The 57,671-nt window shown below is 37.3% G+C and carries 54 protein-coding genes, 4 tRNA genes and 1 riboswitch (1 of these 59 running past the window's edge); of the genes, 31 read left to right on the forward strand and 27 right to left on the reverse strand.

Translation table 11 applies throughout. The annotated features are described in order from the left end of the window. Nucleotides 1–65: 65 nt before the first annotated feature. The 12 genes from HMPREF3002_RS01400 to ychF all read right to left on the reverse strand — a co-directional run bounded on the left by HMPREF3002_RS01400 (nt 66) and on the right by ychF (nt 12,006). On the reverse strand, nt 66–545 hold the full coding sequence (locus tag HMPREF3002_RS01400; protein ID WP_070587616.1) for a sigma-70 RNA polymerase sigma factor region 4 domain-containing protein: 480 nt from the start codon (nt 543–545) through the stop codon (nt 66–68). Nucleotides 546–699: 154 nt separating this feature from the next. Further along, nucleotides 700–771, reverse strand: a tRNA-Glu gene (locus HMPREF3002_RS01405). A gap of 91 nt (nt 772–862) precedes the next feature. Beyond that, the gene (gene ftsH / locus HMPREF3002_RS01410; protein WP_070664919.1) at nt 863–2,836 is read right to left on the reverse strand and encodes an ATP-dependent zinc metalloprotease FtsH; all 1,974 of its coding nucleotides are present in this window, start codon (nt 2,834–2,836) and stop codon (nt 863–865) included. Nucleotides 2,837–2,846: 10 nt separating this feature from the next. After that, nucleotides 2,847–3,389 carry a hypoxanthine phosphoribosyltransferase gene (gene hpt, locus HMPREF3002_RS01415; RefSeq protein WP_003018402.1) on the reverse strand — a complete coding sequence of 181 codons (543 nt, stop codon included), beginning with the start codon at nt 3,387–3,389 and terminating at the stop codon, nt 2,847–2,849. 4 nt (nt 3,390–3,393) lie between these two features. Next, nucleotides 3,394–4,668, reverse strand: coding sequence for a tRNA lysidine(34) synthetase TilS (tilS, locus tag HMPREF3002_RS01420; RefSeq protein WP_070664921.1), 1,275 nt, complete (start codon nt 4,666–4,668; stop codon nt 3,394–3,396). Further along, nucleotides 4,668–5,933 carry a serine hydrolase gene (locus HMPREF3002_RS01425; RefSeq protein ID WP_371106567.1) on the reverse strand — a complete coding sequence of 422 codons (1,266 nt, stop codon included), beginning with the start codon at nt 5,931–5,933 and terminating at the stop codon, nt 4,668–4,670. The genes tilS and HMPREF3002_RS01425 overlap by 1 nt, the downstream gene beginning before the upstream one ends. Continuing rightward, nucleotides 5,926–6,054, reverse strand: a complete 129-nt coding sequence (locus HMPREF3002_RS11260; RefSeq protein WP_256263403.1) for an SP_0009 family protein — start codon at nt 6,052–6,054, stop codon at nt 5,926–5,928. The genes HMPREF3002_RS01425 and HMPREF3002_RS11260 overlap by 8 nt, the downstream gene beginning before the upstream one ends. A 3-nt stretch (nt 6,055–6,057) precedes the next feature. Next, nucleotides 6,058–6,426: an FtsB family cell division protein gene (locus HMPREF3002_RS01430; RefSeq protein ID WP_003009251.1), complete on the reverse strand. Its 369-nt coding sequence runs from the start codon at nt 6,424–6,426 to the stop codon at nt 6,058–6,060. Further along, nucleotides 6,419–6,685 (reverse strand): RNA-binding S4 domain-containing protein, encoded by a 267-nt coding sequence (locus HMPREF3002_RS01435; RefSeq protein WP_003002258.1) that lies wholly within the window; start codon nt 6,683–6,685, stop codon nt 6,419–6,421. Before HMPREF3002_RS01435 ends, HMPREF3002_RS01430 begins: the two co-directional genes overlap by 8 nt. Before the next feature lie 68 nt (nt 6,686–6,753). Beyond that, nucleotides 6,754–10,248: a transcription-repair coupling factor gene (mfd, locus tag HMPREF3002_RS01440; protein WP_070664925.1), complete on the reverse strand. Its 3,495-nt coding sequence runs from the start codon at nt 10,246–10,248 to the stop codon at nt 6,754–6,756. A gap of 4 nt (nt 10,249–10,252) precedes the next feature. After that, nucleotides 10,253–10,822: an aminoacyl-tRNA hydrolase gene (gene pth / locus HMPREF3002_RS01445; RefSeq protein ID WP_003009246.1), complete on the reverse strand. Its 570-nt coding sequence runs from the start codon at nt 10,820–10,822 to the stop codon at nt 10,253–10,255. 68 nt (nt 10,823–10,890) lie between these two features. Next, nucleotides 10,891–12,006: a redox-regulated ATPase YchF gene (gene ychF, locus HMPREF3002_RS01450; RefSeq protein WP_049475054.1), complete on the reverse strand. Its 1,116-nt coding sequence runs from the start codon at nt 12,004–12,006 to the stop codon at nt 10,891–10,893. A gap of 177 nt (nt 12,007–12,183) precedes the next feature. On the opposite strand from ychF, the gene HMPREF3002_RS01455 reads away from it, so the two are divergent. Then, the gene (locus HMPREF3002_RS01455; protein WP_031574824.1) at nt 12,184–12,681 is read left to right on the forward strand and encodes a DUF1307 domain-containing protein; all 498 of its coding nucleotides are present in this window, start codon (nt 12,184–12,186) and stop codon (nt 12,679–12,681) included. A gap of 35 nt (nt 12,682–12,716) precedes the next feature. Here HMPREF3002_RS01455 and HMPREF3002_RS01460 read toward each other — a convergent pair whose 3' ends face one another. The 5 genes from HMPREF3002_RS01460 to HMPREF3002_RS01480 form a co-directional block, all read right to left on the reverse strand. Next, on the reverse strand, nt 12,717–12,908 hold the full coding sequence (locus HMPREF3002_RS01460) for a DUF951 domain-containing protein (RefSeq protein ID WP_003002008.1): 192 nt from the start codon (nt 12,906–12,908) through the stop codon (nt 12,717–12,719). Between the two features lie 12 nt (nt 12,909–12,920). After that, nucleotides 12,921–14,057: a DNA polymerase III subunit beta gene (dnaN, locus tag HMPREF3002_RS01465; protein WP_021154169.1), complete on the reverse strand. Its 1,137-nt coding sequence runs from the start codon at nt 14,055–14,057 to the stop codon at nt 12,921–12,923. A gap of 159 nt (nt 14,058–14,216) precedes the next feature. Continuing rightward, nucleotides 14,217–15,575, reverse strand: coding sequence for a chromosomal replication initiator protein DnaA (gene dnaA, locus HMPREF3002_RS01470; protein ID WP_070664927.1), 1,359 nt, complete (start codon nt 15,573–15,575; stop codon nt 14,217–14,219). Between the two features lie 268 nt (nt 15,576–15,843). Beyond that, on the reverse strand, nt 15,844–16,605 hold the full coding sequence (locus HMPREF3002_RS01475; protein WP_070664929.1) for a ParB/RepB/Spo0J family partition protein: 762 nt from the start codon (nt 16,603–16,605) through the stop codon (nt 15,844–15,846). A gap of 71 nt (nt 16,606–16,676) precedes the next feature. After that, nucleotides 16,677–17,858: a serine protease HtrA gene (locus HMPREF3002_RS01480; RefSeq protein ID WP_045760067.1), complete on the reverse strand. Its 1,182-nt coding sequence runs from the start codon at nt 17,856–17,858 to the stop codon at nt 16,677–16,679. Nucleotides 17,859–18,062: 204 nt separating this feature from the next. On the opposite strand from HMPREF3002_RS01480, the gene rlmH reads away from it, so the two are divergent. The 6 genes from rlmH to HMPREF3002_RS01510 all read left to right on the forward strand — a co-directional run bounded on the left by rlmH (nt 18,063) and on the right by HMPREF3002_RS01510 (nt 21,307). Beyond that, nucleotides 18,063–18,542, forward strand: a complete 480-nt coding sequence (gene rlmH / locus HMPREF3002_RS01485; RefSeq protein WP_045760066.1) for a 23S rRNA (pseudouridine(1915)-N(3))-methyltransferase RlmH — start codon at nt 18,063–18,065, stop codon at nt 18,540–18,542. A 42-nt stretch (nt 18,543–18,584) separates the two neighbouring features. Next, nucleotides 18,585–18,658, forward strand: a tRNA-Arg gene (locus HMPREF3002_RS01490). Nucleotides 18,659–19,007: 349 nt separating this feature from the next. Beyond that, on the forward strand, nt 19,008–20,348 hold the full coding sequence (locus tag HMPREF3002_RS01495) for a sensor histidine kinase (protein WP_070664931.1): 1,341 nt from the start codon (nt 19,008–19,010) through the stop codon (nt 20,346–20,348). Continuing rightward, nucleotides 20,345–21,103 carry a response regulator transcription factor gene (locus tag HMPREF3002_RS01500; protein ID WP_003009229.1) on the forward strand — a complete coding sequence of 253 codons (759 nt, stop codon included), beginning with the start codon at nt 20,345–20,347 and terminating at the stop codon, nt 21,101–21,103. Before HMPREF3002_RS01495 ends, HMPREF3002_RS01500 begins: the two co-directional genes overlap by 4 nt. 50 nt (nt 21,104–21,153) lie before the next feature. Next, nucleotides 21,154–21,225, forward strand: a tRNA-Glu gene (locus tag HMPREF3002_RS01505). A gap of 8 nt (nt 21,226–21,233) precedes the next feature. After that, nucleotides 21,234–21,307 (forward strand) — tRNA-Asn (locus HMPREF3002_RS01510). A 90-nt stretch (nt 21,308–21,397) separates the two neighbouring features. On the opposite strand, the gene HMPREF3002_RS01515 is transcribed toward HMPREF3002_RS01510, so the two are convergent. Together HMPREF3002_RS01515 and HMPREF3002_RS01520 are read right to left on the reverse strand one after the other, a co-directional pair. Then, nucleotides 21,398–23,974: a YfhO family protein gene (locus HMPREF3002_RS01515; RefSeq protein ID WP_070664934.1), complete on the reverse strand. Its 2,577-nt coding sequence runs from the start codon at nt 23,972–23,974 to the stop codon at nt 21,398–21,400. 49 nt (nt 23,975–24,023) lie between these two features. Further along, nucleotides 24,024–25,649 (reverse strand): ATP-binding cassette domain-containing protein, encoded by a 1,626-nt coding sequence (locus HMPREF3002_RS01520; protein WP_049486042.1) that lies wholly within the window; start codon nt 25,647–25,649, stop codon nt 24,024–24,026. A 205-nt stretch (nt 25,650–25,854) separates the two neighbouring features. Between HMPREF3002_RS01520 and trpS the strand changes: the two genes are divergently transcribed. Continuing rightward, a complete protein-coding gene (trpS, locus tag HMPREF3002_RS01525) occupies nt 25,855–26,883 on the forward strand; it encodes a tryptophan--tRNA ligase (RefSeq protein WP_003002236.1) in 1,029 nt (342 codons plus the stop codon). A gap of 142 nt (nt 26,884–27,025) precedes the next feature. Continuing rightward, nucleotides 27,026–28,507: an IMP dehydrogenase gene (gene guaB / locus HMPREF3002_RS01530; protein ID WP_003009220.1), complete on the forward strand. Its 1,482-nt coding sequence runs from the start codon at nt 27,026–27,028 to the stop codon at nt 28,505–28,507. A gap of 45 nt (nt 28,508–28,552) precedes the next feature. On the opposite strand, the gene recF is transcribed toward guaB, so the two are convergent. Together recF and yaaA are read right to left on the reverse strand one after the other, a co-directional pair. After that, the gene (gene recF, locus HMPREF3002_RS01535) at nt 28,553–29,647 is read right to left on the reverse strand and encodes a DNA replication/repair protein RecF (protein WP_070664936.1); all 1,095 of its coding nucleotides are present in this window, start codon (nt 29,645–29,647) and stop codon (nt 28,553–28,555) included. After that, nucleotides 29,647–30,009 (reverse strand): S4 domain-containing protein YaaA, encoded by a 363-nt coding sequence (gene yaaA / locus HMPREF3002_RS01540; RefSeq protein WP_070664938.1) that lies wholly within the window; start codon nt 30,007–30,009, stop codon nt 29,647–29,649. The genes recF and yaaA overlap by 1 nt, the downstream gene beginning before the upstream one ends. A gap of 155 nt (nt 30,010–30,164) precedes the next feature. Here yaaA and yfmF point away from each other — a divergent pair, with 155 nt between their 5' ends. The 8 genes from yfmF (at nt 30,165) to HMPREF3002_RS01580 (ending at nt 36,950) form a co-directional block, all read left to right on the forward strand. After that, nucleotides 30,165–31,412 carry an EF-P 5-aminopentanol modification-associated protein YfmF gene (yfmF, locus tag HMPREF3002_RS01545; protein WP_049471798.1) on the forward strand — a complete coding sequence of 416 codons (1,248 nt, stop codon included), beginning with the start codon at nt 30,165–30,167 and terminating at the stop codon, nt 31,410–31,412. Between the two features lie 8 nt (nt 31,413–31,420). Then, nucleotides 31,421–32,695, forward strand: a complete 1,275-nt coding sequence (gene yfmH, locus HMPREF3002_RS01550; RefSeq protein ID WP_045760060.1) for an EF-P 5-aminopentanol modification-associated protein YfmH — start codon at nt 31,421–31,423, stop codon at nt 32,693–32,695. Between the two features lie 26 nt (nt 32,696–32,721). Continuing rightward, a complete protein-coding gene (locus HMPREF3002_RS01555) occupies nt 32,722–33,129 on the forward strand; it encodes a helix-turn-helix domain-containing protein (protein ID WP_070664940.1) in 408 nt (135 codons plus the stop codon). A 31-nt stretch (nt 33,130–33,160) separates the two neighbouring features. Continuing rightward, complete coding sequence (gene pgsA / locus HMPREF3002_RS01560) at nt 33,161–33,700, forward strand: CDP-diacylglycerol--glycerol-3-phosphate 3-phosphatidyltransferase (RefSeq protein ID WP_003009208.1); 540 nt, start codon at nt 33,161–33,163, stop codon at nt 33,698–33,700. Further along, nucleotides 33,701–34,525 (forward strand): energy-coupling factor ABC transporter ATP-binding protein, encoded by an 825-nt coding sequence (locus tag HMPREF3002_RS01565; protein ID WP_003010767.1) that lies wholly within the window; start codon nt 33,701–33,703, stop codon nt 34,523–34,525. Continuing rightward, nucleotides 34,510–35,352 carry an energy-coupling factor transporter ATPase gene (locus HMPREF3002_RS01570; RefSeq protein ID WP_021154152.1) on the forward strand — a complete coding sequence of 281 codons (843 nt, stop codon included), beginning with the start codon at nt 34,510–34,512 and terminating at the stop codon, nt 35,350–35,352. The genes HMPREF3002_RS01565 and HMPREF3002_RS01570 overlap by 16 nt, the downstream gene beginning before the upstream one ends. Next, the gene (locus HMPREF3002_RS01575) at nt 35,345–36,142 is read left to right on the forward strand and encodes an energy-coupling factor transporter transmembrane component T family protein (RefSeq protein ID WP_045760058.1); all 798 of its coding nucleotides are present in this window, start codon (nt 35,345–35,347) and stop codon (nt 36,140–36,142) included. The genes HMPREF3002_RS01570 and HMPREF3002_RS01575 overlap by 8 nt, the downstream gene beginning before the upstream one ends. Nucleotides 36,143–36,299: 157 nt before the next feature. After that, the gene (locus tag HMPREF3002_RS01580) at nt 36,300–36,950 is read left to right on the forward strand and encodes a LysM peptidoglycan-binding domain-containing protein (RefSeq protein WP_003002250.1); all 651 of its coding nucleotides are present in this window, start codon (nt 36,300–36,302) and stop codon (nt 36,948–36,950) included. A gap of 24 nt (nt 36,951–36,974) precedes the next feature. On the opposite strand, the gene HMPREF3002_RS01585 is transcribed toward HMPREF3002_RS01580, so the two are convergent. From HMPREF3002_RS01585 to sdaAB, 3 genes are read right to left on the reverse strand one after another with little or no spacing between them, the layout of a single operon-like run. Beyond that, nucleotides 36,975–37,604 (reverse strand): HAD hydrolase-like protein, encoded by a 630-nt coding sequence (locus HMPREF3002_RS01585; protein ID WP_070664942.1) that lies wholly within the window; start codon nt 37,602–37,604, stop codon nt 36,975–36,977. Nucleotide 37,605: 1 nt separating this feature from the next. After that, the gene (sdaAA, locus tag HMPREF3002_RS01590; RefSeq protein ID WP_045760056.1) at nt 37,606–38,478 is read right to left on the reverse strand and encodes an L-serine ammonia-lyase, iron-sulfur-dependent, subunit alpha; all 873 of its coding nucleotides are present in this window, start codon (nt 38,476–38,478) and stop codon (nt 37,606–37,608) included. A 9-nt stretch (nt 38,479–38,487) separates the two neighbouring features. After that, nucleotides 38,488–39,159 (reverse strand): L-serine ammonia-lyase, iron-sulfur-dependent subunit beta, encoded by a 672-nt coding sequence (gene sdaAB / locus HMPREF3002_RS01595; RefSeq protein ID WP_003002135.1) that lies wholly within the window; start codon nt 39,157–39,159, stop codon nt 38,488–38,490. Between the two features lie 228 nt (nt 39,160–39,387). On the opposite strand from sdaAB, the gene HMPREF3002_RS01600 reads away from it, so the two are divergent. The 13 genes from HMPREF3002_RS01600 (at nt 39,388) to rpsD (ending at nt 52,063) form a co-directional block, all read left to right on the forward strand. Continuing rightward, entirely contained in the window at nt 39,388–39,930 is a 543-nt protein-coding gene (locus HMPREF3002_RS01600) for an aggregation-promoting factor (RefSeq protein ID WP_070664944.1), read from the forward strand. 204 nt (nt 39,931–40,134) lie between these two features. Continuing rightward, nucleotides 40,135–41,256 (forward strand): tRNA 2-thiouridine(34) synthase MnmA, encoded by a 1,122-nt coding sequence (gene mnmA / locus HMPREF3002_RS01605; protein ID WP_023919979.1) that lies wholly within the window; start codon nt 40,135–40,137, stop codon nt 41,254–41,256. 20 nt (nt 41,257–41,276) lie between these two features. Continuing rightward, the gene (locus HMPREF3002_RS01610; RefSeq protein WP_049471774.1) at nt 41,277–41,699 is read left to right on the forward strand and encodes an SseB family protein; all 423 of its coding nucleotides are present in this window, start codon (nt 41,277–41,279) and stop codon (nt 41,697–41,699) included. A 146-nt stretch (nt 41,700–41,845) separates the two neighbouring features. Next, nucleotides 41,846–42,301, forward strand: a complete 456-nt coding sequence (locus HMPREF3002_RS01615; RefSeq protein WP_070449615.1) for an NUDIX hydrolase — start codon at nt 41,846–41,848, stop codon at nt 42,299–42,301. Nucleotides 42,302–42,309: 8 nt separating this feature from the next. Then, nucleotides 42,310–44,220 (forward strand): tRNA uridine-5-carboxymethylaminomethyl(34) synthesis enzyme MnmG, encoded by a 1,911-nt coding sequence (gene mnmG / locus HMPREF3002_RS01620; RefSeq protein ID WP_070664946.1) that lies wholly within the window; start codon nt 42,310–42,312, stop codon nt 44,218–44,220. A 194-nt stretch (nt 44,221–44,414) separates the two neighbouring features. Then, nucleotides 44,415–46,394 (forward strand): DHH family phosphoesterase, encoded by a 1,980-nt coding sequence (locus HMPREF3002_RS01625; protein ID WP_083312638.1) that lies wholly within the window; start codon nt 44,415–44,417, stop codon nt 46,392–46,394. After that, nucleotides 46,391–46,843 carry a 50S ribosomal protein L9 gene (gene rplI / locus HMPREF3002_RS01630; RefSeq protein ID WP_003002156.1) on the forward strand — a complete coding sequence of 151 codons (453 nt, stop codon included), beginning with the start codon at nt 46,391–46,393 and terminating at the stop codon, nt 46,841–46,843. Before HMPREF3002_RS01625 ends, rplI begins: the two co-directional genes overlap by 4 nt. A 24-nt stretch (nt 46,844–46,867) precedes the next feature. After that, on the forward strand, nt 46,868–48,226 hold the full coding sequence (dnaB, locus tag HMPREF3002_RS01635) for a replicative DNA helicase (RefSeq protein ID WP_014714093.1): 1,359 nt from the start codon (nt 46,868–46,870) through the stop codon (nt 48,224–48,226). A gap of 1 nt (nt 48,227) precedes the next feature. Then, nucleotides 48,228–48,500, forward strand: a complete 273-nt coding sequence (locus HMPREF3002_RS01640) for a Veg family protein (protein WP_003009183.1) — start codon at nt 48,228–48,230, stop codon at nt 48,498–48,500. Between the two features lie 34 nt (nt 48,501–48,534). Beyond that, nucleotides 48,535–48,636: riboswitch (TPP riboswitch) on the forward strand. Between the two features lie 74 nt (nt 48,637–48,710). Beyond that, nucleotides 48,711–49,469 carry an ABC transporter permease gene (locus tag HMPREF3002_RS01645; RefSeq protein WP_031574751.1) on the forward strand — a complete coding sequence of 253 codons (759 nt, stop codon included), beginning with the start codon at nt 48,711–48,713 and terminating at the stop codon, nt 49,467–49,469. 57 nt (nt 49,470–49,526) lie between these two features. Next, nucleotides 49,527–50,522: an ABC transporter substrate-binding protein gene (locus HMPREF3002_RS01650; protein WP_070664950.1), complete on the forward strand. Its 996-nt coding sequence runs from the start codon at nt 49,527–49,529 to the stop codon at nt 50,520–50,522. After that, on the forward strand, nt 50,515–51,246 hold the full coding sequence (locus tag HMPREF3002_RS01655; protein ID WP_003009177.1) for an ABC transporter ATP-binding protein: 732 nt from the start codon (nt 50,515–50,517) through the stop codon (nt 51,244–51,246). Before HMPREF3002_RS01650 ends, HMPREF3002_RS01655 begins: the two co-directional genes overlap by 8 nt. Nucleotides 51,247–51,451: 205 nt before the next feature. Continuing rightward, nucleotides 51,452–52,063 (forward strand): 30S ribosomal protein S4, encoded by a 612-nt coding sequence (rpsD, locus tag HMPREF3002_RS01660; RefSeq protein ID WP_003002210.1) that lies wholly within the window; start codon nt 51,452–51,454, stop codon nt 52,061–52,063. Nucleotides 52,064–52,252: 189 nt separating this feature from the next. Here the strand turns inward: rpsD and HMPREF3002_RS01665 are convergent, their stop codons facing one another. Beyond that, complete coding sequence (locus tag HMPREF3002_RS01665; protein ID WP_003001962.1) at nt 52,253–52,786, reverse strand: TetR/AcrR family transcriptional regulator; 534 nt, start codon at nt 52,784–52,786, stop codon at nt 52,253–52,255. 134 nt (nt 52,787–52,920) lie between these two features. Here HMPREF3002_RS01665 and HMPREF3002_RS01670 point away from each other — a divergent pair, with 134 nt between their 5' ends. After that, nucleotides 52,921–55,716 (forward strand): YhgE/Pip domain-containing protein, encoded by a 2,796-nt coding sequence (locus HMPREF3002_RS01670; protein ID WP_070664952.1) that lies wholly within the window; start codon nt 52,921–52,923, stop codon nt 55,714–55,716. A gap of 86 nt (nt 55,717–55,802) precedes the next feature. On the opposite strand, the gene HMPREF3002_RS01675 is transcribed toward HMPREF3002_RS01670, so the two are convergent. Next, the gene (locus HMPREF3002_RS01675; protein WP_070664954.1) at nt 55,803–56,486 is read right to left on the reverse strand and encodes a DUF4947 domain-containing protein; all 684 of its coding nucleotides are present in this window, start codon (nt 56,484–56,486) and stop codon (nt 55,803–55,805) included. 92 nt (nt 56,487–56,578) lie between these two features. Then, nucleotides 56,579–57,671 carry the 3' portion of a carbohydrate-binding domain-containing protein gene (locus HMPREF3002_RS01680; protein WP_070664956.1) on the reverse strand. The gene runs 140 nt beyond the window's last position, so the window shows 1,093 of its 1,233 coding nt (coding positions 141–1,233); its start codon lies off the right edge, out of view — the gene reads right to left on this strand; its stop codon occupies nt 56,579–56,581.

The raw sequence follows: 57,671 nt of genomic DNA on the forward strand, positions 1-57,671 counted from the left end.
AACACTTTTTTAAAAAATTTTTTATTTTTTTGAAAGTTCATTTATTCACTGGCAACTTTCAGTTTTTAAATTGAATTTTTAAAATCCTTTAGATAGTTCTCTAATTTCTTTTTCATTTTTGTTTTTCCTAGACATCTTCTGTTTACTAGTAATGCTTCATATTGTTCTTTTTCTTTTACGGTTAATTTTTCTTTAAAACGTTTTAATGCATCTCTCAGAACAACCAGCTCATCCAAATATATTTTTCTTGATGAAATTCTGTGACTAATTTCTCCAATTTCAATATATGGAAGTCTATTAATTTTTCTCTTATCACTTTCCTGTTGTCTTATTTTATCTTTAATATGATTTCTAAATTTTGTTTTGAAATATGTATAAAGTAATTCTTCATTTGTTTCAATTTCAGGATTTTTTTGATAAAGTTCAAACAGAGTTAGCTGACCTTCTTGTTCCCAATCATCCTTTTCCCATAATTGAATATAATATTCTTTTTCACATTTTCTTACGATATATTTTACTTTTTGATACATTTTATTAAATTCCATAAGCTCTCCTTTACTTTTATCTGTATTTTATAAAAATAAAGAAGCCCATTGGACTTTTTTTCTATTCTGCACGTTTTTTTAACTATTTGGTTATTATTTTTGATTATTTTGTCCAAATACACAAAAAAACTGCCACTTGGTGACAGTTTATCGATAGTCCGTACGGGATTCGAACCCGTGTTACCGCCGTGAAAAGGCGGTGTCTTAACCCCTTGACCAACGGACCATTTTTGCAACATATTCTATTATACAGAATATTTTTACTCTGTCAACACTTTTTTAATAAAAAAAGAAGGAAATATTTTCCTTCTTTTGAATTAGTTGTTTTCTTCTAATTTTGACTTAATCTCATCATATGATAGAGGTTTTGCTTCTTCTTCTAATTCATGCTCTGAATTTTCAGGCATTTTTCCTGTTTCGTACAATGATTTAATTTGAACACTATCCAAGGTTTCATATTTTAATAGAGCTTCCGCAATTAGTTTATGCGTTTCTCTATTTCCTTGAATAATTTCTGCCGCTTTATTACGGGCTTCATTCAACAAACCACGAACTTCTTCATCAATTTCGTAAGCTGTTTGTTCTGAAATCATTTTTTGTGGGCTTTGAGCACCAAACATTGCATGATTTCCTTCATATTGGACCGGTCCAAGTTTTTCACTCATACCATATTCTGTCACCATTGCACGCGCCATTTGGGTAGCTTGTTCAAAGTCATTTGAAGCACCCGTTGTTTGCGAATTGAAAATAATTTCTTCAGCAACACGTCCTCCCATGAGCCCAGCTAATTGTTCTTTCATATCTTCTTTAGAAAGTAACATTTGATCTTCTTTAGGAAGGGCAATCATGTAACCGCCTGCACGACCACGTGGAACAATAGTAACTTTATGAACTACACGAGCATTTGATAAGACCAGACCAACGATTGTATGACCAGCTTCGTGATAAGCAACCATTTCACGTTCTTTTTGTGAAATCGTCCGATCTTTCTTAGATGGACCTGCAATAACACGATCTTCTGCTTCATCGATATCAGCAGCATCAATTACTTTTTTATTTCGACGAGCTGCAACCAAGGCTGCTTCGTTCAAAACATTTTCGAGATCAGCACCGACAAATCCTGGTGTTTGTTGAGCAACCAATTTCAAGTCCACATCTTGAGCAAGTGGCTTATTCTTAGCATGAACACGAAGAATTGCCTCACGACCTTTCACATCTGGACGTCCAACTAATACTTTACGGTCAAAACGGCCAGGACGAAGAAGGGCAGGGTCAAGGACATCAGAACGGTTAGTTGCTGCGATAACAATGATTCCTTCGTTGCCTTCAAAACCATCCATCTCAATCAAGAGCTGGTTAAGGGTTTGTTCACGTTCATCATTTCCGCCACCAAGACCTACACCACGTTGGCGCCCAACAGCATCAATTTCATCGATAAAGATAATGGCTGGTGCTGCTTTTTTAGCATCTTCAAAAAGTGAACGAACCCGGCTAGCACCGACTCCGACAAACATTTCGACGAAGTCAGAACCAGAGATACTAAAGAATGGTACTCCAGCTTCACCAGCTACTGCTTTTGCTAAAAGGGTTTTACCAGTTCCGGGAGGGCCTTCAAGAAGCACACCTGCTGGGATTCTTGCACCCAATTTAGTAAAGCGTTTTGGATCTTTTAAAAATTCAACAACTTCAACAAGTTCTTGTTTTTCTTCTTCAGCTCCTGCTACATCTGAAAAACGAACTTTAATATCTTCTTTATTAGCAGCGCGGGCTTTATTACGACCAAAGTTCATTGCACCTCTGGCACCTCCGCCACCGCCTTGGTTCATCATTGAGAAGAAGAAGAACATGACGATAACAAATGGAACAATTGAAGTCAGAATGGTTATCCACATGCCACTTGAGCTCTCACGCTTAATGGTGATTTCTGCTTTGTGGTCAGTTGCTAATTTTTGTAATTCATTGACGGTGATATCTGATGGAAGGATAACACTAGTAAAGCGAGATACTTTTTGAACACTTGGGGTAAAAAATTGAATTCCAGTATCATCTTTTGATTCTTTAGCTTTATTATAGGTCCCTGCAATTTCAATCACACTACCATTTGGTTGGTAACTGATCGTTTTTACATTGTCATTTTTAATTTCTTTGACCAATTCTGTGTAGTTGATTTGCTGACTTTGACCAACTCCATTACCCGCAAAAAAGTACTGGAATCCTGTCACAGCCGCTACAATAATCAACAAATACAGAAATGGATTTCGAACAAAACCGTTATTTTTTCTGTTATTCATCTAGTCTCCTCTATTTTGAGTACACTTCCTCTTTTAATACACCAACATAGGGTAGGTTACGATAATTTTCATCATAGTCTAAACCATATCCGACAACAAACTCATTTGGAATCGTAAAGCAGGTGTAATCTGCTTCGATCTCAACCAAACGTCCTTCAGGTTTATCCAGTAAGGTAGCAATCTTTACAGATGCTGCATTTCGTTCTTCAAAGAGTTCTTTTAGACTCTTGAGAGTTTTACCTGTATCGATAATATCTTCTACAAATAAAATATCTCTACCAGTAATATCTTGGTCGATATCCTTGATAATATTAATAATACCTGAGCTTGCCGTACCACCATGATAACTTGAAACCAGCATAAAATCCAATTCAATATGTGTATCCACGTGGTTGATCAACTCTGCCATAAATGGAACAGAGCCTTTCAAAATTCCAACAAAAATTGGATTTTTTCCTTGGTACTCTTTTGTTAGGGTTTCACCCAATTTCTTTGCTGCTTCTACAATTTCATCATGTGAAACCAATACTTTTTTTATATCTTTTTCTAACATGTTTTTACCTATCTATTTTTTGAATATAAAGACTACCTTTCATTATACCACTTTTTGAGGGCTTACTCAAATCACTCGTTACCAATCCCACTACAGAAAGAATATTATGATTCTGTTCTATAATGAGAGCTTTTTGCCGAAGCGAAATTGGAATTTTATGGTTGATAAACCACCGTCTTAATTTTTGATGATGGCCATTAACAAGCAGGTGATCTCCTTCCTTTCTCCCTCTAATTAAGATGGGAGTTTCGCGTGAAACAGAAAGAATTTCTACATTTTCCCCTACTAATGGTTGTCCAAAAGATAGTTTATAATTTGCAATTTCAAAGATATTCCCAAATTCTAACAAAAATGGAAGGGGTTGGTCATCCGACTTTTGACTGATTTTTTGTATTTTAAAGAAATCATATTCTTGATGTAGTTCATAATTCGACTTTAAATAATGAACGCAATTTCTTTTTTTTCGCAGTAAATCTAATAATTCTTGAAACTGGGCCCTACCAAGTTGCAAATCTGGAAATTGTGCCAGATACTCTTCTAATAAGAATGATTGTACAGAATGAGAATACGTTCTAAAAGAAGCTAAATCTTGAATGCTTAACTTGCTAGTCAATTCTTTTAGTGCTTGGTGCCAATGATTCACTTCCTCTGCTAAATAGCGAAGACTTGCTTGCATTTGGGGATTTTCTTTTTCAAATTCTGGAAGGTATTGATGGCGTACACGATTTCGAAAATAGTCCTGTGAGTCATTGCTACTGTCTTCAAAGTGAGGGATTTTCATCAACTCATCTTTGGTAAAAGTTAACAAAGGACGAATTAACTCACCCTTGCCAAATGGTTGGCGTACAGGAATGCCACTTAAATGGCGTAATTTTGTTCCTCGTACCAAGCGCATGAAAGTTGTTTCAGCCTGATCGTTTGCATGATGACCTGTTACTAAAGCGGTGCAATCCTCTTTTTCCATAATCTGTTTAAAAAAATCATAACGAAAGGTACGAGCTTTTGCTTCTGTAAAATCACCCAAATAGTGAGCCACATGAATACGTGTCTCTCGCCTATCAGCTAGTGTTCGAAGTTCACTTTCTTCCAAATCTGATTCTGGTCTTTGTCCATGATTGACATGAGCGAGTACCAGATGGATTTTCAATCGTTCTTTATTCTTATATAAAAGTTCATACAGATTCATTGAATCCAATCCACCAGATAAGGCAACTAAAACACGGCAATGGGGAGTAAATAGATCTTGTTTTTCACAAAACTCTAAAAATCGCTTTTCCATTATTTCAATACCTCATAGATATCTTTTGAAATGTTGGAAATCGTATCATAATTCGAATGATCTGTAAAAATGGCTATTACATAGGGTGAATTTGTGTATACAATCGCAACATCATGTCTAAAATCATAGGCATCTCCGATTTTATGAGCAACTTTTACTGGAAGGTCACGCGCAATCCGTTGATCATCATATTTTGTAGAGGAGAGCGCATCAATAATAGGGCCATTTTGTTGATAGACAGCCTCCATGACATTGCCAGCCATTTCAGCGGATGCTTCTCTTTTTTCAACATCCCAATGTTTCTTTGCAATCTTATCCAACGTTTTTTGGAAGTCTTGATCTGATTGATGAGTGACATAATAATTCAAGATATTATGTCCAACATTATCTGATTCTTTTGCAATTTTATCTACCAACTCTTGAACACTATATTCTTTTCCATCTGGTGTTTTTGAAAGGCTACCACTTCCTTCTGGTTCATAGCCACCTTTGAAATCATTGACTTCTGGAATATATTTGTAGGTTGTAGTTGGGGAAATGGCTTTTTTATTAAGCTGTTCTTGGACGTAGTACAAGTATGGTAATTTCGTTACACTGGCAGAATACATTTCTTTTTGCGGATTGATTCCAGCAGTATTTCCAGTCTCTAATTGTTTTACATAGATTCCATACGAAGGAGAATTGTATTTACTATTTAACAAGTCCTGGACTTTTTCCATTCGATTATCTTTTTCAGTAACGAATGCTTTGTTCACCCAGCCCTGACCTTCAATCTCCACAAACTCATCTCGTAAAGTCTTAGCTGTACGTAAGACTGTCACTTTTGTATAAGGAGAAAGAGGTGTATTTTTTTCTTTTGCACCATTTATTAATGGTCGATCATACACTTTAAAACCAGGTTTTAGCCACATGTCTTGTTTTTTTTCTTGTGTTTCTTGTACAACATCAGAAAAAATGACAGAAGAATCTGCTAATACATATCCTTTATCTGCTATTTTAAATACAGCTTTCCCTTCATCATTTACAAAGAGTTGTTCGATTGTAAACGGTGTGTTGGGAAGAATTTCTCCTTTTGCTTTTTTCAACTGAGGATCAGAAAAAACAGAAATTTTGCGATAGACATTAGGGTTCGCTGGAATTGAAGAAAAATAAAGTTCTGATGGATGAGCCATTGTCTGAGAAGACTCAGACTGCTCGATACTCGCTGCTTGAGACCCAATAAATAAAATTGGAACTAACAATAGGAGCAGAAATCGTTTAGACACCTGTATTCCTTTCCTTTTCATCCTTTTGAAGTTTGATCATTTGGTTTTTCTTTTTTAATTCCTCTAATTTTTCATCCGAAAATTCAAGAAATTGTTTAACTATTTGTAAGATATTTTCCATCGGTTATTGCGGGAGTAAATCTGGGATGGTATAAACATATTCACCATCTTTTGAAAAAGAATACTTAGCGCGTGCATATTTTGTTGCATAATCATCGTCTTTTAATTTTTTAGCGATGTCTTGTTGGTATTCTTTTTGTTCACTTGTTTCTTTATACTCTTTTTCCAACTGTTTGTATTGTTCTTTTTTATCTTGTAGCGATTGATAGCTCTGGGCTAAATTATAAGTTGGAAGAATAAATAGTAACATGACCAATATCAAGACGAGTCCCAGAAAACGATTGCGTTTTTTTCTTTCTTCTTCTAAAAAACGTTTTCGCTGACTTTCGTCTTTGATATATTTATTGTTCATTTGAACGATATTTTTAGGCATCTTCTTCTATCCTTGTTTCACTAATTATTTCATACATTTTGGATGCATCTTCTTTTTTTGTACTATCCAACATTTCCAAGACTTTAACCGTCAATACTTTATTTCCAAAACGAACTTCAATTTGATCATTCACTTTCAAATCCGTTGAACTTTTGGCTAATACTCCATTGACTTTGATTCGTCCTTTATCTGCAACTTCCTTTGCAACAGGACGACGCTTAATAATGCGAGAAACTTTTAAATATTTATCTAATCTCATACTGTCACCTCTAACATAGTATTGTATCATTTTTTATACATAAAATGCGAAAAATGAGCTAAGAACTGCTAGTCCTTTTCTTTTTCCTGTTTAATTTCCAATAAGGTTTGACCAAATTGCTTCAGAGCTTCCAAAATTTCAAAATCTTTCTTATTTCGAATATCGAAGATCACTTCAATCAATCCCTTTTCTTCTGCAATCTGTGCCTTTAACTGTGTCATTGACAGAGCTTTGAAATAATCCTGTGTTAAAAACAGTTGTTTGGCAATAGGTTCAAATTTCACTGTCACTTTTTGTTGTTTTCTTTCAACAAGACGGACAAAGACTTGATCCAAGTAAGCTTTCACTAAACCAATTTCAAGTAGGTAGGCGACAACATCTGGGTATTCTCCAAAACGATCGATCAATTCATCTTGCAAGTATTCATAGTCCGTTGCAGAATTCATTTCACGAATTTGTTTGTAAATTTCAATTTTTTGACGTTGATCTGAAATATATTCATTAGGTAAATACGCATCTATTTGAAGGTTCAACTCTGCATTGCTCTTTTGCCTGCGATGCTCTTGGCCTTGTTTCTTAGCAATAGCTTCTTCTAACAATTGAGAATACATTTCAAAACCAACTGAATCGATGAAACCAGATTGAGAAGCTCCAAGGATATTCCCTGCTCCACGGATTGATAAATCTCGCATAGCAATTTTAAATCCAGAACCCAACTCAGTAAAACCTTTAATAGCTTCTAAACGTTTTTCAGACACTTCTGTAAGAGATTTGTCTGGACGATACATCAAATAAGCATAAGCAATTCGATTGCTTCGTCCCACACGACCTCTTAGTTGATAAAGCGTTGAAAGCCCCATATGATCCGCATTTTCAATAAAGAGTGTATTGGCATTTGGAATATCCACACCTGTCTCAATAATGGTTGTCGTCACTAAGACATCGTATTCGCCATTAATGAAATCCAACAGGGTATTTTCCAGGCGAACTTCACTCATCTGGCCATGAACAAAGCCAATCGAAGCCTCTGGAATCAACTCTTTTAATTCAGACACCTTTTGTTCAATTGTATCTACCTTATTGTAAAGATAATAGGCCTGTCCTCCACGATCCATCTCCCGCAACACAGCGTCTCGAATAATGGTTGGATTGGTCTCTAATACAAAAGTTTGCACAGGATACCGATTGGTCGGAGGTGTTTCGATGACAGACAAATCTCGAATTCCTAGCATAGACATATGAAGAGTTCGAGGGATAGGGGTAGCTGTCAAGGTAAGCACATCTACCTTTTTTTTCAATTCTTTCAAGGTTTCTTTGTGCTTCACTCCAAAACGTTGTTCTTCATCAATCACGATTAAGCCTAAGTCTGAAAAAACAACATCTTTGGACAAGAGTCGGTGAGTTCCAATAATAATATCCACTCGTCCTTTTTTCAACTTTTCAAGCGTTTCTTTCTGCTCTGCCTTACTCTGGAAACGACTTAAAACAGCAACTTCTACTGCAAAAGATTCAAAACGCTCCTTAAAATTGGCATAATGTTGTTGGGCAAGAACAGTGGTAGGAACCAGCACTGCTACTTGTTTATGATCATTTACTGCCTTAAAGGCTGCTCGCATAGCGACCTCTGTTTTCCCAAAACCGACGTCTCCAACCAGCAATCGGTCCATCGGACGATTCGATTCCATATCTTTTTTAATTTCTTCAATGGAACGTAATTGGTCATCTGTTTCAATATATGGAAAATCTTGTTCAAAAGCCTCTTGGTTTTCATCATCTTGGGAATAGGCAAAGCCTTCTAATTGACTACGCTCCGCATAAAGTTTTATCAAATCATCCGCAATGTCCTCCACCTGGGTCTGAACCTTTTGCTTCGTTCTTTGGAAACGCCCATCATTTAACTTGTTAATTTTTGGCGTTTTTCCATCACTTGCAACGTATTTGGACAACATCTGAATCTGATCGACAGGAATCGAGATGCGATCTCCATTTTGATATTGAATTGAAACATAATCACGATGGACACCCGAAATTTCAATCGTTTCAATTCCCAAATATTGACCAATACCATGAACTTGGTGAACAACATAGTCCCCTTTTTCCAGTTCATTATAATTTTTTAGGCGTTCTGCATTGGAAATATTTTGCCTGCGAATCTTTCGTTTGATCTTTTTCTGATAAATCTCTGATTCTGTAATGTAGACAATTTTTTCATCAACAAATTGAAAACCGTGAGCTAGTCCTCCAACAACTAATTGACTAGCTTGAGGAATGATCGTATCCCCATTAATATAATCTAATCGAATCCCATACTCTTCTAAATTTTTATGGAGCTGTTGAAGATTGTGATGAGAAGTTGCTTGGATAATAACTGTATAGTTTGATTTTCGATACCGTTCAATTTCCTCTTTTAGTAAATCAAATTGTCCAAAAAACTCCTGCATGGGATATTGATTGAATTGATACAAATGATCAAACTTCAGATTTCCTAATCCTTTTTGAAAGTTTGAAAAATAAGTTGCAGGCGTATATTTTCGTAATGTTGTACTGGTGTCTGCAAAATACACTTGGCGAGAAGAAGCTCTATTTTTATGTAAATCTTCCGTCAAGAGATTAGCTGTATCTAGTTCAAATCTCGCTATTTGATCTGCTATTTTTTGATAATCATCCAGAAAAACAGGAGTGTGTTTAGGGAGATAATCGAATAGGGTATATTGCTTCTCGTAAAAGAAACTAATAAATTTTCTAAGATCCGGATGAAGTTTCCTTTGAGAAATATCTCCTAAAATTTCTGCTAGATAAGATTTAAATTCTTCATTCGCGCTCTGTTCTTGCAATTGTTCGATTTGCTGCTGACCACGTATAAAATCTTCCTCTTGCAACAATAGATCACTCACTGCCTTCAGTTGAACTTCTTCAACATTTTCAACAGAACGCTGACTTTCTGGGTCAAAGATTCGGATTCCATCAATCTCATCTCCGAAAAATTCAATCCGATAGGGTTGGAGTTGGTCGATCTCAAAGATATCTAAAATATCTCCTCGTAGACTAAACTCTCCCTGTTGCAAAACTTGGCTCACCTTTTGGTAGCCAATCTTCTGTAATGTTTCACTCAGAGTAGTTAAGTCTATTTCTTGACCAACCTTCAATTGAAAAATGCTAGATGCAAAAACTTTAGGAGAAGGTAATAGTAGTTTTATACCACTCACATTGGTCACAAGGATACCTTGACGATCCTCTTGACATAAAAAGTGCAAAGCCTCTAATCGTGAAAATTGCCTTTCTTGTGAAGCAAAAACAAATTCTGCTAAAGGGTTATCATCTCCCAAAAATGTATGGACTTTCTCTTCTCCAAGTAAAGCAATAAAATCACTGGCCAATCGTTCTGCTTCGTTATAACTGGAAGTAATGAGGACTGCTTTTTCAATAGAATCAAAGGCTGAAGCCATTACAATAGCCTTTGTGGTCGCAGACAATCCTAAGATCAATTCCCTATTATTTTTTTGCAAACCTTGTTGCCAGGATAGAAGGTTGGAGTTTTGACTCACTAAATCAATTACATTCATCTACTTACCCGTTGTATTTCTGCATGCTTCTTTCAAAATTTTCTTCTACCAAGTAATCGTTAACCGCTTCTTCTACTCGATCGATTGTTTGTAGAATAGTGATGTAATCGTCTTTATCAAATTTTCCTAATACATGATGAACAACTGACATGCCCTGCTTAGGTCTTCCAATTCCAATCTTAATTCGATAAAAAGTCTGAGTTCCAATATGATTGATAATCGATTTGATTCCGTTATGACCTCCAGCTGATCCTTTCGCTCGAAGACGAATCTTGCCAACTTCCATATCTAAATCATCGTAAATAACCAAAAGATCTTCAATATCCAGACCATAATAAGTCAGAAGGGCATGGACTGCTTTTCCACTCTCATTCATGAAAGTGGTCGGCTTTACAAAATAGACCTTTTCTCCATTCAAAAATGTTGAGGCGATATCAGCTTGAAAAATCTTATCATGGGAGAAAGTAAGATTTAAAGACTTTGCCATTTGATCAACTAACATAAAGCCTACATTGTGTTTGGTTTCAAAATACTTATCACCTGGATTTCCCAATCCAACAATTAATTTCGTCATCTCTTTCCTTTCAAAACACTAAAAGGGTTGGAAATATTTTTTCCAACCTTTACATCTTTTTAACTCTCTTATACATTAAAACGGAATTCCATGATGTCCCCATCTTGGACAACATATTCTTTTCCTTCTTCGCGCAAGCGTCCTGCTTCTTTTACAGCCTTTTCAGAACCGTATTTGACCAAATCATCATAGGACATAGTCACGGCACGAATAAATCCTTTTTCAAAATCGGAGTGGATGATTCCAGCTGCTTGAGGAGCTTTCATGCCACGTTTGAAGGTCCAAGCACGCACTTCTTTTTCACCAGCTGTGAAATAAGTGCCAAGTCCCAACAAGTGATAAGCTGCACGCGTAAGTTTATCAACTCCAGACTCTGCTAGGCCAATCGCCTCTAAAAATTCTTGTTTATCTGCATCATCTAGCTCAGAAATTTCTTCCTCAGCACGCGCAGAAATCACCACGACTTCCGCATTCTCTGTTGCCGCAAAGTCACGAATTTGCTTCACATACTCGATAGAATCTGGATCTGCAACAACATCTTCATCCACATTGGCTACATAAAGAACTGGTTTGGTAGTCAAAAGGAAAAGTCCTTTCACCACTTTTTGTTCTTCCTCAGTGAATTCAATGGTCCGAGCTGATTTACCATCTTCAAGAACTGGTTTGATTTTTTGTAGAACATTAAATTCCGCAACAGAATCCTTATCTTTTTGTGTACGAGCGATTTTTTCTACACGCGCATAGCGTTTATTGACAGACTCTAAGTCAGCTAAAATTAATTCTAAATTGATGGTATCAATATCTGCTAGCGGATCAACAAAGGCATCTTCACGACCTTGCTCCCGCATGACATTTTCATCATCAAAAGCACGCACTACATGGACAATGGCATCTACTTCACGGATGTTAGCCAAGAATTTATTACCAAGTCCTTCCCCTTTAGAAGCTCCTTTCACAATCCCAGCAATATCTGTAAATTCAAAAGTAGTCGGAACTGTCTTCTTAGGAGTAATCATTTCCGTCAATTTTTGGAGGCGTTCATCTGGAACTTCTACCATCCCAACGTTTGGATCAATGGTCGCAAAGGGATAGTTTGCGGCCTCTGCTCCTGCTTTTGTAATTGCGTTAAATAGGGTTGATTTACCAACGTTTGGTAAGCCAACGATACCTGCTGTTAATGCCATTTTTCTTTTTCTCCGTTCAAATTTCAATCTCTTTTATTATAACATAATTCAAAAGACAAGTGATGAAAAATGAAATATTTCATCACCTTTGAAACTAGATTTTTTCATCAAACTGTAACGTTCTAAAAAGATAAAAATGGTATACTATATTTAACAATGAACAAAGGAGTTTTTCAGATGAAAAAACAAACATGGAAATCTATTTTTCTTTCTTTAATCGCTATCTTTACTCTCTTTCTTCTTGGAGCTTGTGGACAACAATCTGTTCAAAAATCCTATCTTCAGGCAATCAACCAAGAAAAGAAAACAGATGTTCGTATTACACTAGAACATAAAGGTGATAAAGCGATCAGTAACCAAACCACCACTACTATTTATTACAAAGAGGCGGGAGTTACGAAAGATCAATTAAAGGAAATGATCGATAAATATGATGAAGAATACAAAGATGTCAAAGGATTTACACATTCTGCTGAATATAAAGATGATTATATGGTTGAAAAAACAACACTAAATTATGAAAAGGCAGACTTAGATCAGCTAATTGAAAAGAAATTAGTAACGACACAAAAAGATAAAAAAGTCGACTATATCAGCTTCAAATCAACTTTTGATATGATGAAACAGGGTGGTTTCAAAGAAGTTAAAAATGGAAAATTTGAAGAATTAAAATAATCGAAAAGGTTCGGTCACATAAGTGACTGAACCTTTTATAGTACTTTCTTCATTTTCTGTTCAAAATCATGGCGACTCATCATGACCACATGATCACAATTGCTACACTTGATTTTTATGTCTGCACCAAGTCGCGTAATTTCCCAACGATTTGCCTTTTTGCCTGTTTCTTTAATCACACAAGCGTGAGGCTTTTTCATTTCTACAAAATCACCTAACGTATACATGATTCACCTTTGTTAATTTGTGCGAACTGGCGTAATCAATTGAATGAACCCTTGTTCATTTCCTTCTGGAACCAATGTAAACGGTCTAACAGAAGAAATAAAACGAATAACAACTTGTTCACTGTCAATAGCTTTGAGCGCTTCAATCAAATAAGTTGGATTAAAGCTAATAGACAAATCCTCTCCTGAAACGGCGCTCGTATCGATCTCTTCATTTACTCGCCCAACTTCTGGTGAATGAACGTGAGAAGAAACCACTCCATTTTTGAACTCTAATTTAACCGTTCCGTTTTGAGTCGCATTTGAAAGAAGACGAGCACGCTCCATTGCAAATCGAAGGTTGGCCACATTGAAGGTTGCCTCTGTATTGAATTCTGTTGGAATGAGACGGTCTGTATCAGGATAATTTCCTTCTAGCAAACGGGTATAGAAACTAATGTGTTCACTTCTAAATAGGATTTGATTGTTAGCAAAGAAAACCTCAACTGTTTCAATATCATCAGAAAAAACAGAGGTGAATTCACGAAGAGAGCGACTTGGGATGACAACATCAAAGTTGTCTCCATTTTTCTCCAGTGTAATCACTTTTTGACTCATACGGTGAGAGTCTGTTGCTACTGTTTTTAGCTCTTTATTATCCGATAGAACAAAGTGAACACCTGTCAAAATTGGCCGACTTTCTTGTACACTTGCTGCAAATGCTGTTTCATTAATTAATTGTTTTAATAATTTTGTTTCCAAAACTAATGGATTACTTGCAGCAATTTCTTGAATCCGTGGATATTGATCTGCATCTTTTCCTTTAAGTGTAATTTCTGATTTTCCACTTGTTAAAAGAACCTGTTTTTGTTCAATCTCTTTAAAATCTAAAGTAACATCTGGTAAACTTGAAACCACATTAATAAAGAAAGTTGCTTCTAATAAAATAGAACCTGGAGAGGTCACCAATAAACCAGCATTTTCATCTTTAATAGAAATAAAGTTTTCAATTGAAATTTGGCCATTTGATCCAGATAAGGCAACTCCTTCTGGAGTGACATCAATTTTTATCGTGGAAAGGATTGGGATAGCATTTTTTGAACTGATCGCTCTTTTGGTAGTATTTAGTGCTTGTAAAAATAAAGTTTTGTTAATAGAGAAATTTATCATGGTCATTCCTTTTATTTATTTTATGATTAGTAAGTTAATAGTAATAGTAGGTTGTGTGGAAGTTGTGGAAAACTCTCAGAATCCTGTCTATGACTTGAAAAGTTACTTGTTTAAAAATTGTGTATAACCCCTAGAAGTTAAGAGGAAGTTATCCACAGATTAATTTAACTTTTTCTTGATACTTTGAATTTCGAGTCTTAGATTATCATCTGTGTCGACCATACTTTTAATTTTTTCATAGGCATGAATGACAGTCGTGTGGTCTTTCCCACCGAATTCTTTTCCGATTCGAGGAAGTGAGTTGTCCGTCATCTCTCTTGAAAGATACATAGCTACTTGTCGTGCTAGGACAATATTTTGAACCCTTCGCGAACCTTTGATTTCTTTTACACTGACTCCATAAAAGGCTCCAACTGCTTCCTGAATTTTTTCAATGGGGATGACAAGCGTCTTGCTATTATCGTTTTTACGAGCTCGAATAGCTTCAGCAGCAACATCGATCGTAATTTCTTTTAGTTTTTTCACCTTCGCCATTAAAGAAATATCATTTAAGGCACCTTCTAAGTCTCGGACATTTGAATCAAACTGACCTGCTAGATATTCCAGTGTGTCATTAGGAAAAATATAGTCTAGATCTTCAATTTTATTCCGTAAGATGGCAATCCGAGTTTCAAAATCAGGTGGTGTTATATTTTGCGTTAGTCCCCATTTGAAACGAGTAACCAGCCGCTCTTCAAGACTATCTAAATGATCCGGACTTCGATCGCTTGTTAGAACAATCTGTTTGTTGTCGCTATGGAGGGCATTAAAGGTATTAAAGAATTCCTCTTGAGTCGTGACTTTTTTCCCGCCAAGTGACTGGATATCATCGATTAGTAAAAGATCAAGACTTCGATAGGTATTCTTGAACGTCTTCATTTCTCCTAATCGAAGGTGTTCTAAAAATTCATTAATAAAGGTTTCTGCTGGGACATACTTAACCCGTGCATTTGGAATATTTTCTAGGATTTGATTTCCAATTGCGTTCAATAGGTGAGTCTTTCCAAGCCCTGGTCCACCATAGATAAAGAGAGGGTTGTATGTTGTTGCAAGATTTTCAGAAACTGCAAGCGCTGCTGCTTTCGCCCAAATATTTCCATCCCCTTGCACAAAATTATCAAAGGTGTACTTTGATTTCAGACCTGTATCAATTTTAGGCAACGGTTCGGTTGTTAAGCTACCTGAAGATAATCTCCTATTCTCACTGATATGACTACTAGGAATTTCTTCGGTATCTTCAAAAACGAAATGGAACTTCAAATCTGTATTGTAGACTTCAAAGCTGGCTGTGATCAAAGCATTTTTTAGATTTGTTTCCCAAAATAATTCTTTATAATTTCCATCAAGATAAATGGTAGCCGTCTCTCCATCGATTTTTACTAATTTTGAATCGGCGACAAAAAAATCATAGGCACTATCTTTTAGTTGTAATTGGGCTAATTCTAAAAAACGAGACCAAAATTGCTCTTCTTGTGACACTATCAGACTTCCCTCCTTTTCTTGAATTGTATCAAATCATACGTACTCCTATTCTACCACAAACAAAAATAGTTTTCCACAGGCTAAATTTCATGAAATTAAATTATAGTTTTAAACTTTTTCCACAAGTTGTGGATTTAAATTCACATTGTTTTTAAAAGTTATCCACAAAGTGGGGATAACTAGTGAATATCCTTATTTTTCTGCTATTTACAAAAGATTTTTATGGTGGAAAAGCTTGTCAATACAAAAAATAAAAATAACAGCCTTATTTAAGGCTGTTGATAATTCGTTGGTATTCATCAAGACTAGAAAAAGAAATTTGGATAGTTCCTTTATTTTGAGAAGAGGAGTGTATCGTCACATCTGTTCCTAATATTTTTTTCAATCGTTGTTCCTCTTCTAGTAGGAAGCTCTCTTTTGCTTTTTTATTTTTCTGTTTTCTTTTTGAACTGATCTTATTTTCTAATGTTCGAACATTTAAATGGTCCTGTTTGATTCGCTCCAACCAAAAGCGCTGCTCTTCTTCATCAAGAGGAACAAGAACACGCGCGTGAGCCGAAGAAATATCATTTTGAATGACTGCTTCTTGAACAGAGGGAGCTAGATGTAACAAGCGAAGCATATTGCTGATATAGGGTCTAGATTTCCCCATAAATTGAGCGATTTGGTCGTGCTTATAGCCATGATCAACGAGCTTCTGGTAGGAGATAGCTTCTTCAATTGGATTGAGATCTTCTCGTTGAAGATTTTCAATAATGGCTTGTCGCATCATTTCTTGATCTGTTAACTCTTTAATAATCGCAGGAACAAGCTCTAATCCAGCAATTTTTGAAGCTCTAAAACGTCTTTCACCTGCAAGCAATTCAAAACCAATTATTGGAGATTTTCTGACAATAATTGGTTGAATTAAGCCATTTTCTTTGATTGACTGAGCCAGTTCTTCTAATTTTTCTTGATCAAATACTTTTCTTGGTTGGAAAGGATTGGTTCGAATTTCCTTTACCGCTATTTTTTCTAATTTTTCCATCTTATGAATAGAATAACACACCTTTACAAATTCGTAAAGGTGTGTTTACAAGTATGTCAAGAAAGTGAAAGTTAATCGCTCAGATCCTCAGTTGATTTTGTCAACTTGATAGAAGTTGTTTGTTGTTTTCCATCACGATAGAATGTGACCTTGATCGTATCATTGATTTGGTGAGAATAGAGGGCGGATTGTAAATCTGCCGTTGACTCGATATCTGTATCATCGATCTTTGTGATGACATCATAACGTTGCAATTTATCTGAAGCAGGCATATTTTCAAGTGTTGAACGAACTAGTACTCCTCCAGAGATTTTTTCAGGAAGTTTTAATTGGCTTAAATCAGAAGTTGAAAGGTTGGATAAATCCATCATTTGGATTCCAAGAGCTGGTCGAACTACTTTTCCTTTTTCTTCTAGTTGCTTGATAATATTGACAACATCATTTGCAGGAATTGCAAATCCCATTCCTTCTACTGAAGTTTGTCCGTTATTTGAAATTTTACTTGAGGTAATCCCAATGACTTGTCCTTGAATATTGATTAATGGACCTCCAGAGTTTCCTGGGTTGATGGCTGCGTCTGTTTGTAGGGCGCGTGTAGAGATATTTTGTCCATTATCGGCTTTCAATTTCACATTGCGGCCTTGGCTGGAAATAATTCCTTGGGTAACAGAATTAGCATAATCTGTTCCAAGAGGGCTACCAATTGCAATTGCAGTCTCACCGACTGTTAATTGGTTTGAATCTCCGAATTCAGCTACTGCCTTTGCTTTATCCGCACTAATACGAACGACTGCAATATCAGAATAGACATCTGACCCAACTACTTCTCCGGGGACTTTATTCCCATCTGCTAAAAGAATATCTACTTTTTTAGCACCATTGATTACATGGGTGTTGGTAACAAGGTAGGCATATTTTCCTTCTTTTTTATAAATGACCCCAGAACCTTCACTAGAAATTTGTGAATCAGAGTTTTCTTCTTTTTCAAATAACCCTTGATTCGAAGAATCAGAATAAGTAATCACAGAAACTACAGCATTTTTCACCTTATCTACGGCCTCACTAGTTGAGGTTGTATTTTTATAAGCTGTTTTAACAGTGGTTGAGTGTACTTGCTTACTTTCAGTATTTGAAGTAGAAGAATGAGAGGTTTGTAAGGTTAAAAAGGTTCCAAGAATCCCACCTAGAAAACCTACAACGAAAATAAGGGTTATGTTTCCAAGTTTTTTCAGTAAATTAGATGAAGATTTCATATTTTCCTCCTAAGGATATCAAATTGTCTAAAGTATAGAAAAACTTTCTTAATTATATCTTAAATAACTAAAGTTATCCACAAATTGTGGATAAGTTGTAGAATTTAGTTGAGAAATGGCTTTAAAAAGGACTTTATAGAATAGATTTCCTTTCTATAGCTGTGGATTATTTGTGGAATTGAAGAATTATGCTACAATAAGGGAATGAAAATTAAATTGATAACCGTTGGAAAATTAAAAGAAAAATACTTAAAAGATGGGATCGCGGAGTATATTAAAAGGCTTGGTCGATTTGCAAAAGTAGAACAGGTTGAGTTAGTTGATGAAAAAACTCCAGATCGTGCCAGTCAACTCGAAAATCAACAAATCCTTGAAAAAGAGGGGGAACGAATTCTCTCTAAGATTTCAGATAAGGAATATGTGATTGTATTAGCCATCGAAGGAAAACAATTTCCTTCAGAGAAATTTAGTCAAACGATTGACCAGATTATGACATCTGGTTATTCAAACCTTACTTTTGTTATTGGAGGCAGTCTTGGTCTGTCTCTTGAAGTGAAAAAAAGAGGAAATCTATTAATGAGCTTTGGTCAATTAACTCTTCCTCATCAGTTGATGAAATTAGTGTTGGTGGAACAAATCTATCGTGCTTTCATGATTCAACAAGGGAGTCCTTACCATAAATAACCTTGACGCTCCTTCCTTTTTCTGCTAAAATGAAGTAAGTTCGGTCTCATAGCTCAGCTGGATAGAGCATTCGCCTTCTAAGCGAACGGTCGCAGGTTCGAATCCTGCTGGGATCAAATGAAAGATGCAGCTTTTGCTGCATCTTTTCTTTTATGTAAAAATGTATAAATTTTCATTGTTTATTAATTTTTGTATACTTCACTATAGACAAATAGTAATGGAATGATTTATTAGGCATATTTTAAAAAAGAACCAATAATCCCTATATAGTGCAAAGTGTAGATTATATAAATTGTGTAAAATAGTTTTCATTCATGTAACAAAAACATTAAAAACATTACAATTTTACCTATTCCCTTTAATTTTAGGCTATTTTATATTATAATTTTTTGTATATAAAATTTTATTTTTTTATAATAATACTAAAGTATAATAAAATAGAAAAAACAAAGTGGGAGAATTTGTGTGATTCAGTCATTAATCTTGTCTTTTCTCTTGGGAGGGATCATTGTTCTGACGTTTGCATTAGTGGACGAAAAAATCTATCAGGAACATCAATTTGCATTTATCTTTCTGCTGAGCACCTTTGTTCTTCTTTTTGAAAGTCTCTTAGTATTTTTAGATGTGACTTTATTTTCAAATATTCGACTCTCTGATTTAAATATGCTCTTATGGCCGGTTTATTTATATCCTTATTATCATTATGCCAATCGGACGAATCGCTTGTGCGCCATTTTTTATTCTTTTTTTACTTATTTAGCGGTTGAAGGAACAGCAACTTTTCTGACGATAATTGTCTCTTCAGTATTGGGGGATGCTGTTGTAGCAGCTTACTCGATTGTCTACAATATGTGCATTCGTTTGCTTTCTTTAGGAATCATTTTGAAGTTAATTGACCTATTTGAATTTGATTTCACTCCTTTTTATGAGAAAGAATTTGAAAAATATTTAAAGAGACTCATCTGTGTTTATTTTGCTATATTTGTAGTGATTAATTTTGCTTTATGGATTAGTGAACAAGCGCAATATAAAAATTTTGGGAGTATGTTGGCAACGATTTGTTTTTTCTCTTTTTTAGTCAGCTTATTCCATATGAAAATCGAGCGAGATCAGTATCGTAAAAATTTAGAACTGGAGTATAAAGAATTTTCTGAGCAACAAATGAGTCGGTATATGGCTGAAATTCAAAGTCTCTATTCTATTGTTAGGGGATTTCGTCATGATTTGGGAAATTTAGTTATTTCTATGTCATTAGCTATTGAGGAAGAAAATATTCCAGAAATACAGAGAATCCATAGAGAAGTATTGGAAAAAGGTTATAAAGAGATCAATACAGAAGCATTATCAGGATTCAACTTGGTCAATATCAAAGATTCTGCTTTACGAAGTATTTTGATTCGAGGCTGGTTGGATGCAAGAGATGCTGGGGTGGAAATGACCTTTGAAACGAGTGAACCAATCGAGCAACTACCAGTTGATTTATTAGATATCGTGAGAATCGTTGGGATTCTAGTGACAAACGCTTTGGAAGCTTCAAAAGAAGCAGAAGAAAAGAAAGTTCATATTGCTATTTTCTCTATTTCAAAAATTGTTTACTTAGTGATTCATAATACAACAAATGAAATCACTTTTGATATTAGAAAAATATATGAAGAAGGCTATTCAACAAAAGGAGAAAATAGAGGACTAGGATTAAATAATGTGAGAAAAATCTTAGCAAATTATGGAACGATGTTTTTAGAAACGGAATTGCAAGGAAATCGTTTTTTACAAGTTTTGAAGATTGGAGGATACGAACAAGAATGAAGATTTTTTTATTAGAAGATGAGCTCTCTCAACAGATACGGGTAGAAAAACATATTGCAGAAATTGCTAAGGAATTAGAAATTAAACTTGAAGTGATTTCTACCGGTAAAATTTCGGAATTTGAAAATTATATCCAGCATTCGGATATCCACCAATTATATTTTCTAGATATTCATATCCAAGACAATGAGTATTGTGGGCTGGAAATTGCTCAAAAAATACGAGAAGCAAATCCTTATGCCATTATTGTTTTTATTACTACAAAATCAGAATTTGCTTCGATTACCTATCGTTATAAAGTATCTGCCTTAGATTTTATTGATAAAAATTTGAATGAAGATTTATTTAGATTAAAAATTAAGGAGTGTATTGAGTATCTAACGACTATTCAAATTGGAAATGATGATTTGACAGATTATTTTGAGTATGACTTTAAAGATAAAAAGATAAAAATTCCATTTAAGGATATTCTTTATATTGAAACTGTTGGTTCGGCTTATAAATTAAACTTAGTTGGGAAAAATTTTCAAAAAGAAATTGCGGGAAGTTTATCAGATGTCTTGGAGAAAGATGTGGAGGAGAGATATTTCAGTCCCCATCAATCTTTTATCGTGAATAGAAGTATGATCATTGGAATGGATAAGAAAAAGAAACAGCTACTGTTGAAAGAAGGCTATTCTTGTCCAATCTCAAGAAGCAATATCAAACGTGCCAAAAAATTAATTGAAGAGCAAAATTTAGAATTTAGTGCTTGACAATTAGTTAAATTTTGATATAATGGGATATGTTCTGTTAATGAATATATGGTCCGTTGGTCAAGGGGTTAAGACACCGCCTTTTCACGGCGGTAACACGGGTTCGAATCCCGTACGGACTATATCTCATTCCGCCATAGCTCAGTTGGTAGTAGCGCATGACTGTTAATCATGATGTCGTAGGTTCGAGTCCTACTGGCGGAGCTAGTATAGCACCCATTTGGGTGTTTTTTTTGTTTTGAAAAAGGCTAGGATAATGACTATCCTAGCCTTTTATTTATAAGTGAACGATGGTTAGATTCCTTGGCTTTTTCGTCTTTTTATTTGTCTCCATTCGTAGAGGAAAAAGAGAATGATTCCAACGAAAAAGGCAATGAGTCCTTCAATGAAGCCTTGGGGAACAAATGTTAAGGTGACTGTTCCGGATCCTTTTGAAACACGAACTCCCATCAATCCTTTCTGGATGCGATGAATTTGGATAGGCTTTCCATTTTGTTTAGCTGACCAGCCTTTATCATAAGGGAGTGTAAAAATAAGGGTAGTGTCTCTATTTGCGTTATAGGCTGCTACCAATTTGTTTTTCTTTTTGTGAATAGCAACTTCTTGCTGACGAATGCTAGCGATAGCTTGTGTGTATTGGTCAAGATCCAGAGCAAAAAATTCTGGTGTATCAAAGGAGACTGTCGAATTTTCTGGAAAACTCAAACGAATAGTAACTGTTTCCTCTGTGTCAAAATGGCCAATCGAAAAGAATGGAAAGGCATTATCAATGGTATAGCGTTGGGTCTGTCCATTGTAGCTGATTTCAATATCTTTCCGATCATCGTTTGAAAATTGTAAATTTGGAACATTGACATATAGTTGGCTATGGGCAGGAACCGTTACTTCATATTGAATACTTGCGTAGGATAGATGACTATCTTCTTCAATTTTTGCAGTTTGCAACGAAGATGTAGTATTTTGTGAAGTAGGCGAGAGAATATTTAATTTCTTATAAAATTTATATTTTTCATCTGTGATTTGATGGATGAATCGTGTCTGATTATCCAGTGTCAAATTCGTAAAGGAAGTATTTTTATAAGGTTTTGCTGACAGAAAGGCGATTGGTAAGGCATATTCGTTTTCTGAAAGTGAGACTCCATTTTTGGTTGCAATCTCTTTAAATCCAAATTTTTGAACAGGTTGTTGGCTTAAATTATAGCGAACACCAAATAGACTATCCATTAAAATAGAATTGTTTTGGTATCGAAGATTGAGGTTAGTTCCTTCAGATTTAAATCCTAGTTTGTCCAATGTCGAGCTAGCATCCGTATTTCGTACAGATGAAAATTGAGAAATTCCATTATAACCATACTTCATGCTATCATTGCCCGTTTGTGGATGTAGAATCTCAGTCCGATAATTTGAGTCTGTCTTCTCTCTTACTAAGGATTGGATGGCTTTTAAGTCGCGTTCGTAGGATGACCGAGAAGCAAAGATCCATTCATTCGCAATTCCTTCCATTTGATAATAACTATTTACCGATAATTCAAAAATGGAGAAAAAAAGGATCGAAAGATAGAAAAGTCTAGGCGGTATCTTTTTTAGGATAAATCCTAAACAGACCAAATAGAAAGCAATTAAAAATTCAAAAGTAACAATAAAATTGACAGCATCTAAAAATTTATAGTGACTGCTGTAAAGGACAGTTGCTCCAAATCCTAGAATAAGGAGGAAATTAGCAAGACTAAAACGAATCCAAGTGATCTCCTCTATTCGATTTAGTACTTCTCCTGCCATCAGAATAATCGTCAAAGAAAAGATCCAAGAGTATCGATGAAGAAACATATTTGGCGCGTGCATACCTTGCCAAAGGAGATCTAATAATTGAAAACGAAAACTCAAAATAAGAATGATCAAGAGTATAAAGTAAGAAAGTTTCACGTGAAACTTGATCGACTTTACAAAGAAAAAGGTGATCGCTAATAGAAGTGGAAATAATCCCACGTAGATCATTGGAATTGATCCATATTTAGTAGTGTCAAAACTTCCAATGAAATTTTTCGCAAATACGTCAAGATACCAACTTTTTTCTGTAAAGATACTGTCAACCTTTGAAAAACTTTCTCCATGAGTGCGTAAATCTAAGAAGGTTGGATATAACATCACAAGGCTTGTTATAACTGATAAAAGAGATACAATCACAAAATGAAAGAAGCGTTTTCCAATTCCTTTGATGTCCCATGACAGTTGTGTCAAGTACCATAAAATAAGAAAAATAGACATCATAAACCCAAAATAATAATTTTGGATAAACAAGCTGGTTAAGCTGATAAAGTAGAGAATCTCTCCCTCATTGTAAATGAGTTTTTTGAATCCATAAAGAATTAATGGTGCTAGGATAAAAACATCTAGCCAAGTTTTGATTTCAATTTGGCTGATAGCAAAGCTCATAAGAGCAAATGATGTTGAAAGGGTAAGAACCAGGAATCTAGGAATTTTAGAAAACATTCCATGCAAACTAATATAAGTGCTTAATCCAATAGCTCCAAATTTAAGAAGAGTGATGAGATAAACAGCATCTGGCATGGATTGTGCATTAAAGAAGTAGACAAGAGGAGAAAAGAAACTTCCTAGATAATAGCTACTGAGTGCATAGAAATTAATGCCTAATCCACTTTGGAAACTGTAAAATAGGCTATCTGTCCCATGTAAAATATTTCGAAGTGTGGTATCAAAAATGACATACTGATGATAACCATCTCCTAATAAGGGGGATGTATCACTGTTCCAGTAGATTCCTTGTGAGAGGTAAATAAAGAACATCATGATAGCTGGAATCAGGAAAGAAGATACTATAAAAAGGGATGTTTTTAGCTTTGTTTTATTCATATATTTCTACTGAAAGAGCCTGAAATCATTATTTCAGGGCTCTTTATTTTTATGATTGACTCCAAAGTTCTTTCACTTTTGCTTGAACTTCTTCATTTTCAAGAAACTCATCATAGGTTTCATCAATACGATCGATTACGCCGTTTTTTGAAAGAACGATAATATGGTTGGCGAGTGTTTGAATGAATTCGTGGTCATGGCTAGCAAAGATAATCGATTCTTTAAAATTCTTCAATCCATCATTCAAACTTGAAATAGACTCCAAATCCAAGTGATTGGTTGGATCATCCAGTACAAGAACATTTGACTTGAGGAGCATCAATTTAGACAACATGACACGAACTTTTTCTCCCCCTGACAAGACGTTGACAGACTTGTTAACTTCGTCACCCGAAAAGAGCATCCGTCCTAAGAAACCACGAAGGAAAGTATTGTCATCTTCTTCTTTACTTGCAAATTGACGAAGCCAATCAAGAATACTTTCACCACCTGCAAAATCACGACTGTTGTCTTTTGGTAGATATGATCGACTAGTTGTAACTCCCCACTTGACAGTTCCTTCATATTCAATATCATCCATCAATGCACGGATCAAAGCGGTTGTTTGAATATCGTTCTGTCCGATAAGGGCGGTTTTGTCACCAGGACGTAAGATAAAGCTGATATTGTCAAGGATAGTTTCACCATCAATCTTGACAGAAAGATTTTCAACTGTCAAGAGATCGTTACCAATTTCTCGTTCTGCCTTAAAGTTGATAAATGGGTACTTCCGACTAGATGGAACAATTTCTTCAAGTTCAATCTTGTCAAGCATTTTTTTACGCGAAGTTGCTTGTTTTGATTTTGAAGCGTTGGCTGAGAAACGTGCGACAAACTCTTGCAATTGTTTAATTTTTTCTTCAGCTTTTGCATTTCTATCTGCTTGTAATTTTGCTGCAAGTTCAGAAGATTCTTTCCAGAAATCATAGTTTCCGACGTAAAGTTTAATTTTTCCAAAGTCGAGATCCGCCATATGGGTGCAGACTTTATTCAAAAAGTGGCGGTCATGGGATACAACGATAACCGTATTTTCAAAATCAATCAGAAAATCTTCTAACCAGGTAATGGATTGAATATCCAATCCATTGGTCGGCTCGTCCAAAAGAAGGACATCTGGTTTACCAAAAAGGGCTTTAGCTAAGAGAACTTTCACTTTATCCCCATTGGCTAACTCGCTCATAGTTTGATAATGAAGGTCTTCTGAAATATTTAGATTTTGAAGCAATTGAGATGCTTCACTTTCTGCTTCCCATCCACCAAGTTCGGCAAATTCACCTTCAAGTTCAGCTGCACGGACACCATCTTCATCAGAGAAATCTTCTTTCATGTAGATAGCATCTTTTTCCTTCATAATGTTGTAGAGCTTTTCATTTCCCATAATGACAACATCGATGACCCGCTCGTCTTCGTAGTCAAAGTGATTTTGACGCAAAACAGACAAACGTTCATCAGGGCCAAGAGAAATATGACCAGTTGTTGGTTCAATATCTCCAGCTAAAATTTTTAAAAAGGTTGACTTTCCAGCACCGTTGGCACCGATGAGACCGTATGTATTTCCCTCTGTAAAGTTGATATTGACATCGTCAAACAATTTTCGATCACTAAAACGTAGTGAGACGTCTGATACTGTAAGCAATGATATTCTCCTCTTTCTATAATGTCTTCATTTTACTAGAAAATAGGGGAAAATTCAACTTTTCTACTGTCAATTTGTTTTTACAACTATGTAAACGAAATTGACAGTTTAGTAAAGTGTTAATTCCTTACAAACATAGAGGATAGACTAACATTTTCAACTAGAAAGTGCTATAATGATAGGGATAACGATTAAGGAGAAGAGTATGACAAAACCCATCATTCTGACAGGAGATAGACCGACAGGAAAACTCCATATCGGCCACTATGTTGGTTCTTTAAAAAATCGCGTCTTGTTGCAAAATAAAGACGAGTATAATATGTTTGTTTTCCTAGCAGACCAGCAAGCTTTGACAGACCATGCAAAAGATCCAAAAACGATTGTAGAATCTATTGGTAATGTTGCTTTGGATTATCTGGCAGCTGGACTAGATCCTGAAAAAGTTACGATTTTCATTCAAAGTCAGATTCCTGAATTAGCGGAATTGACAATGTATTACATGAATCTAGTATCTTTGGCGCGACTTGAAAGAAACCCAACTGTAAAAACCGAGATTTCTCAAAAAGGTTTTGGTGAGAGTATTCCAACAGGATTTTTGGTATACCCTATTTCACAAGCAGCCGATATCACAGCATTTAAAGCGAATTTTGTTCCAGTAGGAAATGATCAAAAGCCAATGATTGAACAAACTCGTGAGATTGTTCGTTCCTTTAATCATGCTTATAATACAGATACTTTGGTGGAACCGGAAGGGATTTATCCTGAAAATGAAGCAGCTGGTCGCTTACCTGGTTTAGATGGAAATGCTAAAATGTCTAAATCGTTGAATAATGGCATTTACCTAGCTGATGATGCAGATACTTTAAAGAAAAAAGTGATGAGTATGTATACTGATCCTGATCATATTAAAGTAGAGGATCCAGGAAAAATCGAAGGCAATATGGTATTTCATTACCTGGATGTATTTGGCCGTCCAGAAGATGCAGCTGAAATTGCAGAAATGAAAGAACATTATCAACGTGGTGGACTTGGTGATGTAAAGACCAAACGATATCTTTTAGAAATTTTAGATCGTGAATTAAGACCGATTCGTGAAAGACGACTTGAGTTTGCAAAGGATATGGGTGAGGTCTACTCTATTCTTGAAAAAGGAAGTGAGCGTGCTCGAAATGTAGCTGCTCAAACATTGGATGAAGTAAAATCAGCGATGGGAATTACCTATTTTAAAAAATAAAACGACTTCATTAAAAGCGAACATTTCTTACTGTTCATTGATAATTTACCAATAAATGATTGACAAATTGCCATAGAATGGTATGATATTAACAATAAAAATTCGAGCCTTGCTCAAATAAAAAGAAAAGAGGATCCAGCTAATGTCTAATTGGGACACAAAGTTTTTAAAAAAAGGGTTTACATTCGATGACGTGCTTTTGATTCCAGCAGAAAGTCACGTATTGCCTAATGATGCAGATTTAAGTACACAATTAGCAAGTAATTTACGCTTGAATATCCCAATCATTACTGCTGCCATGGACACAGTGACTGAAAGTCAAATGGCAATTGCCATGGCACGTGCTGGTGGACTTGGTGTTATCCATAAAAACATGTCAATTGAGCAACAGGCAGATGAAGTACGCAAAGTAAAACGCTCTGAAAATGGAGTTATCATTGATCCGTTCTATTTGACTCCGTCTCATACAATTGCAGAAGCAGATGAGTTGATGGGACGATATCGAATCAGTGGTGTTCCTGTTGTTGAAACACTTGAAAATCGTAAATTAGTTGGTATCCTTACAAACCGGGATTTGCGTTTTATTTCTGATTACAATCAACCCATTTCAAATCATATGACGAGTGAAAATTTGGTGACTGCACCGGTTGGAACTGATTTGGAAACAGCTGAACGCATTCTACAAGAGCACCGTATTGAAAAATTACCATTGGTAGATGAAAATGGTCGTCTTTCTGGCTTGATTACAATCAAAGATATTGAAAAAGTTATTGAGTTCCCAAATGCGGCTAAGGATGAATTTGGTCGTTTGCTTGTGGCTGGTGCCGTAGGGGTTACTTCAGATACTTTTGAACGTGCAGAAGCTCTTTTTGAAGCTGGTGCAGACGCAATTGTCATCGATACTGCTCATGGACATTCTGCGGGTGTTCTTCGTAAGATTGCAGAAATTCGTGCCCACTTCCCAGATCGTACCTTGATTGCAGGAAATATTGCAACCGCTGAAGGTGCTCGTGCATTATTTGATGCAGGGGTAGACGTAGTTAAAGTCGGAATTGGTCCAGGATCAATCTGTACAACTCGTGTTGTTGCAGGGGTTGGTGTTCCTCAAGTGACTGCTATTTATGACGCAGCCGCTGTAGCTCGTGAATATGGAAAAACGATCATTGCTGATGGTGGTATCAAGTATTCAGGAGATATTGTCAAAGCACTCGCAGCTGGTGGAAATGCAGTAATGCTTGGTTCAATGCTTGCAGGTACAGATGAAGCACCAGGTGAAACAGAAATCTTCCAAGGTCGTAAGTTTAAAACATACCGTGGTATGGGATCTATTGCAGCAATGAAGAAAGGTTCTAGCGACCGTTACTTCCAAGGATCTGTCAATGAAGCCAATAAATTAGTCCCTGAAGGAATTGAAGGACGCGTTGCTTATAAAGGTTCTGTAGCAGATATGGTCTTCCAAATGATCGGTGGTATTCGTTCAGGTATGGGTTATGTTGGTGCAGCAACCATTCAAGATTTACATGATCATGCACAATTTGTCGAAATGAGTGGCGCCGGATTGAAAGAAAGCCATCCTCATGATGTGCAAATTACAAACGAGGCTCCTAACTACTCGGCACAATAAATTTACACATTTGTAAACAAAAACAACAGCATCTTGACAGTATTGTCAAGATGCTGTTTTGATATGACCGGCTTGAACAGTGAAAATTTTCAACTCTTCAGGCAGTTCTTTTAAATGATCAAGAGTGGTCGTTGTAATAAATGTTTGAATATTATTAGAGATAGTTTCAAGTAGTTGAAGTTGACGATAATTGTCAAGTTCGCTCATGACATCGTCAAGTAATAAAATAGGCTTTTCTCTTGTGATTTCTTCCATCAATTCGATTTCTGCTAATTTTAGAGAGAGAACAACACTTCGATGCTGGCCTTGACTACCAAAGGTAGCATTCATATTATTGATAAAAAATGCCAAATCATCCCTGTGAGGCCCAATACTTGTTGTTTTTCTAAAAATATCCTTCTGACGGTTTTTTTCCAACATAGAGAGAAACTGCTCTTCTATATCATTTCCTTCTTCAGAAAAAACAGTTGACTGATATTGAATAGATAGGTCTTCTTTGTTGTCAGAAAGTCGAGTGTGTTTTTCTTTTGCTTTAGCTTCTAATTTTTTAATAAACTCAAGCCGATGATGGATGACGCGACTTCCAAAACTAGCTAGTTGTGAATCTAAGACCTCCAAAAATGTAGCATCAATTTTTTCTGAATTTTTTAGATAACTATTTCTTTGTTTCAGTACATGGTTGTATTGAGATAAGTCGGATAAATAGAGAGGTTTCATCTGACCTAATTCAATGTCAATAAACTTTCGACGCCCTGCAGGTGATCCTTTGATCAGTTGCAAATCTTCGGGTGCGAAAAGGACAACATTCATATGGCCAATATAGTTCGATAATTTGGCTTGTTTCAAATGATTTACCTTAGTTATCCGACCTTTTGTTGTCAAGGAAATTTCTAATGGAAGGGGACCAGTTTCTCTTTGTAATTGACCAGACACTTTAAAATCGGTGGATTCAAAATAGATGAGATCTCTATCATTTCGTGTTCGATGACTTCTGGTTAAAGCTAGAAAATAAATTGATTCGAGAATATTAGTCTTTCCTTGAGCATTTTGACCTAGGAAAATATTTAATCCAGGATGAAACTCGACTTCTAGTTCTTGATAATTACGAAAATTTTGAATGGATAAGTGTTTTAACCACATTACGAGATACCAGGAAAGCGAATCGCTTTTTCTTTTTTGTTAGACTTTTTCGGTTGTTTCTTTTGTTGTTGATTGAGTTGCTTGACAAGTTTAGCAACACGTTCCTTTTCTTCCTTCTCTTTAAGATGCTCTTCTATTTCTTCTTGAGAAGGTTCAAGAATGGTGATAGTTATGCTCAGTTCAGGAATGTCAATTTGATCATTGACACGAAGTTTACGGCCTCTCCGTTGTTCTGATTCACCATTAACAAAGACTTCTTTTTCTTGAAGAAAGGCTTTGATTGCACCACCACTCTGTATAATACCGAGTTCTTTTAAGATTGCTTGTAATGTAATAAAATCATCAAATAATTTGTAATTCATAGTTCACCTCTTTGCGTGTTATTATACCATATTTTTAGTTTTTCTAGGGTAGAGAATGTTGAGTGATTTGAGGAGCTTTTTCACAGTTTGAATTAGGATTTTAGTGTGATTTCGTGTTATAATGAAAGTTACTATTGAGTAGAACGAGGATGAAAATGGAATTAGTAAAGGGCGTGAATCTTCACTTTCTTCAATCAAAAAAATTTAAAACCAATAAAATTAAGGTCCGTTTTTCATCGCCATTAGATGAAAATACCGTGGCTGCGCGTGTTTTAGTAGCCTGTATGATGGAAACTGCAAATCAAAAATATCCAACTTCACAATTATTCCGTGAAAAATTAGCGAGTCTATACGGGGTAGAATTGTCAACCTCAGTCTCTAAGAGGGGTCGTGTTCATTATGTTGATTTGAATATTTCCTTTGTGCGCGATGACTTTTTGAGCAAGAAAAATGTTCTTACTGATGAGGTTTTAGACATTATAGAAACTATCTTCTTTTCACCTTTGGTAGTAGAAGATCACTTTGACAGTGATACATTTGACGTTGAAAAGAAAAATACGATTTCCGATTTGGAGTCAGAAATTGAAGAGCCTTATTATTATGCACATGGGCAATTGAATCAACTATTTTTTGAAGACGAAACAATCGGGATGTCAAGATTGGGGAAAGTTGATTTAGTGAGACAAGAAACAGCTCAAAGTTCTCTTGAACAGTTTCATCAGATGCTCCAATTAGATAACATTGACTTCTTTTTCATAGGTGACTTTAATGAGGTCGCTATTGTGGATCGAGTGAACCAGTTTGAATTCAAGCCACGTGATAACAATTTGTCTGTCACCTATCAACAACCTTTTACAAATGTTGTAAGAGAAAAGTTAGAGCAAAAACAAAACCAACAATCTATTTTAGAATTAGGTTATCATTTTTCTACCCAGTATGGAGAATCTCTCCATATCCCTCTAGTTGTATTAAATGGGATGCTGGGAGCTTTCTCGCATTCGAGACTTTTTCAAATAATACGTGAGAAAGAAGGCCTTGCTTATACTATCTCAAGCCATTTTGATATTTTTACAGGCTTCATGAGAGTTTTTGCAGGCATTGATAAGGAATCTCGTACCAAAGTAATGACCTTGATTATGAGACAGTTGAATGATTTAAAAAGAGGCAAGTTTACAGAGTCAGAGCTTCAATTGACAAAAGAAATGTTGGTGAATACGACCTTATTAGCACAGGATCGGCAAAATACCTTGATTGAAAGGGAATATTTGAAAACGATCCTAGGAACGAAAGTTCTTTCTCTAGAAGAGTGGTTAGAATCTATCGATAAGGTTAGTAGAGAAGAAATTATTGAAGTAGCAAAAACAATTAATTTACAGTCTGTTTATTTTATGGAAGGAAAGTAGTGTAAAGATTGAAAATTAAAGAAAAATATTATGAATCGGTTGGTGAGCAAGTTTACTTTACACGCTTGTCAAATGGGTTGACTATTCATTTAATTCCCAAAGAAGATTATTATGAAACCTATGGAATAATCACAACTAAGTTTGGCTCAGTGGATACACGAATTCTAGTGAATGGTGATGAAAGGCAATATCCTGCAGGAATTGCACATTTTCTAGAACACAAAGTGTTTGAAGATGAAAATGGTCAAGATTATTTAAAAAAATTCGTTCATTTAGGATCGGAAAGTAATGCCTTTACAAGCTTTACAAAGACAAGTTATCTTTTCTCAACAACTTCAAAAGTCCCTGAAAATATTCAATTGTTATTGGAGATGGTTTCAAATGTTTCCTTTACAGAAAAATCTGTATCTAAGGAAAGAGAAATCATTCAACAAGAAATTGGAATGTACCAAGATAGTCCAGACTATCGATTATTTTTTGGTGCTTTAGAAAATTTATATCCTGGAACACCGTTAGCAGATGATATTGCTGGAACTAGGGAGTCTATTTCTGACATTACAATAGATAATCTCCGTGAAAACTTTGATCTATTCTATCATCCCTCTCAAATGCATTTATTAGTGATCGGAAACTTTGATGTTGATGAAGTATTGCAAGTAGTAAAGAAATATGATCTGACTTCTCCTCGTCCTTCTGTGGAGTTAGAACGTTTTCCTGTAGAAAAAAATGAAGTAAGATTGAATCAATCTTGTAGAATGGAAGTTGCTACTCCTAAGTTGGCAATTGGAATTCGAGGAAATGATATCATTAAGGAAGAGGAAAAATTTCGTTATAAATTGATGTTGAAATTACTGTTTTCGATGATGTTTGGTTGGACTTCGCAACGGTTTCAAAGTTTATATGAAGCTGGGAAGATTGACAACTCATTGACACTTGAAGTCGAGGTTGAGGAATTATTTCATTTCGTTATTTTGACAATGGATACTCAAGAACCGGTGTCCTTATCTCATCAATTTAGGTCAGCGATCAAACAATTTGAAAAGGATCCAGATGTCAATCAGGAACATTTGGATACGATTAAAAGCGAAATGTTTGGTGATTTCTTACAAGGTTTAAATTCGCTTGAGTATAGTGCCACTCAGTTTGAATATTTTTCAGACGGTAGCACTTCTTATGATCTTCCAAAGATTTTACAAGGTATTAGTTTACAAGATATCATCAAATTAGGGCGTCAGTTCATCGACCAGGCTGAGATGGTTGACTATATGATTTTTCAAAAGTAGTAAACAATGTATCAAGAAGGGAAAACATGAAGAAGAGAACGATTGGTCAAGTGTTAAGACTGTCAAGAGTAAATTTACACTTAAGTTTACAGGATGTGTCAAATAAGACAGCCATTGAAATTCCTTATATAGAAGCGTTGGAAAACGATGAGTTTGATCTATTACCGAGTCCCTTTTACGCTCAGATCTATCTTAAAAAGTTAGCGTGGGCTTTGGGATTAGATGAGTCCATCCTATTGACAGCTTTTCGCGAAGGAAAAGAATTGATATTTGATGAAGAAATACTTGTAGATGACGAAGAGCTTCATTCAAGAAAATTAAGACAGAAAGCGAGCGGGTTACCAATCCTGTATTATCTACTAGTTAGTTTTGCCATTCTTGGTTTTGTGATTTATATCGTATATTTTTATGAGTTTACAGCATCTGTAAAATAGATGTAAAGATAGTATATTTTTTGGAGGAAGTATGAAAAAAGAAAATATTCCTAATGCATTGACATTAATTCGGGTTGTGATGATTCCTATTTTTATTGCTATTTTAAGTTTAAGTCATTCTTACTTAGGACATATTGTAGCGGCAGTTATTTTTGCGATTGCTAGTATTACAGATTATTTAGATGGCTTTCTTGCACGAAAATGGAATGTAGTTAGTAATTTTGGTAAATTTGCCGATCCGATGGCAGATAAATTATTGGTCATGTCAGCCTTTATCATGATGATTGAATTAAAAATGGTTCCTGCTTGGATTGCAGCCGTTATCATTTGTCGTGAGTTAGCTGTTACTGGTTTGCGTCTTCTACTTGTTGAGACAGGTGGTACAGTTCTTGCTGCAGCTATGCCTGGAAAAATTAAAACCTTTAGCCAAATGTTTGCCATTATCTTTTTGCTTTGCCATTGGACTCTTCCAGGGCAAGTGTTGCTTTATATTGCATTGATTTTCACAATTTATTCTGGTTACGACTACTTTAAGGGAAGTAGCTATCTCTTTAAAGACACATTTAAATAAATGAAACAGATGATTGAGCTAAAAAATGTATCCTTTCGATACGATAAAACAGTAGAAGAGTATCAAATTGACACGGTTTCGTTTCACGTGAAACAAGGAGAGTGGCTTTCAATTGTTGGACACAATGGTAGTGGGAAATCTACAGTTGTACGTCTGATTGATGGTCTTTTGGAAGCTGAGTCTGGTGAGATTTACGTTGATGGAAAACAACTGACTCGTGAAACTATATGGGAAATCCGTAGTAAAATTGGGATTGTATTTCAGAATCCTGATAACCAATTTGTTGGTGCGACAGTAGAAGATGATGTTGCCTTTGGTTTAGAAAATCAAGGAATTCCACGGGAAGAAATGCTTCAACGTGTGGAGAAGGCTATTGAGCAAGTTGGTATGCTGGAGTTTAAAGATCGCGAACCATCTCGTTTGTCAGGTGGTCAAAAGCAACGGGTGGCTATAGCAGGTATTATCGCCTTGAGACCAACTATTATTATCCTTGATGAAGCAACTAGTATGTTAGATCCAGAAGGTAGAGAGGATCTAATGGCGGTAATGAGAGAACTTCAAAAAAAATTTCAATTAACAATTATCTCCATTACCCATGATTTAACCGAAATTGCCTTAAGTGATCGAACACTCGTGTTTCAAAAGGGAAAACTAGAGTCTTCTATGACGCCGCGGGAATTGTTTTCAAGAAATGACCTCAATGAGATTGGATTAGATAAGCCTTTTAGTAAGCAGGTCCAAGAATCTCTCAGCTCGCATTTTCCGCTAAAGCAGGACTATCTAACAGAAAGTGAGTTATTAGACCAACTATGGGAATCTCTTTAAAGAATGTCTATTATACTTATCAAGAGGGAAGTCCTTTTGAAGGGCAGGCGCTTTCTGATATTAGTTTGGAAATAAAAGATGGATCTTATACAGCCATTATCGGGCATACTGGTAGTGGCAAGTCTACTTTGTTGCAATTACTAAATGGTTTACTGCGTCCGACTAAAGGAACGATTCAATTTGAAGATTTTGTTTTAGATAATCATTCTGAGCCAAAAGAAATGAAGTACCTGAGAAAAAAAGTCGGTTTGGTTTTTCAATTTCCAGAAAGTCAGCTATTTGCGGAAACTGTTCTAGCTGATGTAGCCTTTGGACCACAAAATTTTGGGGTACCTAAGGATAAAGCGGAGGAAATAGCCAAAGAAAAATTAGCGATCGTTGGTTTAGAAGAGTCTATCTATGATAAAAGTCCATTTGAACTATCTGGTGGACAGATGAGACGGGTTGCGATCGCGGGTATTTTAGCTATCGAACCAGAGATTTTAGTATTGGACGAGCCGACAGCAGGGCTAGATCCTGCTGGAAGAAAGGAATTGATGGCGCTGTTTGAGACATTACATAAAAATGGGATGACCCTAGTTCTGGTAACTCATACGATGGATGATGTAGCAAATTTTGCTGATACCGTATTTGCTTTAGAAGCGGGAAAACTTGTCCTAAACGGATCCCCAAGGGAAGTGTTTCAACAGGTTGAGTATTTACAAAAACTTCAATTAGGAGTCCCTCAAATTACGAATTTTGCGCTTCAATTGAAACGAAGAGGACTTCCTCTGGACAGACTACCAATCAAAATTGAGGAACTAAAGGAGCTGTTACTTCATGAATAATATGATTTTAGGAAGGTATATTCCTGGAAACTCCATTATCCACCAACTAGATCCTCGTGGGAAGTTGCTCTCAATGTTTTTATTCATATTTCTTCTGTTTTGGGCAAATAATCTCCAGACAAATGTTCTTCTCTTTGGTTTTATTTTTGTTTTAATGTATCTAACGAGGATTTCGGTTAGTTTTTATATTAAAGGCTTAAAATCAATGATTTTTATCATTGCTTTTACAACTATTTTTCAATTATTTGCGACCTCTCAAGGAACTATTTTGTATCAATGGTGGTTTTTTAAATTAACCGACCAAGGATTGATGCAAGCCGCCATCATATTTTGTAGATTTATTTTAATCATTTTTTATTCGACGATTTTAACCGTGACGACGACACCATTGAGTTTAGCAGATGCTGTTGAAAAGATCCTCACACCACTAAAAATTATTAAGGTTCCGGCCCATGAGATTGGGTTAATGTTATCTATGAGTTTGCGCTTTGTTCCAACCTTAGTAGATGATACGAATCGAATCATGAATGCGCAAAGGGCGCGTGGTGTTGATTTTGGTGAAGGAAATCTATTAAAAAGGATCCGTTCCTTTATTCCAATCCTCATTCCTTTGTTTGCCTCAAGTTTTAAACGCGCAGATGCATTAGCAATTGCGATGGAAGCGAGAGGGTACAAAGGCGGTGAGGGACGAACACGCTATCGGACTCTGCAGTGGGGGGTAAAAGATACCCTAGCATTGCTCGTTATTCTGTGTCTCATGTTGATAGTTTTTTATCTAAAAAATGGATAGAGCTAGTTGTATTGGTTCAAAAATAAGGAAAAAGCGCTATACAAAGCGCTTTTTACATTAAATTCACATATTCTTGTAACATTTGTAATATATTCTACAATAAACTGTAACATTTTGTGTGTATGATAGAATTATGTTCGAAAGGAGAATAGAATTCATGAACAGTAAAAAGTTCCAATGGACAGTCACTTCCCTACTTTCAGCAGCATCACTTTTCATTTCTGGTATTGCTACAGTGAATGCTGAAACTTACGAAGTGAAGTCTGGAGATACTCTATCAAAAATTGCACTAGAAAATAACACTTCAGTAGAAAATATTATTGCATCTAACAATCTGACTAATGAAGATTTGATCTATGCAGGACAAATTATTGAGTTAGGTGAGCGTTCTAAATCTATGATTGATAAAGTTGCTCCACAAGAGCAAGCAAAACCTGCTGAAAGTGCACCTACAGCAACTGCAACAGCACAAACTGCTCAAAAACAAACAACTTATGCAGCAAATGCTGCAGTGACTTCTGCACAATCAACAAATGGTGGAATTGTTCTATCAAATGGGAATACTGCTGGGGAACAAGGATCTTATGCAGCTGCTCGTATGGCTGAAATGACTGGTGTACCTGCTTCTACTTGGGAAGCAATTATTGCCCGTGAATCAAATGGTCAAGTAAATGCAGCAAATGCTTCTGGTGCCAGTGGCTTGTTCCAAACAATGCCAGGTTGGGGTTCAACTGCAACAGTTGATGATCAAATCCAGGCTGCATACAATGCATATAGCTCACAAGGTTTATCAGCTTGGGGTTATTAAAAAATAGGTTTACAATTTGTAAACCTATTTTTTTAATGTCTCAAGAATATCAAGTGGAGAGTGACAAATAAAATCTGGTGAGTAGAGAAGTAGATCTTCAAGATCTCCAAATCCCCAAGTGACGGCCATGGTTTTTATGCCAACTGCTTGACCTCCAATGAGGTCAAATTTTGTGTCTCCAATAATCACTGTCTCCTCTTTTGGAAGGTCATTGATTGACAAGGCGTATCGAATGACATCGGCTTTGTGGATACGATCTGAATTTGATCCATAAATTCCTTTAAAGTATTTATCGATACCTAAATCTTGACACATCTGTAAAGCAACTGGTTCATGTTTTGAAGTAGTTACATAAAGAGGAATGTTTTCGTCTTGTAATGCTTTCAAAGCTTCTACTATCTGAGGAAACAGAGTTGATTTGTATTGACCTTTTTCATGATAATACTGGCGGTAGATAGTTACGGCTTGATCTACTAAAGTTTCAGGAAGGGTAGCTTCAAAACTAGAAATCAAAGGTGGTCCCATAAAACTACGGATAGTTTTGAGATCGGGTTGAGGAACCTTCAAAGTATCGAATGTATGTTGAAAGCTCTCTGTAATTCCCTTGGAACTGTCAACTAATGTTCCATCTAAATCAAAAAATAAGGCTTGCATGCTATTCTCCAAATATCTCTTTTTGTAATCTACGTCCGGTTGGTGTTGCTGCCAATCCTCCTTCAGCTGTTTCTCTAAAGGCAGTCGGAAGACTAGAACCAACTTGGTACATGGCGTCAATCACTTCATCGACAGGAATTTTTGATTCAATGCCTGCTAAAGCCATATCAGCAGCAATGAAGGCATAGCTAGCTCCCATTGCGTTCCGTTTAACACATGGAACTTCCACGAGTCCAGCTACTGGATCACAAATGAGCCCAAGCATGTTTTTGATGACAAAACAGACAGCTTGACTCGCTTGATAAGGAGTTCCTCCAGCAGCTAGTGTCAATGCAGCCGCACTCATAGCTGAAGCAGAACCGACTTCTGCCTGACAACCACCTTCTGCGCCTGAAATAGAAGCATTATTGGCGATCACTAAACCAAAAGCTCCAGCTGTCAGTAGAAAATCTAATTGTTGCTGACGGTTTAACCCTAATTTTTGAGTTGCTGCAGTGAGAACTGCGGGAAGGCAGCCAGCAGATCCTGCAGTGGGTGTTGCGCAGACCAGTCCCATCTTAGCATTGTGTTCGTTGACAGCAATAGCATTCTTCGCTGCAGTTAGGACGGTCAAGTCAGATAACGTTTTTCCTGATTTGATATAGCGATCTAATTTTGCGGCATCCCCACCAGTTAACCCACTACGAGAGTGGTTTTCATTTAACCCTAACTTTACAGAATCAATCATCACTTCTAAATTACGGGTCATTAATCGTAGGACTTCTTCTCGTTCACGACCAGTTAGTTCAAATTCAGTTGCAATCATTAACTCTGCGACGTTTCCTTGGTATTGCGTGCTTGCTTGTTCTACGAGGTCTACAATTGAATAAAACATATGAACTCCTTATTTGAAAAAGTTGACATTATGAAGATGAGGAATTTTACGGATATCTTCGATCGCTGCTTCACAACTCCTTGAGTCAACTTCTATAATCATAATCGCTTTTTCTCCAGCTTTTTCCCGCGTCACATTCATTTGCGCAATGTTAATATCATAGCGAGAAAGAGCTTCTGTCACATGAGCGATCATTCCAGGGACGTCCTGGTGAACAATGATAATGGTTGGAGTATTCATATTTAGCGAGATAGCAAAGCCATTTAACTCAGTAACCTGTATGTTCCCACCACCAATTGAGATTCCAGTGACAGAAATCGTTTTATGATCATTTTTAACAGTAATGGTTGTTGTGTTTGGGTGAGGAGCATTGCTTTCTTTTTGAATAGACCAAACAATCCGAATGCCTCGTTCATGTGCAATTTTTAGACTATCTGGGATTCTAGGATCATCTGTGTCCATTCCTAAGATGCCCGCTACTAAGGCTAAATCTGTTCCATGACCACGATAGGTTTTGGCGAAGGAATTAAATAATTGGAACTCAACTTCTTTTGGTTCCTCTCCAAAGATAGAAGAAACAATTTTACCAATTCGAACAGCACCTGCAGTGTGACTACTGGATGGGCCGATCATCACAGGTCCAATAATATCAAAAACTGATTGGAATTTTAAAGAGTTCATGCTCTGCTCCTTTGTGATCACTTTACTTCATTATATCAGATATGGCTGATGATTTCTTCTATTTTTCCCGAAATATCTGAGAAATCTTAAAGGGGGCTTAAAGCATTTATATTATCCTGGATTTTTAGTATTTCTAACATCTGACTGAAATATTTGACATATAATTTCAATAAATATGAAATATTTCTTGTGTAGTATAGAGGTATACCAATAAAGGAGTACATAATAATGAATAAAAAACAAATGATGAAACGAATGATTGGACTTAGTTTACTTGCAGGACTTTTCCTTCCAATTGTAGCGAATGCAGATTCTTATACTGTAAAATCAGGTGATACTTTATCAGCTATTGCTAAAGAGAAAAACACAACGGTTGATGCGATTGCTAAGAAAAATAAGATTAGTAACGTGAATCTCATCTCAGTTGGTCAAGTTCTTGAGATTGAAGATGCAAATACAACGCAGAAAACCACGGAGCAAGCTCCTGCTAGTAAAACTGATACTACACAAGCAACAACTACTGTCTCTGCTTCAGATGGCTTGAGTGCGGAAGACGCGGCTGCTAAGGAATGGATTGCTCAGAAAGAGTCAAGTGGTAGCTATACAGCACAAAATGGCCAATATTATGGCCGTTACCAATTAACTATCACTTATTTGAATGGTGATTTATCACCTGCAAACCAAGAAAAAGTAGCCAATCAATATGTTGTCAACCGTTATGGATCATGGTCAGCAGCTAAAAATTTCTGGTTGGCAAATGGCTGGTATTAAATTCGTTTAAAAAGAGTTCTTGAATAGGACTCTTTTTAAATTTACAGACTTGTAAACCCATCGATCCTGATCAACAAAAAGAATAGTAAGATGCTTGTTTTCTAATATAAAGCGTGTTAAAATGGTAACTGCTCAAAACGACCTTCAATCGTTGAAGCAAACCACGACCTTCAATCGTGAGAAACGAAAAGATGGGAGAAATCTATGAGTGATAACTCGAAAACACGTGTTGTTGTTGGTATGAGTGGTGGTGTGGATTCATCTGTAACAGCTTTATTATTAAAGCAACAGGGTTACGATGTCATCGGCATCTTCATGAAAAACTGGGACGACACAGACGAAAATGGCGTCTGTACAGCTACAGAAGATTACAAAGATGTAGCAGCGGTTGCAGACCAAATTGGCATTCCTTACTATTCTGTCAACTTTGAGAAAGAATACTGGGATCGTGTCTTTGAATATTTCCTTGCTGAATACCGAGCTGGTCGAACACCAAATCCGGATGTCATGTGTAATAAGGAAATCAAATTTAAGGCCTTTTTAGATTATGCTATGACACTCGGTGCAGATTATGTAGCGACAGGGCACTATGCGCGCGTGGCGCGTGATGAGGATGGCATTGTTCATATGTTACGTGGTGTTGACAACGGGAAGGACCAAACTTATTTCTTAAGCCAGCTGTCACAAGAACAACTTCAAAAAACCATGTTCCCATTGGGACATTTGGAAAAGCCTGAAGTTCGCCGTCTAGCTGAAGAAGCTGGATTAGCAACAGCTAAAAAGAAAGACTCAACTGGAATTTGCTTTATTGGAGAAAAAAATTTCAAAGAGTTTCTAGGGAATTACCTTCCTGCCCAACCAGGTCGAATGATGACCATTGATGGACGAGATATGGGTGAACATGCAGGTTTGATGTATTACACAATCGGTCAACGGGGTGGGCTTGGAATTGGAGGCCAACAAGGTGGAGACAATGCGCCATGGTTTGTAGTTGGTAAAGACCTTAGTCAAAATATTCTTTATGTAGGTCAAGGCTTCTATCATGAAGCATTGATGTCAACAAGTTTACAGGCTAGTCAAGTTCACTTTACACGAGATATGCCAGAAGAGTTTACATTAGAGTGTACAGCTAAGTTCCGCTATCGTCAACCAGATTCTAAGGTAACTGTACACGTTAAAGGTGATAAGGCAGAAGTGATTTTTGCAGAACCTCAACGAGCTATTACACCAGGACAAGCTGTTGTCTTTTACGACGGTGAAGAGTGTCTAGGCGGTGGCTTGATTGACAATGCTTATCGGGATGGAAAAGTTTGTCAGTATATTTAGATTTTCTAGGAGGAACGAAAGTGTTTCAGTTCTTTAAGAAAAAAATAGAGAACACAAAGACTATCTCTGACTATAAGAAACAGTATTTGAGGGAGAAAACGACGGAGTCAATTGAAGCTTTGTTCAAGGAATTGAAGCAATCTAAAGTTTGGGTTCCCTTTAATGCCTCTTTAATGGATGGGAGTGACGAACAAGAAGGTGTTCGTCTAAAACCGGATATTCTACGAAAGGGAGACGACTACTTTTATCCTTGTTTCTTGACGGAACAGGATATTCCTAAAGATTATTACGATCGTTTTTCTTGGCTGCAAATACCTTTTACGGACTGTTTATTTACTGCAGAAAGGATAGGAAAGTTTCCAGTGAGAGGGATTGTTCTAGATGCATTCTCTGATCCAGTTGAGATTGACAAAGGAGTTTTTGAAGCAATCCGTCAATCTTAGTATATTTAAATTGACAAATTTTCTCAATTTGCTACAATAATAAAAGCAATAGAAATGATGGTCAAAGCTCATGGATGTTGCAGGCTTTTTTGTCCTGCACTTCTCAGAGTTTTGACTATTTTTGTGTGATTTCGAAAGGAAGTAAAATGAGGCAACAGGATTTTCGGACGAAAATAGGTTCTACTGTTTTTGGCGTGAGAGCGACTGCTTTGATTGTAAAAGATAATCGCTTGTTCGTCATAGAAGATGAGGACGGCTGTTATACAATCGGAGGTGCTATTCAAGTCAATGAAACTACAGAGGATGCGGTAGTTCGTGAAGTCAAAGAGGAACTTGGTGTTACATCTACAGTAGGTCCGTTAGCTTTCGTGGTTGAAAATCACTTTGAACAAGCTGGAATCCACTATCATAACATTGAATTTCATTATTTGGTGGACTTGCTAGAAGATGCACCTTTGGTCATGCAGGAAGATACAAAGCGATTACCTTGCCGTTGGATTGCTTTAGATGATTTACACACTGTTGACATGAAACCGGCCTTTTTAAAATCAGCCCTACCAGAATGGGACGGAAAATTACGACACATCCATCTTGAGAAATAGGAGAAAAAATGACTTATAATTTTATTGAAGAATACGATATCATTGTAATTGGTGCGGGGCATGCGGGAGTAGAAGCCTCCCTAGCTGCTAGCCGTATGGGTTGTAAGGTCTTACTTGCGACTATTAACATTGAAATGCTGGCTTTTATGCCTTGTAATCCCTCTATTGGTGGTTCTGCTAAGGGGATTGTCGTGCGTGAAGTCGATGCCCTCGGTGGAGAAATGGCGAAGAATATCGACAAGACCTACATCCAAATGAAAATGCTTAATACTGGTAAAGGTCCTGCGGTTCGTGCACTTCGGGCTCAAGCAGACAAAGAACTTTACTCAAAAGAAATGCGGAAAACGGTTGAAAACCAAGAAAATTTAACTCTTCGCCAAACCATGATTGATGAGATTTTGGTGGAGAATGGTAAGGTTGTTGGTGTAAGGACTGCGACTCACCAAGAGTATGGGGCAAAGGCTGTTATTGTCACTACTGGGACAGCTTTACGCGGAGAAATTATCATTGGAGATCTCAAGTATTCGTCAGGACCTAATCATAGTCTAGCTTCTATCAATTTGGCCGATAATCTCAAACAACTAGGATTAGAAATTGGACGTTTCAAAACAGGGACACCACCTCGTGTAAAGGCATCGTCAATTAATTATGACGAAACGGAAATTCAACCTGGAGATGAAGCTCCAAATCATTTTTCTTATACATCGCGTGATGAAGATTATGTAAAGGATCAGGTTTCTTGTTGGTTGACTTATACGAATGGGCATAGCCATGAAATTATCCAGAATAATTTACACCGGGCACCTATGTTTACAGGGGTTGTAAAGGGAGTAGGTCCTCGCTATTGTCCGTCCATTGAGGATAAAATTGTCCGTTTTGCTGACAAAGAACGTCATCAACTATTTTTAGAACCTGAGGGACGAAATACAGAAGAAGTCTATGTTCAAGGACTGTCAACGAGTTTACCAGAGGATGTTCAACGGGATCTCGTCCATTCTATTAAGGGACTTGAGAAGGCAGAAATGATGCGAACGGGTTATGCAATTGAGTATGATATGGTTTTACCTCATCAATTGCGCGCAACTTTGGAAACCAAGAAAATTTCAGGTCTCTTTACAGCTGGCCAAACCAATGGAACGTCTGGCTATGAGGAGGCTGCTGGTCAAGGGATTATTGCAGGGATCAATGCGGCTCTAAAAATCCAAGGAAAACCGGAACTCATTTTGAAACGCAGTGATGGTTATATTGGGGTCATGATCGATGACTTGGTAACAAAGGGAACGATCGAACCGTATCGTTTGTTAACAAGCCGTGCAGAATACCGTCTGATTTTGCGTCATGATAATGCCGATATGCGCTTGACAGAAATGGGACGAGCAATTGGATTGGTAGATGATGAACGTTGGCAACGTTTCGAAACCAAGAAGTATCAGTTTGAAAACGAGATGAAGCGTTTAGATAGCATTAAGTTAAAGCCTGTAAAGGAAACCAATGAGAAGGTTGCTGCAATGGGCTTTAAACCATTGACAGATGCTGTCACTGCTAAAGAATTCTTGCGAAGACCAGAAGTCTCTTACCAAGATGTGGTAGAATTTATCGGTCCTGCAGCTGAAGAACTGGATGATAAAATCATTGAATTGATTGAAACTGAAATTAAATACGAAGGCTATATTTCAAAAGCAATGGACCAAGTCGAAAAAATGAAGCGTATGGAAGAAAAACGAATTCCTGCGAATATTGACTGGGATGATATTGACTCTATTGCAACCGAAGCGCGTCAAAAATTTAAATTAATTAATCCAGAAACGATTGGTCAAGCAAGTCGTATCTCAGGTGTCAATCCAGCGGATATCTCTATTTTAATGGTTTACTTGGAAGGTAAATCTCGTAGTATCTCCAAAAACAAAGCAAACCACTAATCAAATGGGGCTGAGATGATGTTTCAGCCTCAATTTTATGGATTGAAATCTGTTGTTACTATTTACACAGTTGTAAACCTTGTTTACAAAGTAGTGAAGCCGAGGAAGAGCTTTTACAGGTCGATCTTCTCTGTAATATAGAGAGAAACCTCGCTTTTTGCCTCTATTTATGGTATAATTCCGAGAAGAGGTTTATGATGAAAAAATTTCGTTTATCGTTCATCCATTATGTGTTAATTGGTTTTATTTCATTTGCAATTTTAGCAATTTTTTTAAGAATCTTTGGCAAAGGCTATGTAACTCTCATTGCAATTTTTTTAGTCTTAGCTGGATTGATTGCTTTATTTGAATACCAGTTACAAATTTCAGAGTTAGATGAATTAGAACAAATACAATACGTTAACCATCAGGCAGAAAGCGGATTAGCATCCCTCCTTGATAAAATGCCTGTTGGAGTTATCAAAATTAATAAAGAGACAAATGAAGTAGAGTGGTTCAACCCTTATGCTGAATTGATTTTTTCAACAGATGATGGGGACTTTGATGTTGAATCCTTGAAAAAGTTACTCAATACTCTGTTTGAGGATAAAGGTCATTATGTCACTGTAGCCGATAAGAAATATTCTGTTTACTTTGATCAGACGTCTAGTGTTGTTTACTTTTTTGATGTTTCAAGTGAGTATGAAGCAACTGTGGGATTGGTGACAACTCGTCCCGTTATCGGTATTATTTCTGTTGATAACTATGATGATCTAGAAGATGTCATTTCAGACTCTGATATTAGCAATATCAATAGTTTTATTGCCAACTTTGTAGAAGAGTTTACAGCTCATTACCATATGTTTTACAGACGTGTGGGGATGGATCGTTTCTATTTGTTTACAGACTACACGGTCTTAGAACAGTTGATGGAATCAAAATTTTCAGTCATCGATCAATTCCGTGAAGAAGCTAAAAAGCGTGAGCTACCTATTACCTTAAGTATGGGATTCTCTTACGGTGACGGCGAGCATGATGAGATTGGTAAAGTGGCTCTCTTGAACCTAAACCTTGCGGAAGTTCGTGGTGGGGATCAAGCAGTTGTCAAGGAAAATGATGAACAGAAAAACCCTGTTTTCTTTGGTGGGGGAACAGCTTCGGCTGTGAAGCGGACTCGGACTCGCACACGCGCTATGATGACAGCTATTTCGGATAAGATTAAATCCGTTGATCAAGTCTTCATTGTTGGACATAGAAACTTGGATATGGATGCTTTAGGAGCGTCTGTGGGAATGCAGTTTTTCTCTAGCAATATTTTGGCTTCCTCTTATGTGGTCTATGACCCGCATGCAATGGCTAGTGATATTTCAAGGGCAATTGCGAAACTAGAAGAAGAGCAGGTAACGAAAATCCTTCCCCTAGAGGAAGCCATGCAAATGGTGACGGATCGCTCTTTGTTAATTATGGTGGACCATTCTAAGACAGCCTTAACCCTTTCTAAAGAGTTTTATCAGGAATTTCAACAGATTATTGTCATTGACCATCACCGTCGGGATGATGATTTCCCTGAAAATGTTCTGATTACCTATATTGAAAGTGGAGCAAGTAGTGCGAGCGAATTGGTTAGTGAACTGATTCAGTTCCAGAAGTCGAAGAAAAATCGATTGACGAAGATTCAAGCTAGTGTCTTGATGGCTGGGATCATGCTGGATACTAAGAACTTCTCCACACGTGTTACAAGTCGGACCTTTGATGTGGCGAGTTACCTTCGTTCAAGAGGTAGTGATAGTGTAGCCATCCAGGAGATCTCTGCGATTCAGTTTGACGAGTACCGCGAAGTGAACGAACTGATCTTGACTGGTGAAAAGATTTTGCCACATATCATCGTAGCTTGTGCCAATACGACTAAAGCCTATGATTCAGTAACCATTAGTAAGGCTGCTGATAGTATGCTGGCCATGTCTGAGGTGGAAGCAACCTTTGTCATTGCTTGTAATCAAAGTGGAACTGTCTCGATTTCTGCACGTAGTCGAAGCAAAGTCAATGTACAGCGTATCATGGAACAGCTTGGCGGAGGAGGTCATTTCAATTCGGCGGCTTCTCAAATTGAGGGTCAAGATTTGATGAGTATTCGTCAACAATTGATTGAGACTATTGAAAACGAAGTAACTATTGAAAAGGAGAATGTAGAATGAAAGTTATTTTCTTAGCGGATGTAAAAGGTAAAGGTAAGAAAGGCGAAATTAAAGAAGTGCCTACTGGTTATGCACAAAACTTTTTGATCAAGAAAAATCTTGCGAAAGAAGCCAATGCCCAAGCAATCGGTGAACTTCGTGGAAAGCAAAAGTCAGAAGAAAAAGCGCATGCTGAATTGTTAGCAGAAGCGCAAAAGATTAAAGCAAAATTAGAAGAAGAAGCAACTGTTGTTCAATTCACGGAAAAAATTGGGCCAGATGGCCGTACTTTCGGCTCTATTACCAATAAAAAGATTGCAGAAGAGCTTGAGAAACAATTTGGCATTAAAATTGATAAACGTCATATCCAAGTTTCCTCTCCAATTCGTTCAACAGGTTTGATTGACGTCCCTGTAAAAATTTATCAAGATGTTACAGGTGTGATTAATATTCGTGTAAACGAAGGGTAAACACGATCGATAGAAAGGTTTTTTATGGCTGAGATAGAGGAATTACGAACACAACCTCAGGATATCCAAGCGGAGCAATCAGTGTTGGGAGCCATCTTTATTGATGAGGGGAAATTGGTCTTTGTTCGTGAATATATCGAGCCTGGCGATTTCTTTAAGTACTCGCACCGTTTGATTTTTAAAGCCATGATCGATCTAGCTGACCGCGGGGATGCGATTGATGCGACGACTGTTCGAAATATTTTAGATAGTCAGGGGGATCTCCAAAATATTGGTGGTCTCTCCTATTTGGTAGAAGTCATTAATTCGGTACCAACTTCAGCTAACGCGGAGTATTACGCGAAAATTGTTGCCGAAAAAGCTGTCTTACGTCGATTGATCTCTCGATTAACGGAAAGTATTAATCAAGCTTATGATGGTGCAAGTCCTTCAGATGAAATCATTGCGGGTGCTGAAAAAGCTCTGATTGATGTTAGTGAAAACGCAAATCGTAGTGGATTTAAAAATATTCGAGACATCTTGAATATAAATTTTGGTAGCTTGGAAGCCCGCTCGCTTCAAACCTCTGATATTACGGGTATTGCGACAGGCTATCGCGATTTGGACCATATGACGACAGGGCTACATGAGGAAGAATTGATTATTTTAGCGGCTCGTCCTGCAGTAGGGAAAACAGCCTTTGCTCTAAATATTGCTCAAAATATCGGGACAAAGTTGGATAAGACAGTGGCTATTTTCTCATTAGAAATGGGTGCTGAAAGTTTGGTTGACCGGATGTTAGCAGCTGAAGGCTTGATTGAATCCCATTCGATTCGTACAGGTCAATTGACGGATGAAGAGTGGCGGAAATATGCCATTGCTCAAGGAAATTTGGCCAATGCGAGTATTTACATCGATGATACCCCAGGAATTCGGATCACTGAGATTCGTTCGAGAGCAAGAAAATTAGCGCAGGAAACAGGCAATCTCGGTCTTATTCTGATTGACTACCTGCAGCTGATTACAGGGACTGGAAGAGAAAACCGTCAACAGGAAGTTTCAGAAATTTCTCGTCAGTTAAAGATTTTGGCAAAGGAACTAAAAGTTCCCGTTATTGCTTTGAGTCAGCTATCACGTGGTGTGGAACAGCGCCAAGACAAACGTCCTGTTCTTTCTGATATTCGTGAATCTGGATCGATTGAGCAGGATGCGGATATTGTTGCTTTCTTGTACCGTGATGATTATTATGATCGAGCTGGTGAAGAGGAAGAAGATGGAATGCCCAATAATACGGTTGAAGTGATTATTGAGAAAAACCGTTCAGGTGCGCGTGGGACAGTCGAATTAATATTCCAAAAGGAATACAATAAATTCTCAAGTATTTCAAAGAGAGAGGATCAATAAGATGAGTGATGCATTTACAGATGTTGCAAAAATGAAAAAAATTAAAGAAGAAATCAAGGCCCATGAAGGACAAGTGGTTGAAATGACGCTTGAAAATGGACGGAAACGTCAAAAAAATAAATTTGGACGCTTGATTGAGGTCTATCCTTCTTTATTTATTATCGAGTATACGAACGACAATAGCTTACCAGGTGAACCGGCCAATACCTACGTGGAGTCTTACACCTATTCAGATATTTTGACAGAGAAGAATTTAATTCGTTATTTGGATTAATTTCTTGCTTTTATCGCCTAAATCAGTTATTATAATAAATACATATGGGAGTCTGTGTACAGTCTGAGAGGAAGTGTAAGCTTCGACCGCACCTGATCTGGGTAATGCCAGCGTAGGAAACAAATGAAATGTATTTTTCGTTATGAGTGACCTTGTGCAATCCGTCTCCTATTTTGGAGGCGTTTTTTATTTGTGAGAAAGGAGGTTACGATGTCTCTTGTAAAAAGATATTCAAAACAATTGATAGGATTTGCAGGTTTTAGCAGCCTTCTTGTCTTATGGCAGTTAGCAGGATTTTTAAATATCCTCCCCAAATTTGTATTACCAACGCCACTTGAAATTGGGAATGCCTTTGTACGAGATCGAGCTCTCCTGATTCATCACAGTTTGTCTACCCTTCAAGTGGCCTTGATCGGACTTGTTATAGGCGTTCTTCTTGCTGCTGGCTTTGCGATTCTCATGGATAGTTTTCAATGGGTGAATGATCTGGTCTATCCTTTTATGGTTGTTATTCAAACCATTCCGACGATTGCCTTGGCCCCTATCCTGGTTCTTTGGTTTGGTTATGGTATGCTTCCAAAACTGGTTTTGATCATTATTACGGTGGTATTTCCCATCGTAGTCAGTCTGTTAGATGGTTTTCGGCATTGCGATCAAGATATTCTGAGATTGTTTCAGATTATGCAAGCCAATCGCTTTCAGACTTTAGTCCATTATAAAATTCCTGCAGCGCTTCCTTATTTTTTCGCAGGTTTACGTGTGAGTGTTTCCTATGCTTTTATCAGTACGGTCGTTTCAGAATGGTTAGGAGGTTTTGATGGATTGGGGGTCTATATGATCCAATCGAAGAAGTTATTTCAGTATGATACGATGTTTGCGATCATTGTATTGATTTCTGCTATTAGTTTACTCGGTATGTTTCTCGTTGACCAATTAGAAAAAAACATTCTAAAATGGAAAAAGGATTGACAAACTTGTAAATGGTGTAAAAATTAAATTGACAAAAATGTAAAAGAGGTATAGCTAATGAAAAAGTCAATAGGTTTATTTTTCTCAATAATATTGGGATTTGTTTTCTTGAGTGCTTGTCAAAATTCTGTCAAGCAATCGTCAAGCGATTTGAAAAAGATTGATTTTATTCTAGATTGGACCCCGAATACCAATCATACGGGTCTCTATGTAGCTAAGGAAAAAGGGTACTTTAAAGATGCAGGACTGGATGTAGATATAAAACTTCCTCCGGAAGACAGTAGTTCTGATTTGATTATCAATGGGAAAGCTCCATTTGGAATTTATTTCCAAGATTCTATGGCCAAGAAATTGGATAAAGGTGCGGGTATTACCGCTGTTGCAGCTATTGTTGAACACAATACGTCAGGGATTATTTCAAGAAAAGATGCAGCGATCACAAGTCCAAAAGATTTGGTTGGTAAGCGGTATGGTACCTGGAATGATCCGATTGAGTTGGAAATGATCAAATCGATGATGAAAAAAGAAGGTGCTGATTTTAATCAAGTAAAATTGGTTCCAAATAGTGATTCAAATTCCATTACTCCGATTGAAAATAAGGTCTTTGATGCTGCTTGGATTTATCACGGTTGGGATGGAATTTTGGCTGAGCAAAAGGGAATGAAGACCAATTTCTTCTATATGAAAGATTTTGTTCCTGCATTTGACTACTATTCGCCTGTTATTATTGCTAACAATGACTATTTGAAGTCTCATAAAGAGGAAGCAAAAAAATTCATTCAAGCGGTGAAAAAAGGCTACCAATATGCTATAGAGCATCCGGAAGAAGCAGCGGATATCTTGATTAAACAGGCCCCTGCCTTGGCTAACCAGCGTGATTTTGTTCTAGCTGCCCAAAAATATCTTTCCAGTCAATATGCTTCAGACAAGGACAAGTGGGGGCAGTTTGATCCTAAGCGATGGAATGCTTTTTATGCTTGGGCAAAAGAGCAAGGATTGGTTTCAAATGACTTAGAAGACAAAGGTTTCACAAATGAATTGGTAGGTGACTGATATTTTAACCGTAAAAGATGTAAGTTTCTCTTTTGGAGATAAAGCAGTTTTAAACAATGTATCACTAGAAGTGCAAAAAGGAGAAATTGTCTCTATTCTAGGTCCGAGTGGGGTAGGGAAATCAACCTTGTTTAATTTAATTGCTGGGATCCTTCCCTTACAAAAGGGTACCATAGAAGTAGATAATGCTCCGATCTCCTTTGGGAAAGTCAGCTATATGCTACAAAAGGATCTTTTGTTGGAACATAAGACAGTATTGGGAAATATTATTCTGCCCCTTTTATTAAAAAAGATTTCTAAGGAAGAGGCGACATCTACCGCTCTAAAATTGTTAGATGAATTTAAATTGGGAAGTATCGCCAACCTTTATCCTAATGCGCTGAGTGGGGGGATGCGGCAACGGGTGGCGCTATTGAGAACCTATCTTCTGGGTCATTCTGTCTTCCTATTAGATGAAGCTTTTAGTGCCTTAGATGAATTGACAAGGCAGGACCTTTATCACTGGTATCTAGACAGTAAGGAACGTCTTGGTCTCACCACTCTGGTGATCACTCATAGTATCGAAGAAGCTTTGACATTGAGTGATCGGGTCTATATCTTGAATCATAATCCCGGTGAAATTATTGCAGATCTTCCTTTAAAATGGGATCTAGCAACGGATAGGGACTGGCAACAATTGCAATATAAAAAACGAATCATAGAATTGTTAGCTGAATTTCATTGAAATTGTTTTGAAGGACTTTACAAAGTTTCTATTCCGTGATAGAATAGAATTTGTGCGAAATGACAGCAGGACAAAATGAAGCTCGTCAACAGGAAGTCAGCTAGAAAAGTAACCTTTGCTGTTTGGGCGAAGGCTTTCTGAACGAATCAGGTTTGTCTAAAACGTTATTTCCTACAAAAATTATTTTTATAGGAGGACATTTTAAATGTCACGTTATACAGGACCATCTTGGAAACAATCTCGCCGTCTTGGCTTGTCACTTACAGGTACAGGTAAAGAATTGGCACGTCGTAACTACGTACCAGGTCAACACGGACCAAACAACCGTTCAAAATTGTCAGAATACGGTTTGCAATTAGCTGAGAAACAAAAACTTCGTTTCTCTTACGGACTTGGTGAAAAACAATTCCGTAACTTGTTCGTACAAGCTACTAAAGTTAAAGAAGGAACTGTCGGTTTCAACTTCATGCTTCTTTTGGAACGTCGTTTGGATAACGTTGTTTACCGTCTTGGACTTGCGACTACTCGTCGTCAAGCTCGTCAATTCGTTAACCACGGTCACATCCTTGTTGACGGAAAACGCGTTGATATCCCTTCATACCGTGTAACTCCAGGTCAAGTGATCTCAGTTCGCGAAAAATCAGCTAAAGTTCCAGCTATCCTTGAAGCTGTTGAAGCTACAGTTGGACGTCCAGCATTTGTATCATTCGATGCTGACAAACTTGAAGGTTCATTGACTCGCCTTCCAGAACGCGATGAAATCAACCCAGAAATCAACGAAGCACTTGTCGTTGAATTCTACAACAAAATGCTTTAATTTTAAGATATACCTTACAGAAAGCCTACAACAGTGGGCTTTTTGTTTTGTCTTAAAGGGTTGATTTCTGGGTTTGTTCAGTTACAAATTTTCTAAAGCTGTTTCATTAAATGAGACAGTTTTTTGTTTTCTTAAAACCTAAACCTGCTAATAAAAAAACTCCTGATCTAGATCGATCAGGAGAGACTGTTACCGTAACATTTTCATTAAAAATTCAGCCATTTGTTGAGGGCTTTCTTTTTTTCCGCGAGAAACCCACATTTGACAGACTCCGAAGAAGGCATTGGTCAGATAGACAGAACTGTAGACTCTTTCAATATCTGTTAATGATTTATGACTATAGCGCTCTTGCAAACTATCAACCAGAAGAATCTGTAATTTATGTCGTAAGAAGGTCTGGATTTCCTTGGTTCCATTCTCTGTCAGAAGAACCGCGAAGAGTGGCTCCTTGGTTAGAAATTCGAACACTTCTGTAATCGCTTGGCGCTTGTCATCTTGGTGTTTATCAAAGATATATTCAAGCTTGTGAAAGAGTGCTTGTTGGTAGCGCTCGATCATGTCATACTTGTCTCGATAGTGGGTATAAAAGCTAGAGCGACTAATGCCGGATTCTTGTGCTAACTCAACCGTCGTGATTTGGTCGAATGATTCCTTTTCGAGTAGTCGAACCATCGCCTCCTCGATATTTCGTTTTGTTTTTAATCGTTTATTGCTCTCAGTCATCTGTTAATCCTTTTTGCACAAAATTGTACACAGTGTCTAAAAAATAAGATTTTCTACTTGTGAAAATTTCTAGAAACTGTATAATCTATTATATCAGAAATTTAGACAATGTGTATAAAAAGGAGACAAAAAATATGATGAAAGAATGGAAGGCTATTCTTAAAAAGCCAACATTTATCATTGTCATGATTGGAGTTGCTTTGATTCCAGCTCTTTATAATATTATTTTTCTATCTTCCATGTGGGATCCATATGGCCAGGTTTCGGATCTTCCTGTAGCGGTTGTCAATAAGGATCAATCTGCTACATATAATGGACAAAAAATGGAAATCGGGAAAGACATGGTGTCCAATTTGAAGGACAATGACTCACTTGATTTTCATTTTGTAGATGAGAAAGCTGCGAAAGATGGCCTTAAAAATGGCGATTATTATATGATTGTAACCCTGCCTGAGGATCTTTCAAAAAAAGCTAGCTCCATCTTAACCAATCATCCGGAACAGATGACCATTGATTACCAAACGTCCAGTGGTCATAGTTTTATCGCAGGGAAAATGAGCGACACTGCGATGACAAAAATGAAGCAGTCAGTGGCTGAAAAAGTGACCAATACTTATACAACAGCTTTATTTTTCAAAATGGGATCGCTTAAATCTGGTATGGGGACAGCGGCAGATGGAAGTGCTAAATTAGCAGATGGTGCAAGTAAATTGGAAGATGGTGGTCAAACACTATCTACTAATTTGAATACATTGGCTCGTTCAAGTTTAGCATTTTCAGATGGTGCAACTACTCTTCGTACAGGTCTAGCAGCCTATACAGATGGTGTTGGTCAATTAGGAAATGGTCTCAATCAAATGGCTGGTCAACTTCCAAACTTGGTATCTGGTGTCAATCAATTAAATAATGGGTTTGGTACTTTTAATACAGGCTTGATGGCTTACGCTACCGGAGTGGATCGATTAGGAAATGGTCTCAATCAAATGGCGAGTCAAACCCCTCAGTTGGCTTCAGGAGTTGGTCAATTAACCAGCGGTATGGGGACCCTCAATGATGGTCTTGGGAATTATACCAATGGCGTGCGTCAATTGAATTCGGGCCTATCTAACTTTTCAAATGGTTTAGCAACCTATACAAATGGAGTCGCTACTTTATCAGAAGGAGCGGGTCAATTAAGTAGTCAATCTGCTACCCTTCGAAATGGGGTTTCTCAATTAGAATCAGGTATTCAAACATTATCAAGCCAGCTACAAGCTTCTACAAGTCAATCTGCTCAGATTGATCAATTGGCAGCTGGTTTAAACCAATTAAATGCAGCGATTCAAAATGCTACAGTAGATACCAGTCAACTTTCGTCTGGATTGACGAGTATTGCGAATTCAGCTCAATCAATCCTTGCTTCAGCCCAAGCGGATCGTGCAAATGCCCTTGCAAGTGTGCAAGGAACAGCAGCCTATCAAGCAATGACAGCTGACCAACAAGCGGAAATCAATGCGGCAATCTCATCGAGCCCAAGCTCGAGTGAAACGGCGGCTCAAGGAATCTTGACTACGATTCAAACGATCCAAGGTAGTTTGAATACAGGAAATAGCTTGACACAACTGCAAACGGCAGCCAATCAAGTTTTACCGACAGCTTCTTCTACCTTGACAGACTTGTCAAGTGGCTTGTCTAAGATCCAATCCGCAGTTAGTGGTCAATTGTTGCCAGCTAGTCAAACCATCAGTCAAGGGATCAGCGCTTATACAGCTGGTGTCGATAAAATCGCTAATGGAGCAACCCAACTTCAGACGAATAGCAGTACTTTAACAAATGGGGCTAGTCAGTTAGCAGCAGGTGTTGGTCAACTAGATAGTAAATCATCAGAATTACTTGCAGGAAGCAATCAATTGGCTTCTGGTCTAGGTGAGTTAAATGGGAAGATGCCTGCCTTGACATCAGGTATGAATCAACTGGCTTCAGGAGCGACCCAATTAACAGGTAAGTCGGGTGAATTGGTTGCTGGTGCTGGAAAATTAGCTGACGGTGTAGGACAATTGAACAGCAAGACTCCAGAGTTGGCAGGTGGTGTCAACAAACTTGTCACTGGTGTCAATCAGTTGACAGAAAAATCAGGTCAATTGGTGACTGGTGCTGATAAACTAGCCGACGGTGCAAATCAAATCTCAGATGGGTCCAGCAAATTAGCAGCAGGTGGCCAAACATTGACAAATGGTTTAGGTGAATTAGCAACAGGAAGCCAAACCTTGAGTCAAGGATTAAACGATGCTAAGGGACAATTGAATGTGGCTACAACTGAAAAAGAAAACGCTAAAACCTTAGCAGATCCTGTCACTTTGTCTAAAACAGACCATGACAATACCCCTGTGAATGGTGTCGGAATGGCTCCTTATATGATCTCGGTAGCTCTCTTTGTTTGTGCCTTGTCAACCAACATGATCTTTGCAAAACTACCATCCGGCAGTCATCCTGAAAGTCGCTGGGCATGGTTTAAATCTCGCTTTGAGGTCAACGGAACGATTGCGGTGATTGCAGGAGTCTTGGTCTATGGTGCCGTTCACTTGATTGGTTTATCAGCTAATCATGAGATGGCTACTCTCTTCCTTTGTGTGATTGGTAGTGTGGCCTTCATGTCTATCGTGACTGCTTTGACAACATGGCAAAGAAAGATCGGTGCTTTCCTTTCCTTGATCCTCTTGCTCTTGCAATTGGCTTCTAGTGCAGGAACCTATCCTCTTGCTTTGACAAATGGCTTTTTCCAAGCCATTCATCCATTCTTGCCAATGAGTTATACCGTTTCTGGTCTTCGTCAAACGATTTCGATGACAGGAGAAATTGGAAATCAAGTGGCCTTCCTTCTGATGACTATTGTCCTTTTTGCAGGACTCGGAATGTGGTTCTATAATCCAAAAAAATATGAAGAGGACTAATCTTCAGGAACTCCCAACAGAATGTGTTGGGAGTTTTTTGTTTCATGTGAAACAAAAATTCTCGCTTGTTTAAGCGAGAATGTTTATTATTTAAAGAAGACGACATCAGGATTTGGAGTAATATAGAGAAGTTGGTCGTTTTCAAAGACCAGTTGGATGGTGTTGTTTTTATAGGTGTAAATGGTATAGTCTACTCCGGATTTAGAAGCTTGTTTGAGATCAACAGCTCCCATCAAAAAGGCGTGAGCTTGTTCCCCTGTGATTTTCCCCTCGTGGTAGAGCCCTTTAATATTTTCTAATTCGGTATTTTCAAAAGATTCAGCAATATAAGCAGGGTCTGTTATTTGTTTCTCTGGATTCCCAAGGATCTTTTGGACAAGGGCAGTGGTATATCCTTCATAATCCGGCGTCTGTGCAAAAATTTTATCGTCATTTCTAGAGTAGGCTACTTTTAAGTTCCCTGTTGCATAAATTTTATCTTTGGGTGCTTCTTGAGCATTTCTAGGGAGTCCTTCGGTTGTGACGATGTCAGAAGTGGTTTCCGTAGTAGTTGAGGGAGAGCTAGAGGAGTTGCTTGAGCTATTTGAACTGGTTGAGCGACTCGGGAGGCTAGAACGACTCGAGCTACTTTTTTTAAAGGTTTTCTTTTTTGAGCTGGTAGCAGTGGGTACTTTTTTAAAGTTGATCTTAAGATCCGGCACACAGGCTGATAGAAAAAGAAGAGACAGCAAGAGTGTGAACAAAAGAGGGAGTGTCTGTTTTTTCATCATGTTCCTTTCGATAAGCTAATTGATTTTCTATTCTATCATAAAAAAGGCAACAAAAAAAGGTCAGGAAGAAATCCTGCCTTTATTTGTTATTATTAATGACCACCGCCTTGAGGTCTGCCACCACCTGGAGCCCCACCGCCTCCAGGCATGGAGTTGACAATTTCCGTTTGTTTTTCACCGTTGATATAGATGTCTCCGCCAGTGTAGGTAGCAGTACCATCAAAGTCGAATCCAGATTGTCCCGTTAATTTAATGGTTCCTCCGGTAACAGTGATATTTCCATTCGAATCAATTGGATCGGTATCGCCTTGGCCAACTTCAACGTTGAGTGTTCCACCATTCATGGTGAAGAAAATTTCATCTTGGTTGGCATTAGCATTGGCCGCATTGACACCGTCATCGGTTGCATAGATGGTGATATCTCCACCGTTGATGGTGATTGATTTTCCTTCGAGACCTTCGACAGACTCTGTCACCTCATAGGTTCCGCTATCGATGATCAGATCACCAGAAGCATGGATTCCATCGTCTCCTGCAGTGATGGTCATTTTGTTATCTGAAAGGTACATGGTTCCGACCGAAGTATCTTCATCATTATCCACCTTGACTGCATCTTCATCTGCATCGATGGTCATGGTCGTACCAGTGATATTGAGTTCGTCATTGACGTTGAAGGCATCTCCTACAGCCGTGATCTTATAGGTTCCACCTGTGATATGGAGAGTGTCATTGGCCTTGATACCGTTGTTCTTCTTAGCGTCAATGTTGAGCGTACCTGAACCATTGATGGTGAGGTCGCCTTTAGAGAAGATCACTGCATCGGCATCTTCATCATTATTTGAACTTGAATCAGATAAGGTATTGGTCGTGCCCTCTGCTAAAGTCAGGTAGACATGCCCTGCTTTCGTAGCAGAAATTGGCGCGTTGGTGTTGGTCATGGTAACGCCTTTCAAGACGATGTGAACATCGTCTGAGTCACCCGCTTCGACCTTGATTTGAACCCCATCGGATTCACCAGAGATGACATAGGTTCCAGCCTTTGAGATGGTCACAGTTGATCCAGATACAGCTACGCCGTCACCTGATACACTTGCAGACGAACCAGATAGTTTTACAGTAGAGGCTTTGCTTTCATCATAAGAGCTGTCCTTGTCCTTATCTGTAAAATAGTTGGAATTGTTTGTT

Origin of the sequence: Streptococcus sp. HMSC065E03 (genome assembly GCF_001815045.1) — a bacterium.
Lineage (GTDB): Bacteria > Bacillota > Bacilli > Lactobacillales > Streptococcaceae > Streptococcus > Streptococcus parasanguinis_AD.

Excerpts from the sequence above, each read along its gene's own strand:
- HMPREF3002_RS01400 (WP_070587616.1), bottom strand. The coding sequence starts at position 545 with ATGGAATTTAATAAAATGTATCAAAAAGTAAAATATATCGTAAGAAAA.
- ftsH (WP_070664919.1), bottom strand. The coding sequence starts at position 2,836 with ATGAATAACAGAAAAAATAACGGTTTTGTTCGAAATCCATTTCTGTAT.
- hpt (WP_003018402.1), bottom strand. The coding sequence starts at position 3,389 with ATGTTAGAAAAAGATATAAAAAAAGTATTGGTTTCACATGATGAAATT.
- tilS (WP_070664921.1), bottom strand. The coding sequence starts at position 4,668 with ATGGAAAAGCGATTTTTAGAGTTTTGTGAAAAACAAGATCTATTTACT.
- HMPREF3002_RS11260 (WP_256263403.1), bottom strand. The coding sequence starts at position 6,054 with ATGGAAAATATCTTACAAATAGTTAAACAATTTCTTGAATTTTCGGAT.
- HMPREF3002_RS01430 (WP_003009251.1), bottom strand. The coding sequence starts at position 6,426 with ATGCCTAAAAATATCGTTCAAATGAACAATAAATATATCAAAGACGAA.
- HMPREF3002_RS01435 (WP_003002258.1), bottom strand. The coding sequence starts at position 6,685 with ATGAGATTAGATAAATATTTAAAAGTTTCTCGCATTATTAAGCGTCGT.
- mfd (WP_070664925.1), bottom strand. The coding sequence starts at position 10,248 with ATGAATGTAATTGATTTAGTGAGTCAAAACTCCAACCTTCTATCCTGG.
- pth (WP_003009246.1), bottom strand. The coding sequence starts at position 10,822 with ATGACGAAATTAATTGTTGGATTGGGAAATCCAGGTGATAAGTATTTT.
- ychF (WP_049475054.1), bottom strand. The coding sequence starts at position 12,006 with ATGGCATTAACAGCAGGTATCGTTGGCTTACCAAACGTTGGTAAATCA.
- HMPREF3002_RS01455 (WP_031574824.1), top strand. The coding sequence starts at position 12,184 with ATGAAAAAACAAACATGGAAATCTATTTTTCTTTCTTTAATCGCTATC.
- HMPREF3002_RS01460 (WP_003002008.1), bottom strand. The coding sequence starts at position 12,908 with ATGTATACGTTAGGTGATTTTGTAGAAATGAAAAAGCCTCACGCTTGT.
- dnaN (WP_021154169.1), bottom strand. The coding sequence starts at position 14,057 with ATGATAAATTTCTCTATTAACAAAACTTTATTTTTACAAGCACTAAAT.
- HMPREF3002_RS01475 (WP_070664929.1), bottom strand. The coding sequence starts at position 16,605 with ATGGAAAAATTAGAAAAAATAGCGGTAAAGGAAATTCGAACCAATCCT.
- HMPREF3002_RS01480 (WP_045760067.1), bottom strand. The coding sequence starts at position 17,858 with ATGAAATCTTCATCTAATTTACTGAAAAAACTTGGAAACATAACCCTT.
- rlmH (WP_045760066.1), top strand. The coding sequence starts at position 18,063 with ATGAAAATTAAATTGATAACCGTTGGAAAATTAAAAGAAAAATACTTA.
- HMPREF3002_RS01500 (WP_003009229.1), top strand. The coding sequence starts at position 20,345 with ATGAAGATTTTTTTATTAGAAGATGAGCTCTCTCAACAGATACGGGTA.
- HMPREF3002_RS01515 (WP_070664934.1), bottom strand. The coding sequence starts at position 23,974 with ATGAATAAAACAAAGCTAAAAACATCCCTTTTTATAGTATCTTCTTTC.
- trpS (WP_003002236.1), top strand. The coding sequence starts at position 25,855 with ATGACAAAACCCATCATTCTGACAGGAGATAGACCGACAGGAAAACTC.
- guaB (WP_003009220.1), top strand. The coding sequence starts at position 27,026 with ATGTCTAATTGGGACACAAAGTTTTTAAAAAAAGGGTTTACATTCGAT.
- recF (WP_070664936.1), bottom strand. The coding sequence starts at position 29,647 with ATGTGGTTAAAACACTTATCCATTCAAAATTTTCGTAATTATCAAGAA.
- yaaA (WP_070664938.1), bottom strand. The coding sequence starts at position 30,009 with ATGAATTACAAATTATTTGATGATTTTATTACATTACAAGCAATCTTA.
- yfmF (WP_049471798.1), top strand. The coding sequence starts at position 30,165 with ATGGAATTAGTAAAGGGCGTGAATCTTCACTTTCTTCAATCAAAAAAA.
- HMPREF3002_RS01555 (WP_070664940.1), top strand. The coding sequence starts at position 32,722 with ATGAAGAAGAGAACGATTGGTCAAGTGTTAAGACTGTCAAGAGTAAAT.
- pgsA (WP_003009208.1), top strand. The coding sequence starts at position 33,161 with ATGAAAAAAGAAAATATTCCTAATGCATTGACATTAATTCGGGTTGTG.
- HMPREF3002_RS01565 (WP_003010767.1), top strand. The coding sequence starts at position 33,701 with ATGAAACAGATGATTGAGCTAAAAAATGTATCCTTTCGATACGATAAA.
- HMPREF3002_RS01570 (WP_021154152.1), top strand. The coding sequence starts at position 34,510 with ATGGGAATCTCTTTAAAGAATGTCTATTATACTTATCAAGAGGGAAGT.
- HMPREF3002_RS01575 (WP_045760058.1), top strand. The coding sequence starts at position 35,345 with ATGAATAATATGATTTTAGGAAGGTATATTCCTGGAAACTCCATTATC.
- HMPREF3002_RS01580 (WP_003002250.1), top strand. The coding sequence starts at position 36,300 with ATGAACAGTAAAAAGTTCCAATGGACAGTCACTTCCCTACTTTCAGCA.
- HMPREF3002_RS01585 (WP_070664942.1), bottom strand. The coding sequence starts at position 37,604 with ATGCAAGCCTTATTTTTTGATTTAGATGGAACATTAGTTGACAGTTCC.
- sdaAA (WP_045760056.1), bottom strand. The coding sequence starts at position 38,478 with ATGTTTTATTCAATTGTAGACCTCGTAGAACAAGCAAGCACGCAATAC.
- sdaAB (WP_003002135.1), bottom strand. The coding sequence starts at position 39,159 with ATGAACTCTTTAAAATTCCAATCAGTTTTTGATATTATTGGACCTGTG.
- HMPREF3002_RS01600 (WP_070664944.1), top strand. The coding sequence starts at position 39,388 with ATGAATAAAAAACAAATGATGAAACGAATGATTGGACTTAGTTTACTT.
- mnmA (WP_023919979.1), top strand. The coding sequence starts at position 40,135 with ATGAGTGATAACTCGAAAACACGTGTTGTTGTTGGTATGAGTGGTGGT.
- HMPREF3002_RS01615 (WP_070449615.1), top strand. The coding sequence starts at position 41,846 with ATGAGGCAACAGGATTTTCGGACGAAAATAGGTTCTACTGTTTTTGGC.
- mnmG (WP_070664946.1), top strand. The coding sequence starts at position 42,310 with ATGACTTATAATTTTATTGAAGAATACGATATCATTGTAATTGGTGCG.
- HMPREF3002_RS01625 (WP_083312638.1), top strand. The coding sequence starts at position 44,415 with ATGATGAAAAAATTTCGTTTATCGTTCATCCATTATGTGTTAATTGGT.
- rplI (WP_003002156.1), top strand. The coding sequence starts at position 46,391 with ATGAAAGTTATTTTCTTAGCGGATGTAAAAGGTAAAGGTAAGAAAGGC.
- dnaB (WP_014714093.1), top strand. The coding sequence starts at position 46,868 with ATGGCTGAGATAGAGGAATTACGAACACAACCTCAGGATATCCAAGCG.
- HMPREF3002_RS01640 (WP_003009183.1), top strand. The coding sequence starts at position 48,228 with ATGAGTGATGCATTTACAGATGTTGCAAAAATGAAAAAAATTAAAGAA.
- HMPREF3002_RS01645 (WP_031574751.1), top strand. The coding sequence starts at position 48,711 with ATGTCTCTTGTAAAAAGATATTCAAAACAATTGATAGGATTTGCAGGT.
- HMPREF3002_RS01650 (WP_070664950.1), top strand. The coding sequence starts at position 49,527 with ATGAAAAAGTCAATAGGTTTATTTTTCTCAATAATATTGGGATTTGTT.
- rpsD (WP_003002210.1), top strand. The coding sequence starts at position 51,452 with ATGTCACGTTATACAGGACCATCTTGGAAACAATCTCGCCGTCTTGGC.
- HMPREF3002_RS01665 (WP_003001962.1), bottom strand. The coding sequence starts at position 52,786 with ATGACTGAGAGCAATAAACGATTAAAAACAAAACGAAATATCGAGGAG.
- HMPREF3002_RS01670 (WP_070664952.1), top strand. The coding sequence starts at position 52,921 with ATGATGAAAGAATGGAAGGCTATTCTTAAAAAGCCAACATTTATCATT.
- HMPREF3002_RS01675 (WP_070664954.1), bottom strand. The coding sequence starts at position 56,486 with ATGATGAAAAAACAGACACTCCCTCTTTTGTTCACACTCTTGCTGTCT.